54 protein-coding genes, 2 tRNA genes and 1 riboswitch (1 of these 57 running past the window's edge) are annotated in these 57,671 nt (G+C 50.3%); of the genes, 46 read left to right on the top strand and 10 right to left on the bottom strand.

Annotated features, from left to right (window positions below; genetic code table 11):
* Together IEX98_RS27485 and IEX98_RS27480 are read right to left on the bottom strand one after the other, a co-directional pair.
* Positions 1-743 carry the 5' portion of an MFS transporter gene (locus IEX98_RS27485; RefSeq protein ID WP_188892888.1) on the bottom strand. Its footprint begins 475 nt before the window's first position, so only the first 743 of its 1,218 coding nucleotides appear in the window; its start codon is at positions 741-743; its stop codon lies off the left edge, out of view.
* 180 nt (positions 744-923) lie between these two features.
* Complete coding sequence (locus IEX98_RS27480; RefSeq protein ID WP_188892887.1) at positions 924-1,550, bottom strand: TetR/AcrR family transcriptional regulator; 627 nt, start codon at positions 1,548-1,550, stop codon at positions 924-926.
* 284 nt (positions 1,551-1,834) lie between these two features.
* On the opposite strand from IEX98_RS27480, the gene IEX98_RS27475 reads away from it, so the two are divergent.
* From IEX98_RS27475 to IEX98_RS27445, 7 genes are all read left to right on the top strand, one after another.
* A complete protein-coding gene (locus tag IEX98_RS27475) occupies positions 1,835-3,289 on the top strand; it encodes a 4-hydroxyphenylacetate 3-hydroxylase family protein (RefSeq protein ID WP_188892886.1) in 1,455 nt (484 codons plus the stop codon).
* A gap of 50 nt (positions 3,290-3,339) precedes the next feature.
* Positions 3,340-4,524, top strand: coding sequence for an FMNH2-dependent alkanesulfonate monooxygenase (gene ssuD / locus IEX98_RS27470; protein WP_188892885.1), 1,185 nt, complete (start codon positions 3,340-3,342; stop codon positions 4,522-4,524).
* A gap of 20 nt (positions 4,525-4,544) precedes the next feature.
* Positions 4,545-5,669 carry a dimethylsulfone monooxygenase SfnG gene (sfnG, locus tag IEX98_RS27465; RefSeq protein WP_188892884.1) on the top strand — a complete coding sequence of 375 codons (1,125 nt, stop codon included), beginning with the start codon at positions 4,545-4,547 and terminating at the stop codon, positions 5,667-5,669.
* Positions 5,670-5,807: 138 nt separating this feature from the next.
* Positions 5,808-7,229, top strand: a complete 1,422-nt coding sequence (locus tag IEX98_RS27460) for an APC family permease (protein ID WP_188892883.1) — start codon at positions 5,808-5,810, stop codon at positions 7,227-7,229.
* A gap of 21 nt (positions 7,230-7,250) precedes the next feature.
* Entirely contained in the window at positions 7,251-8,456 is a 1,206-nt protein-coding gene (locus IEX98_RS27455; protein ID WP_188892882.1) for an acyl-CoA dehydrogenase family protein, read from the top strand.
* A 19-nt stretch (positions 8,457-8,475) separates the two neighbouring features.
* Positions 8,476-9,660, top strand: coding sequence for an acyl-CoA dehydrogenase family protein (locus tag IEX98_RS27450; protein ID WP_188892881.1), 1,185 nt, complete (start codon positions 8,476-8,478; stop codon positions 9,658-9,660).
* A 180-nt stretch (positions 9,661-9,840) separates the two neighbouring features.
* A complete protein-coding gene (locus IEX98_RS27445; protein WP_308421835.1) occupies positions 9,841-11,025 on the top strand; it encodes a MalY/PatB family protein in 1,185 nt (394 codons plus the stop codon).
* A gap of 20 nt (positions 11,026-11,045) precedes the next feature.
* Here IEX98_RS27445 and IEX98_RS27440 read toward each other — a convergent pair whose 3' ends face one another.
* Complete coding sequence (locus IEX98_RS27440; RefSeq protein ID WP_188892880.1) at positions 11,046-11,648, bottom strand: YdcF family protein; 603 nt, start codon at positions 11,646-11,648, stop codon at positions 11,046-11,048.
* 147 nt (positions 11,649-11,795) lie between these two features.
* Between IEX98_RS27440 and IEX98_RS27435 the strand changes: the two genes are divergently transcribed.
* The gene (locus IEX98_RS27435) at positions 11,796-12,980 is read left to right on the top strand and encodes an acyl-CoA dehydrogenase family protein (RefSeq protein WP_188892879.1); all 1,185 of its coding nucleotides are present in this window, start codon (positions 11,796-11,798) and stop codon (positions 12,978-12,980) included.
* Between the two features lie 125 nt (positions 12,981-13,105).
* On the opposite strand, the gene IEX98_RS27430 is transcribed toward IEX98_RS27435, so the two are convergent.
* The 3 genes from IEX98_RS27430 to IEX98_RS27420 all read right to left on the bottom strand — a co-directional run bounded on the left by IEX98_RS27430 (position 13,106) and on the right by IEX98_RS27420 (position 13,564).
* Positions 13,106-13,182, bottom strand: a tRNA-Pro gene (locus IEX98_RS27430).
* A gap of 8 nt (positions 13,183-13,190) precedes the next feature.
* A tRNA-Thr gene (locus tag IEX98_RS27425) sits at positions 13,191-13,266 on the bottom strand.
* Between the two features lie 85 nt (positions 13,267-13,351).
* A complete protein-coding gene (locus IEX98_RS27420) occupies positions 13,352-13,564 on the bottom strand; it encodes a YrzA family protein (protein ID WP_188892878.1) in 213 nt (70 codons plus the stop codon).
* A 170-nt stretch (positions 13,565-13,734) separates the two neighbouring features.
* A riboswitch (cyclic di-GMP riboswitch) is annotated at positions 13,735-13,819 on the top strand.
* 93 nt (positions 13,820-13,912) lie between these two features.
* Between IEX98_RS27420 and IEX98_RS27415 the strand changes: the two genes are divergently transcribed.
* The 14 genes from IEX98_RS27415 (at position 13,913) to thiI (ending at position 30,225) form a co-directional block, all read left to right on the top strand.
* On the top strand, positions 13,913-15,661 hold the full coding sequence (locus tag IEX98_RS27415) for a methyl-accepting chemotaxis protein (protein WP_188892877.1): 1,749 nt from the start codon (positions 13,913-13,915) through the stop codon (positions 15,659-15,661).
* Between the two features lie 1,609 nt (positions 15,662-17,270).
* A complete protein-coding gene (locus tag IEX98_RS27410) occupies positions 17,271-17,654 on the top strand; it encodes a GntR family transcriptional regulator (protein WP_188892876.1) in 384 nt (127 codons plus the stop codon).
* 3 nt (positions 17,655-17,657) lie between these two features.
* The gene (locus IEX98_RS27405; protein WP_188892875.1) at positions 17,658-18,362 is read left to right on the top strand and encodes an ABC transporter ATP-binding protein; all 705 of its coding nucleotides are present in this window, start codon (positions 17,658-17,660) and stop codon (positions 18,360-18,362) included.
* The gene (locus tag IEX98_RS27400) at positions 18,359-19,114 is read left to right on the top strand and encodes a hypothetical protein (protein WP_188892874.1); all 756 of its coding nucleotides are present in this window, start codon (positions 18,359-18,361) and stop codon (positions 19,112-19,114) included. Before IEX98_RS27405 ends, IEX98_RS27400 begins: the two co-directional genes overlap by 4 nt.
* A gap of 235 nt (positions 19,115-19,349) precedes the next feature.
* Complete coding sequence (locus tag IEX98_RS27395; protein WP_188892902.1) at positions 19,350-20,267, top strand: prenyltransferase; 918 nt, start codon at positions 19,350-19,352, stop codon at positions 20,265-20,267.
* 26 nt (positions 20,268-20,293) lie between these two features.
* Positions 20,294-21,022, top strand: a complete 729-nt coding sequence (locus tag IEX98_RS27390; protein WP_188892873.1) for a DUF6081 family protein — start codon at positions 20,294-20,296, stop codon at positions 21,020-21,022.
* 158 nt (positions 21,023-21,180) lie between these two features.
* Positions 21,181-22,602, top strand: a complete 1,422-nt coding sequence (locus IEX98_RS27385; protein WP_188892872.1) for a sensor histidine kinase — start codon at positions 21,181-21,183, stop codon at positions 22,600-22,602.
* The gene (locus IEX98_RS27380; RefSeq protein ID WP_229692425.1) at positions 22,595-23,299 is read left to right on the top strand and encodes a response regulator transcription factor; all 705 of its coding nucleotides are present in this window, start codon (positions 22,595-22,597) and stop codon (positions 23,297-23,299) included. The genes IEX98_RS27385 and IEX98_RS27380 overlap by 8 nt, the downstream gene beginning before the upstream one ends.
* Positions 23,300-23,891: 592 nt before the next feature.
* On the top strand, positions 23,892-24,560 hold the full coding sequence (locus tag IEX98_RS27375) for a YwaF family protein (protein ID WP_188892871.1): 669 nt from the start codon (positions 23,892-23,894) through the stop codon (positions 24,558-24,560).
* Entirely contained in the window at positions 24,557-26,215 is a 1,659-nt protein-coding gene (locus IEX98_RS27370) for a DUF2339 domain-containing protein (protein ID WP_188892870.1), read from the top strand. Before IEX98_RS27375 ends, IEX98_RS27370 begins: the two co-directional genes overlap by 4 nt.
* A gap of 95 nt (positions 26,216-26,310) precedes the next feature.
* A complete protein-coding gene (locus IEX98_RS27365) occupies positions 26,311-26,910 on the top strand; it encodes a nitroreductase family protein (protein ID WP_188892900.1) in 600 nt (199 codons plus the stop codon).
* Between the two features lie 156 nt (positions 26,911-27,066).
* A complete protein-coding gene (locus tag IEX98_RS27360; RefSeq protein WP_188892869.1) occupies positions 27,067-27,729 on the top strand; it encodes a lytic transglycosylase domain-containing protein in 663 nt (220 codons plus the stop codon).
* Between the two features lie 110 nt (positions 27,730-27,839).
* Positions 27,840-29,018 (top strand): cysteine desulfurase family protein, encoded by a 1,179-nt coding sequence (locus IEX98_RS27355; protein ID WP_188892868.1) that lies wholly within the window; start codon positions 27,840-27,842, stop codon positions 29,016-29,018.
* Positions 29,005-30,225: a tRNA uracil 4-sulfurtransferase ThiI gene (gene thiI, locus IEX98_RS27350; RefSeq protein ID WP_188892867.1), complete on the top strand. Its 1,221-nt coding sequence runs from the start codon at positions 29,005-29,007 to the stop codon at positions 30,223-30,225. The genes IEX98_RS27355 and thiI overlap by 14 nt, the downstream gene beginning before the upstream one ends.
* A gap of 65 nt (positions 30,226-30,290) precedes the next feature.
* On the opposite strand, the gene IEX98_RS27345 is transcribed toward thiI, so the two are convergent.
* Positions 30,291-30,986: a TerC family protein gene (locus tag IEX98_RS27345; RefSeq protein WP_188892866.1), complete on the bottom strand. Its 696-nt coding sequence runs from the start codon at positions 30,984-30,986 to the stop codon at positions 30,291-30,293.
* Positions 30,987-31,139: 153 nt separating this feature from the next.
* Between IEX98_RS27345 and IEX98_RS27340 the strand changes: the two genes are divergently transcribed.
* From IEX98_RS27340 to IEX98_RS27310, 7 genes are all read left to right on the top strand, one after another.
* Positions 31,140-31,796 carry a TerC family protein gene (locus tag IEX98_RS27340; RefSeq protein ID WP_188892865.1) on the top strand — a complete coding sequence of 219 codons (657 nt, stop codon included), beginning with the start codon at positions 31,140-31,142 and terminating at the stop codon, positions 31,794-31,796.
* 171 nt (positions 31,797-31,967) lie between these two features.
* Positions 31,968-32,450 carry a hypothetical protein gene (locus IEX98_RS27335; RefSeq protein WP_042159762.1) on the top strand — a complete coding sequence of 161 codons (483 nt, stop codon included), beginning with the start codon at positions 31,968-31,970 and terminating at the stop codon, positions 32,448-32,450.
* A gap of 51 nt (positions 32,451-32,501) precedes the next feature.
* Positions 32,502-34,340 (top strand): translational GTPase TypA, encoded by a 1,839-nt coding sequence (typA, locus tag IEX98_RS27330; RefSeq protein WP_188892864.1) that lies wholly within the window; start codon positions 32,502-32,504, stop codon positions 34,338-34,340.
* Between the two features lie 77 nt (positions 34,341-34,417).
* A complete protein-coding gene (locus tag IEX98_RS27325; RefSeq protein WP_188892863.1) occupies positions 34,418-34,729 on the top strand; it encodes a YlaH-like family protein in 312 nt (103 codons plus the stop codon).
* The gene (locus IEX98_RS27320; RefSeq protein ID WP_042159768.1) at positions 34,726-34,998 is read left to right on the top strand and encodes a hypothetical protein; all 273 of its coding nucleotides are present in this window, start codon (positions 34,726-34,728) and stop codon (positions 34,996-34,998) included. The genes IEX98_RS27325 and IEX98_RS27320 overlap by 4 nt, the downstream gene beginning before the upstream one ends.
* Positions 34,999-35,014: 16 nt before the next feature.
* A complete protein-coding gene (locus IEX98_RS27315; protein ID WP_188892862.1) occupies positions 35,015-36,103 on the top strand; it encodes an LCP family protein in 1,089 nt (362 codons plus the stop codon).
* A gap of 76 nt (positions 36,104-36,179) precedes the next feature.
* Entirely contained in the window at positions 36,180-36,341 is a 162-nt protein-coding gene (locus IEX98_RS27310; RefSeq protein WP_188892861.1) for a hypothetical protein, read from the top strand.
* Between the two features lie 29 nt (positions 36,342-36,370).
* On the opposite strand, the gene IEX98_RS27305 is transcribed toward IEX98_RS27310, so the two are convergent.
* Positions 36,371-36,910 (bottom strand): YhcN/YlaJ family sporulation lipoprotein, encoded by a 540-nt coding sequence (locus tag IEX98_RS27305; protein WP_188892860.1) that lies wholly within the window; start codon positions 36,908-36,910, stop codon positions 36,371-36,373.
* Between the two features lie 112 nt (positions 36,911-37,022).
* Here IEX98_RS27305 and IEX98_RS27300 point away from each other — a divergent pair, with 112 nt between their 5' ends.
* Positions 37,023-38,354, top strand: a complete 1,332-nt coding sequence (locus IEX98_RS27300; RefSeq protein ID WP_188892859.1) for a PhoH family protein — start codon at positions 37,023-37,025, stop codon at positions 38,352-38,354.
* Between the two features lie 984 nt (positions 38,355-39,338).
* Entirely contained in the window at positions 39,339-40,646 is a 1,308-nt protein-coding gene (locus IEX98_RS27295) for an ABC transporter substrate-binding protein (RefSeq protein ID WP_188892858.1), read from the top strand.
* Here the strand turns inward: IEX98_RS27295 and IEX98_RS27290 are convergent.
* On the bottom strand, positions 40,641-41,747 hold the full coding sequence (locus IEX98_RS27290) for a coiled-coil domain-containing protein (protein WP_188892857.1): 1,107 nt from the start codon (positions 41,745-41,747) through the stop codon (positions 40,641-40,643). The genes IEX98_RS27295 and IEX98_RS27290 overlap by 6 nt on opposite strands.
* Positions 41,748-41,883: 136 nt before the next feature.
* On the opposite strand from IEX98_RS27290, the gene IEX98_RS27285 reads away from it, so the two are divergent.
* On the top strand, positions 41,884-43,041 hold the full coding sequence (locus IEX98_RS27285) for a class I SAM-dependent methyltransferase (RefSeq protein WP_188892856.1): 1,158 nt from the start codon (positions 41,884-41,886) through the stop codon (positions 43,039-43,041).
* Between the two features lie 83 nt (positions 43,042-43,124).
* On the opposite strand, the gene IEX98_RS27280 is transcribed toward IEX98_RS27285, so the two are convergent.
* On the bottom strand, positions 43,125-43,361 hold the full coding sequence (locus tag IEX98_RS27280; RefSeq protein WP_188892855.1) for a DUF2626 domain-containing protein: 237 nt from the start codon (positions 43,359-43,361) through the stop codon (positions 43,125-43,127).
* A gap of 266 nt (positions 43,362-43,627) precedes the next feature.
* On the opposite strand from IEX98_RS27280, the gene IEX98_RS27275 reads away from it, so the two are divergent.
* The 14 genes from IEX98_RS27275 to IEX98_RS27210 all read left to right on the top strand — a co-directional run bounded on the left by IEX98_RS27275 (position 43,628) and on the right by IEX98_RS27210 (position 57,517).
* Entirely contained in the window at positions 43,628-44,278 is a 651-nt protein-coding gene (locus IEX98_RS27275) for an RsfA family transcriptional regulator (protein ID WP_188892854.1), read from the top strand.
* Between the two features lie 127 nt (positions 44,279-44,405).
* Positions 44,406-45,380: a ketopantoate reductase family protein gene (locus tag IEX98_RS27270; RefSeq protein ID WP_188892853.1), complete on the top strand. Its 975-nt coding sequence runs from the start codon at positions 44,406-44,408 to the stop codon at positions 45,378-45,380.
* 19 nt (positions 45,381-45,399) lie between these two features.
* Complete coding sequence (locus tag IEX98_RS27265) at positions 45,400-45,795, top strand: DUF3397 domain-containing protein (RefSeq protein WP_188892852.1); 396 nt, start codon at positions 45,400-45,402, stop codon at positions 45,793-45,795.
* A gap of 143 nt (positions 45,796-45,938) precedes the next feature.
* Complete coding sequence (bshC, locus tag IEX98_RS27260) at positions 45,939-47,609, top strand: bacillithiol biosynthesis cysteine-adding enzyme BshC (RefSeq protein WP_229692423.1); 1,671 nt, start codon at positions 45,939-45,941, stop codon at positions 47,607-47,609.
* Positions 47,610-47,634: 25 nt separating this feature from the next.
* Positions 47,635-48,897 (top strand): adenosylhomocysteinase, encoded by a 1,263-nt coding sequence (locus IEX98_RS27255; protein ID WP_188892851.1) that lies wholly within the window; start codon positions 47,635-47,637, stop codon positions 48,895-48,897.
* A gap of 168 nt (positions 48,898-49,065) precedes the next feature.
* Positions 49,066-50,259, top strand: a complete 1,194-nt coding sequence (locus IEX98_RS27250; protein ID WP_188892850.1) for an ornithine--oxo-acid transaminase — start codon at positions 49,066-49,068, stop codon at positions 50,257-50,259.
* Positions 50,256-51,179 (top strand): arginase, encoded by a 924-nt coding sequence (locus IEX98_RS27245; RefSeq protein WP_188892849.1) that lies wholly within the window; start codon positions 50,256-50,258, stop codon positions 51,177-51,179. The genes IEX98_RS27250 and IEX98_RS27245 overlap by 4 nt, the downstream gene beginning before the upstream one ends.
* Positions 51,180-51,270: 91 nt before the next feature.
* Entirely contained in the window at positions 51,271-52,395 is a 1,125-nt protein-coding gene (locus tag IEX98_RS27240) for a DUF4349 domain-containing protein (protein ID WP_188892848.1), read from the top strand.
* Between the two features lie 153 nt (positions 52,396-52,548).
* Positions 52,549-52,986, top strand: a complete 438-nt coding sequence (gene mraZ / locus IEX98_RS27235) for a division/cell wall cluster transcriptional repressor MraZ (RefSeq protein WP_188892847.1) — start codon at positions 52,549-52,551, stop codon at positions 52,984-52,986.
* A gap of 30 nt (positions 52,987-53,016) precedes the next feature.
* Positions 53,017-53,967 (top strand): 16S rRNA (cytosine(1402)-N(4))-methyltransferase RsmH, encoded by a 951-nt coding sequence (gene rsmH, locus IEX98_RS27230; RefSeq protein ID WP_188892846.1) that lies wholly within the window; start codon positions 53,017-53,019, stop codon positions 53,965-53,967.
* A gap of 17 nt (positions 53,968-53,984) precedes the next feature.
* Complete coding sequence (locus tag IEX98_RS27225; RefSeq protein WP_188892845.1) at positions 53,985-54,386, top strand: FtsL-like putative cell division protein; 402 nt, start codon at positions 53,985-53,987, stop codon at positions 54,384-54,386.
* Positions 54,387-54,440: 54 nt separating this feature from the next.
* The gene (locus IEX98_RS27220; RefSeq protein ID WP_229692422.1) at positions 54,441-56,669 is read left to right on the top strand and encodes a penicillin-binding transpeptidase domain-containing protein; all 2,229 of its coding nucleotides are present in this window, start codon (positions 54,441-54,443) and stop codon (positions 56,667-56,669) included.
* A 153-nt stretch (positions 56,670-56,822) separates the two neighbouring features.
* Positions 56,823-57,131: a transposase gene (locus IEX98_RS27215; protein ID WP_188892843.1), complete on the top strand. Its 309-nt coding sequence runs from the start codon at positions 56,823-56,825 to the stop codon at positions 57,129-57,131.
* A gap of 176 nt (positions 57,132-57,307) precedes the next feature.
* A complete protein-coding gene (locus IEX98_RS27210; protein WP_188892842.1) occupies positions 57,308-57,517 on the top strand; it encodes an IS3 family transposase in 210 nt (69 codons plus the stop codon).
* The last annotated feature ends 154 nt before the right edge of the window (positions 57,518-57,671 follow it).

The following is a 57,671-nucleotide window of genomic DNA, read 5'->3' as shown; positions in this document are numbered from 1 at the left end:
CTTATTGATTGCAGGACAGGCGAAATGTAAGTGAACATGGCGAACAGGCTAGCGCAGCCGAACAATCCGAAGAGCAATGTCAGCAGCACTTGCGGTTTTAGTACGCTGCTGATTTCCTGCGCGAGGCTCGAAGCTTTGTCTCCACGGATGACGGGTATAAACCGCATAATGCCAAGAAGCGAGAAAATACCCAGTATCGTAATGACGCCGAAGGAAGCCCGCCATCCGAAATGCTGACCGATAAACGTTCCGATCGGTACCCCGATAATATTGGCGATTGTCAGGCCTGCCAGCACGATAGATACGGCGCTGCCCCGCCGCTCGGGACTAACGAGGTAAGTGGCGATCAGCGATCCGACGCCAAGGAATGTCCCATGGGCTAGTGCAGTCAGAACGCGGGCGCCAACGAGCAGCGGATACGTCGGTGCAATCATGGAAAGTGCATTGCCAAGAATAAAAATTAGCATCAGCAAGATTAATAATCTTTTTTTAGGCAAAGAGTGGGTAAGCATGGTAAGTACCGGTGCACCAATCGCAACGCCCAGCGCATATGCGGTAATAATTTGTCCAGCCTGCGATATCGTTACATTCAAATCCGCAGCTACGTTTGGGAGCAATCCCATCACGAGAAACTCGGTCATCCCGATCGCGAAAGCACCGATGGTCAAGCAGATGAGCGATAGTGGAAACGCCCCTTTTTTCTTTAATGGCGCAGCTTGTGCATGCTGCAAAGTAGTGTTCATTTTACGGCTGACTCCTATCCCCTGAAAGTATGGCTTAGTCTCTCTTTTCTCTATTTGCAGTTCTTCAAGAAAGGTAAGCTTATCATAATCGTTCTGCAGGAGCAGCACAATCACACATCTTGGCTTTGTTTTCGCCTGTTTAGGAAAATGTTATATATGTTGCTTAGGTTGAAAAATACGCTAGGAGACGACAAAGCCCATTGCCCGATAACCGCCCAAAATAGATAAGCGCGTCAGCTGCAGCGCCATATGCCGCGATGAATAAATCATGCGCTGCTCCATCCATTTTTTCGCGGAGTGGAAGGTGGAGAAGCTGATATGGTCAAGCAGCAAGTCAACGGGGACAGCTTGTTTCTGGCTCATGCCAAGCGAGCTGATGCGGGCGTAAAACGCGTCGCGAATGACAGCGAACATCGCATTCGGATAGTCATTGGCTGCTGAAGCGGGTCCAAGACGCGTGAACAATACGATATAGAAGGGCTCATTCTCCTCTAAGTGGTCAAACAATGTGGAGAAAAAAGGGTCTGGCTCATTATAATCGGGCAGATAGGCTGCGGCATTTCCTGCAATTAACAACCTTGAAAGCTCATCGAGCTTAGCTTTTGTCATTTGATCCAGCAGGTCGAATTTGTCGCTGTAGTAGGCATAGAAAGTAGAGCGGTTCACATTCGCCCGCTCGGTAATATCTTTAATCGCGATGTCCTCAATCCGCTTTTCCTGAAGCAGCTCCAGCAGCGCTCCGCTGATGAACTGCTTCGTCCGGCTAACGCGGCGATCCTCATTCAGCTGGTTTTGTTCGGCTGACATACAATAATCCCTCCTATACAACAAATGAACTCCTAATGTTGGAAAACCAACACGCCATTCTCTTCCATAACTATCTCATTCAATGGGTGACCGCCAAACAGTTTGCTGCCCAATGTAGGATTAAGTGATCAGGATCCATACAAAATGGATTCAAGTGTCGGATTTGCAACGTTTTAGGCCCAATTAATGGTTGAAGCCGAATAATTAATAGCTATCATAATAAATAAAACCAATTAAATCAATTGGGATAGTGTAAAAAGTTTATTCGAAAAGGGGAGAACGGATTGAGGGGAGATACTTTCGTTCGCAGCTTGGACGATGGCCGGAAAATATGGCTGGAAGGGACGCAAATTACAAATTTGCCGGAGCATCCCGCCTTTAAGGGAACGCTGGATACAATAAGGCAGCTGTTCAATATGCTGGACGATCCATCAGTTCAACAGATCGTAGGCTATCAAGTCGGACAATCGGATCGTTACTCACATAGCTCATTCCTTGTTCCGTACACGGGGGAGCAATTGGCCCAGCGAAGCCGGTCATTTGCCCGCTGGTCTCAGGAAACGCACGGTATGATGAGCAGGTTGTCCGACTATGCTCGTTCTATCGTAACCGGGTGGTATGCAGCAAGAGAAGAGCTAGGGACGCTAGACCCGCATTTTGCAGATAAAATTACACGCTATTACGAGGAAGCCAGGGATCAGGACCGTTTCTTGACGACGGCTATTATTGACCCGCAGATCGACCGGTCGAAAAATTTGGACGATGCGCGCATTGCCGACCGTTTCCTTCATGTCGTACGGGAGAATAGCGAGGGCATCGTCGTTAGCGGTGCGAAAATGATCGCTACGGGAGCGCCCTACACGCATGATTTTATTATTTCGTCGTTTTTGAAGTTCGACGCCTCCAACCGCAACCATGCTCATGTGCTAATCGTGCCCGCCAATTCGCCAGGACTGCATATCGTGTGCCGGGAGACGTTCGCAAGCGCGAATGAACGAAATCATCCGCTCAGCTCCAAATATGATGAGATGGATGCCGTGCTTTTCTTCGATGAAGTGCTGGTTCCGTGGGAACGGGTTCTCCTGTACGGAGATGCGCAGAAGGTATTGACGCTGCGCGGCAACCGAACCGCTAATGCCCTCGCCTTTCATCAGAATATCGTTCGCTATGTAGCGAAGCTGGAGTTTGTAACGGGCGTAGCGTTTGCGGTAGCGGAATCGATCGGTGCCCAAGGCTTTCTTCATGTACAGGAGAAGCTTGGCGAGCTGTTGACCCAGGTCGAAGTGATTAAAGCGCTGGTGATCGCTTCCGAAACGCAAGCAAAGCCCGATGCATCCGGCGTGCTCGTCCCCGAGCTGTCGTATATCGATACGGCACGTAATATTGGGACGAAATTTTATCCGCGCGCGCTAGAGATTTTGCAGCAGGTGGGCGGCGGCGGTTTCGTTCAAGCGCCATCCGGTGTTGAGGACTTTTACGGACCGCTTTCTGAGCTGATGCACAAATATTTCGAAGGCGCCTCTGTCAGCGCGGAGAAAAAAGTGCAGCTGTTCAAGCTCGCCTGGGATTTGATCGGCAGTCCGCTTGGCGCCAGACATGAGCTTTACGAGCGCTTCTATGCGGGTGATCCGGTCAGGGGCTATGCCAATCAATATGCCGCCTTCGAGAAGGAGCGGCTGACTGATCCGATTTGGGATCTCCTCAAGCGGACGAGCAAGGAAGGGAAGACGCTGGTCTAACTTACGGGCGGCGAGCACTTCAAATTCTGAATTAGAAGGGAAGAACGAACATGGAATTGTTTTGGTTTATACCGACTCACGGGGACGGCCGTTATCTCGGAACGGCTACAGGCGCAAGAGCCGTTACTTATAACTACTGCAAGCAAATTGCGCAGGCGGCAGACGAGCTTGGCTATAGCGGCGTGCTGTTGCCGACAGGAAAATCATGCGAGGATGCTTGGATTGTCGCTTCCACGCTGGTGCCCGTTACAGAGAGATTAAAGTTTCTCGTTGCTGTTCGACCCGGTCTGACGCTGCCGACCGTTGCTGCGCGAATGTCCGCCACGCTGGACCGTTTCTCGGGCGGCAGATTGCTCATTAACGTGGTGGCGGGGGGCGATCCAATTGAGCTGGCTGGCGATGGACTGTTTCTTGATCATGACGCCAGATATGAGCTGACCGATGAATTTCTTCATATATGGCGTAAGGAGCTTGCAGGAGAGACCGTTGATTTCGAAGGTGAGCATCTGCGGATCGAAGGCGGCAAAGTGCTTTATCCGACTGTGCAAAAGCCGTATCCGCCGCTGTACTTCGGAGGATCGTCGGAGGCGGCAATGGAGGTCGCGGCTGATCATGTCGATGTGTATCTGACTTGGGGAGAACCGCCGGAACAGGTTCGCGGCAAGGTCGAGAAGATGAGGGCACTGGCCGCTGCGAAAGGGCGGAAGCTCAAGTTCGGCATCCGGCTGCATGTTATCGTCCGTCCGACGGAGGAAGAGGCGTGGCAAGCGGCAGAGGAATTAATTGCTCATTTGGATGAGGCAACGATCGCTTCAGCGCAGCAAGTTTTTGCACGGATGGATTCCGAAGGGCAGAAGCGAATGAGCGAGCTGCATAAAGGGGATCGCTCGAAGCTGGAGATTAGCCCGAACCTCTGGGCGGGCATCGGACTTGTACGCGGCGGAGCGGGAACGGCGCTTGTTGGCAGTCCGGAAAATGTGGCGGCGAGAATTAAAGAGTATGCCGAAATCGGCATGGAGACGTTTATTTTATCCGGATATCCGCATTTGGAGGAAGCGTATCGGACAGCCGAGCTGCTATTCCCGCTGCTGCCGCTGAACAAGCGTGAAGGACAAGATGAAAGAGCGTTTATTAGCCCATTTGGGGAGCTGATCGCCAACAACGAAATTCCTTCCTCGAAAGGGAGCGAAGCGTCGGAGGCTGGGGTTGCAGAAGCTTCTCCGGCGAGATCATAAAGAAGGAGGTTCATATGGAAATGGGTGCAATCGAATTTGGCTATTGGGCTCCACTGGAGGATGGCGGGCAGGTTGCGACAAAGCTGGTGCAGCGAACCGATTCGTCGTTTGAAGCCAATGTCCGGTACGCGGATACTGCAGAGAAGACGGGCTTCAGCCAGATGCTGCTGCCGACGCGCTTCGTCGCCAGCAGCGACGCTGAAAATCAATGGGAGTCGCTCACCTTCGCCGCGGCTTTAGCGGTCAAGACTAAGTCGCTTGGCTTAATCGCCGCGGTCGCTTCCGGCTTATGGCCTCCGGCTATCGTGGCGAAAATGCTGACGACAATCGACCATTTGAGCGGCGGCCGAGCTGCCATCAATGTTGTCAGCGGCTGGCTGAAGGAGGAGTATATCGCTCTCGGTCAGCCGTGGCTCGATCATGACGAGCGCTATCGCCGCTCGGAGGAGTTTATTGAAGTGCTGCGCGAGCTGTGGACGTCGGATCAGGCCACCTTTGCCGGCGACTTCTACCGGCTTCGCGACGCGGACTATAAACCGCGCCCGCTTCAGACGCCAGGTCCAACTGTTTATCAAGGCGGCAACTCCAAAGCTGCAAAGCGTATGGCGGGCCGGGTGTCGGATTTCTACTTGATGAACGGCAACCATCTGGAAGGCTTGAAGAAGCAGATCGATGAAGTGAGCAGTTACGCCGCTGAATACGGCCGGACGGTCAAATTCGGAGTGAATGCTTTCGTTATTGTCCGGGATACGGAGGAGGAAGCGAAGCAAGTGCTGCGGGACATTATCGATAATGCCGATACGGCGGTCGTGGAAGCGTTCCGCGAGCAGGTGAAGCAGGCGGGTCAGGCGTCATCGGAACGCGAAGGGATGTGGGCCAATTCCAGCTTCGAGGATTTAATCCAGTTCAACGACGGCTTCAAGACCGGGTTGATCGGAACGGCTGAACAAGTGGCGGAACGTATTGCCGGCCTGAAAGAGATCGGCATCGATCTGGTGCTTACCGCCTTTCTTCACTATGACAACGAACTGGAGGCTTTCGGCAAGCAGGTCATTCCGCTCGTGCGGAAGCAGGAGGCAGCAGCCGATGCCAACACTAATGCGGATGGAACCGTTCGCGAAGAAGCAACGGCTGCGGGAAGTTAGCGGTTGTCGCATTTAATTGTAAGATGAAGGGATCCGATCGGACGACCGAAGGCTCTCCACTTTCCCAAAGGCAGGGAGATGCGGAGCAGTCTTTTTTTGATGCCTATATCGCTTTAAAACGAAATTTAGGAGGATTTTATGATGGGTAATCAAGCGACCGAAGCAATGTCCACGGGTCAATTAACGCCTGCAAAAAAGTTAAGTCTGTTTGACGCAATTGGTTCAACGCTGGCACAGATGGCGCCGGCAGCCGCTATCTATTACGGCTTGCCGGTTATCTTTATCGCGACCGGCATCGGCTCGCCGCTCACGATTCTTTTATCCGCAATTGCCATTATTATCGTAGGGCTGAGTCTCACCCGGTTTTCCGCCAAGCATCCGTCGAGCGGCTCGCTTATCAAATATATCGGGATGGCGTTCGGCGGCTTGACCGGAACGGCGGCCTCCATCGTCTTTATAGTCGGAACGGTGTTTCTTGCGGGCTCGGCTTTTATTGAGCTGGGAGGCTGGACGTCAGACTCATTGGCGCTCTACGGCATTCATGTCCATTGGGCGATCCCGACTGTTGTACTTGGCCTCCTCATATGGGGACTCACGATTATCGGAATTGACCGCTCGACGAAAATCGCAACGATTGCGCTCGTCATTGAGGTGCTCGTGCTGGTCGGCGTGTCGGTCTACGTGCTTCTTGATCCGCCGGCGGGCTTGTCGCTGAAGCCATTTGCTCCGTCCTCTATTACTGGCGGTCTGGCCGGCATCGGACTAGGGTTCCCGCTAGCCATCTATTTGTTCATCGGCTTTGAGAACTCCGCCGCGCTGGCGGAAGAGACGCAAAATCCGAAGCGCAACACGAAACGCGCTGTGCTCATCAGCATCGCGGTCATGACGGTGTTCTATTTGTTCGTCAGCTACGCTGTCGTCACTGGCTTCAGCAATGATAATGAGTCGCTGATCAAGAGCTCGAACCCTTTTATAGAGGTTGCTGACCGTTACTTGGGCCGGTTTGCATTTCTGGCTGTGATTGCCGGCTTTACGAGCATCGTCGGCATGACGATCGCTTGCTTGAACGGCTTCTCTCGCGTCGCCTTCAATTCGGCTCGTGAAGGGCTTATCCCGGCGAAGCTTAGTTTTGTTTCCAAATGGCGGACGCCAGCCGGCACGTTATCGCTGATAAGCGGACTTGGCATCGCTTTTGCACTGCTGTTTGGTTTTGCGGGCGGCGCATGGGTGACTGGCTTTGGCTATTTAGGCACGATCGGTACGATTCCGCTGCTCATTATTTACGCACTGCTTAACATCGCCGTTATCATCTACCCGAATAAGGATTTGACGATTATCCAGCGGTATGTGCTGCCTGTGCTGGGCGTAATCAGCATCGCGCTTCCGCTATGGGCGATGGTTCAGCCCGGCCAGCCGAAGCCGGTCAGTTATTTTCCATGGATTATAGCGGCGGTTGTTGTGATTAGTCTGATCTATGCTTGGGTTCAAATGAAGCGTGATCCGTCGATCGCGCAGCGAATCATTTCCGGTACAGGATCCGGAGAAGAAACGGCGGCTTAATTATGAAGGAGGTTTTACGGGATGACAGCAGTAAATACGACAACAGTTTCGGAAGCTTCATATGAAGCGTTGATCGCCGAAGTTCGGCGGACAGTGGATGAAGTGATTAGACCTAATGCAGAGCGGATTGATAGGGAAGGCGTATTTCCGGCAGAAAATCTGCAAGCGCTGGCGGACGCAGGGTGGAACAGCATGATTATTCCGACCGAATATGACGGTCTGGGTCTCGATTATAGAGCGTTCGCGCTCGCAGCGGAAGAGATCGGCAAGGGCTGCCCTTCTACTTCTCTAATCTATGTAATGCATGTAGGGGCGGCGCAAACAATCGTCTACTACGGCTCGGAGGATCAGAAGAGGCGCTGGCTGAAGCCAGTCCGAACGGGTGCGATTGGCACGCATTCCATGAGCGAGAAAGCGACGGGAGGCCATACCTGGTTCAATCTGAGCGAGGCGAAACGTGATGGTAATGATTATGTGCTGGATTTGGAAAAGTCGTTCACGACTAGTGGAGGGCATGCCGACTTCTACGTGCTCCAGACCCGGACGCCAGGTGCAGAGAAGCCGACTGATCTGAGCTATTTCATTGTCGACGGGCAGGACCCCGGCATTACAGCTGGACCTTGGGAGGCGCTCGGTGTTCGGGGCAATCAAAGCGGGCCGCTAAAGCTGGATGGCGTAAAGGTGCCGCGTGCGGATTTGCTTGCCGGGGAGAACAGGGCGATTGAAATCGCATTTAATGGCGTCGATCCGCTTTATTTGCTAGGCATCGGCTCCGCTTGGATCGGGGTGGCGGAGGAGGCGTTGTCCATCGTCGTCAACCGGGTGAAAAATACGGTGCATCGCGATTTCAACCGCAGTCTTGCCGATTATCAGGTGATTCGCCAGCAGCTGGCGCAAGCGAAAATTGCGTTAAGCAGCTTGAAGCCTTGGCAGCTATCTTTGGCCGACAAGTACAACCGGTATGAAGCGGAGGGCAGGCTGCTGGGCGAGCTTTGGTACGAAGCGACTGAGTTCAAAATCCATGCAACGGAAGTTGCCAATCAGGTCGTCTCCATTGCCATGGACGTAACCGGAGGGTACGGATACAAGAAAGGGACGATCGAACGGCTGTACCGGGATGTGCGGGCTGGACTTGTACTGGCGCCTTCTAATCATTTGGCGAGGGAGCTGGTCGGCAAGGATCTGGTTGGCCAACCGCCTGAGTTATTCACGCCGGGCGGCGATTAAAGGGAGGAGGAATCGGCATATGGCAGCAACGGCGGTGCAACAGCAGCAATATAAGAGCTTAGCTGCGGAATTGGCGAAGCGGTTTGGCGAGGATGCCGCTCAGCGTGACAAGGAGGGCGGCACGCCCAAGGAGCAGCGCGACTGGATTCGCGACAGCGGCCTTCTAAAGCTGCTCATTCCTCTAGAGTATGGCGGGGACGGCGGACAATGGTCGGACGTGTTATGGGTTGTGCGTGAATTCGCCCGAACCGATGCAGCCTTGGCACATGTGTACGGCTATCATTTCCTTTGCCTCGTAGCCCCCCATTTGGCTGGCAGCGAGTTGCAAAAGGCGTACTTCTATGAAACGACAGCCAAGCACAATTACTTCTGGGGCAATTCCTCCAATCCGCTTGAGAAATCGATTATCGGCACACGTCTGGAGGACGGCGCTATCCTTGTGAACGGCAGCAAATCATTCAGCTCCGGGTCGCCGGACTCAGATCTGCTCGCCATTTCATGGAATGATAGCTCATCAGGGGACTACTACGAAGGTATTATCCCCACCTCCCGTCCTGGAGTGACGGTTCATGACGATTGGGACAATATGGGCCAGCGGCAAACAGGCAGCGGCAAAGTCTCCTTTGAGTCGGTGCGGGTGGAGCCGGATGAAATACTGGAAACCCCTTATGCAGGGCAAACCGTATTTTCTACGCTCATTCCGCAGCTGTCCCAGAGCATATTGGCCAGCATCTTTATCGGCAGCGCAGCGGGCGCACTGGATGAGGCGAAGAGCTATACGAAGACAAAATCGAGGCCGTGGTACACATCGGGCCTTGACGACGCGTCTGCGGAACCGTCCACAATAAGCCGTTACGGTGAATTATGGATGGCCTATCAATCGGCACTCAGTCTGGTAGAGAAATCGGATCGCGAGCTCGATATCATATGGGCCCGAGACGTTGCTTTGACCGAAGCCGAGCGGGGGGAGTGTGCGGTTATTGTGGCAGCAGCCAACGTTCAGGCCAGCCGGATGGCGCTTGAAGTGACGAGCCGGATTTTTGAAGTGATGGGTGCAAGGGCAACAGCTTCCCGATATGGCTATGACCGTTTCTGGCGCAATGTCCGTACGCATTCCTTGCATAATCCGGCGGAGTTCAAGCTGCGAACCGTCGGAAACTGGTTTTTAAACGACCAAGCTCCCGTTCCTGGTTTTTATTCTTAATCCTAAATATAAAAAGCGATCCCTCCGTCTATAGAGCAGACGAAAGGATCGCTTTTTATATTTAGGACTCGTTTCGGGTAAGCATCTCTTTCTGGAAAAGCCAATCTGTCGGTTCCAATCAAAATGTCGATTTGGTATGATGGATAGAAACGCAGACTTGAAAAGAGGCATAAGACAACGATGACGATGACTAATCCATTTGATCAATTGTTTAATAGAAAGAATACGAGATCTTATAAATGGGATGATATGAAAAAGCTGTTTGGCAGCTCGGAGCTATTGGCGTTATGGGTGGCTGATATGGATTTCGGATGCCCGCCAGCTGTGCGCAAAGCGGTAACCGAACGCGCCGAGATGGGGATTTACGGCTATACGTTCTTTTCAGACGAATACTATGGGGCAATCACAAGCTGGTATAGCCGGCGCCATGGCTGGAGTATTGATCCGAAGTGGATCGGCAATTCGCCTACGGTCGTCACTTCGATCAGTATTGCTGTAGAGCTATTGAGCTCGCCGGGCGATTCCGTCGTTATTCAAACGCCAGTATATCCTCCTTTTTACGAGGTTATTGAGGACAACGGCCGCATTGTGGCGAAAAATCCGCTCGTCATCCGGAATGAACGCTTTGAGATGGATCTTCCGCACTTGGAGACGTTGTTCCAGAACGGTGCAAAGCTGATGATTCTATGCAGCCCGCATAATCCAGGCGGCCGAGTATGGACGGAAGAAGAGCTTCGAGCGCTTGGCGCATTGTGCCTGCAATACGGAGTGACGGTCATTGCCGACGAGATTCATTGCGACTTGACGTTCCCTGGGCATAAGCATACTCCGTTCGCCTCGCTCTCAGCTGAACTTAGCGATCGGACGATAACGTGCACGGCTGCTACGAAAACGTTCAATTTGCCGGGTATTCAAACTTCTTACTTTATTACAGCTAACAAAGAGCTGAAGCAGCGCTTCGATAAACGGCTGCAGGTGCTTGGTCTTAATTATCCGCATCATTTTGCAGAGGCAGCTATCGTCGCGGCTTATACGGAAGGAGAAGAGTGGCTGGACGGCTTATTGGACTACGTGAAGGGCAATCTCGATTTCGCCGTCGATTACTTGTCGGAGCATTTGCCGGAAGTGAAGCCGCTCAGGCCGGAAGGAACTTACTTGCTGTGGGTGGATTGTCGCGGGTTAGGGATTGAGTCAGGCAAGCTGAAGAAATGGATGGTTGAGGAGGCAAAAGTAGCGTTCAGCCTAGGATCGGCATTTGGCACAGAGGGAGCAGGCTGGCTGCGTATGAACCTGGCTGCCCCGAGAGCCATTGTCGAGCAAGCGCTGAAGCAGTTTTGCGAGGCAGGCCGGCTGGCTCTGAAATAATTTCAGAGGCCAGTCCGCTGTCAGCTGCGAAACGGCGACGTAACCTTATAGCCTATATAATAGAACAGCTCCCGAAACAGAAAGGGAAGCTTCGTTTGCAGGCTTTTGTAGGCAGAGCTTGGGGTGGGTGCGGCATAGGCGTCCATCCCGAGCTTTTTTGCAATGGTAAGCGCCCGTTTCATATGAAGGGGATCGCTGACGATCGCAAAGGTATGAAGCTGATGTTCTTTCGCCAGTTCTCCTGCAAAGCGTAAATTTTCCTCAGTAATCGTCGATTCCGTCTCAACGAGAATGGCCCCCGGATTCACACCTTGTTCCAAGGCATAGTCACGGGATACAATCGCTTCTGTCCATTGGCCGCCGTGTCCCATTCCGCCGGTGAAAATAATTTTCTGCACATAACCCTGCTCGTAAAGCCAAATGCCATAGTCGATTCTTCCCCGCAGCACGGGGGAAGGTTTGCCGTCCCAGACAGCTGCCCCCAGCACGATAACCGCGTCTGCGGCCATAGGCTCGCGGGGTTTGCTGAATGACCAAATGTCATAGGCTGCATAGCCTATTGTTAGAACGGCAATGAGGAAAGCAATAGTAATGATTTTATATAAGGCTGGTTTCTTTTTCATAATGGACTAGACGCTGCATGCGCCGGAAAGTTTCATTAAAGGATGCAAATCATTGTAGAGCCGCTTTTATTATACTAAATATATCGATATACTATGAATAATAGTGTAGTTATACATTCGAATCAGAATGAGGGAGTTGAAGAGCTGATGTCCGAGTTTTCCAAGCAAGATCCATTTATACGAAATGAACGGGAGGCGGTCATCGCTGCAAGGTCGGATAGATTGGCGGAATTGTTCGCTGGCCGGGCTCCCCGGCATGATCTTGATGGCAGTTTTCCGGTTGAAAATTTTAAAGATTTGCGGGAAAGCGGTTATTTGGCGTTGACTGTTCCACAGGCTAATGGAGGGGAAGAGGCTTCGCTGTATGAATTGGTGCTGGCGCAGGAGCATTTGGCGCGCGGAGACGGCTCAACGGCGCTTGCTGTCGGCTGGCATGTTGCGCTAGTCATGCAGCTTCGAATATCGCAGGCTTGGCCGGACTCGCTCTACGCGGCATTAAGTCAAGAGATTGTAGAGCGCGGCGCTATTTTCAACAGCTATGCCAGCGAACGGGCGACCGGGAGTCCCAGCCGCGGAGGCAAACCGGAGACGACGGCTGTGCGTACCGAAGGCGGCTGGCTGATCAATGGCCGGAAGACGTTCAGTACGCTTAGTCCAGTCGCTACGCATTGCATGGTCTCGGCCTCGGTGGAGTCGGAGGACCGTGTTGGTGAGTTTTTTGTCCGTATCGGGGAAGGCGTTGAAGTTGATGAAACCTGGAACACGATGGGCATGAGAGCGACGGGCAGTCATGATCTGGTATTCAAGGATGTGTTTGTTCCAGATGGTGAATCGATTGCGGGTGCGGCCCTGCGTCCCAAGACGCCGGCGGATTCCGATCATGGGGGAGCGATGCTTCATATACCGGCCTGTTATATCGGAATCGCGCATGCCGCGCGCGATTTCGCGCTGCGCTTCGCAAAAGATTACCGGCCTAACAGTCTGAATGGTCCGATTGCAGATTTGCCGAATATTCAGCGGCAGCTTGGCGAGCTGGAAGCTGAGCTTATTACAGCTCGGACGCTCTTGTACAGCTTGGCGGACCGCTGGGACCGCGATCCTGCAGGAAGAGCCGAGTTGCGTGCCGATCTGGGTCTTGCCAAATACGTGGCAACGAATGGGGCGCTTCGCATAGTCGATCTGGCCATGCGGGTTGTAGGAGGCGCCGGCCTGTCCCGCAATCTTCCGTTGGAGCGGTATTACCGGGATGTGAGAGCCGGGCTGCACAATCCGCCTATGGATGATGTGGCTTTGTCGAACCTCGCCAAGCGGGCGCTTTCTTCAACAGAATAATTGGATGATGCGAAAATTACGCGAGAAACCCGCAGCCCGGATCAGCCGGTCTGCGGGTTTTATATTTAATAGGAAGAAATAAAAAAGAAGCTTGATAGAATCAAGCTTCTGGAATGTCTAATTAATGGTCGGGATGACACGATTTGAACATGCGACCCCCTGGTCCCAAACCAGGTGCTCTACCAAGCTGAGCTACATCCCGTCCTGTGATGGTGCCGGCGATAGGAGTCGAACCCACGACCTACTGATTACAAGTCAGTTGCTCTACCAACTGAGCTACACCGGCATAAAATCTCTCAGGCACAAAATGTATTATGCCATAAACTAAAAAGATAATGCAACTGTTTTTTAAGAAATTTATAAATTTTTTTTTATTGCTTCTTTACTTTGAAATGAACTACTGCACTATAGTGCATTTTACCCGTGTTCGGATTGAACGCGGAATGATGCTGCACAGCATGCACATCCAGCATAAGCCCTTTATTATTCTCGATCTGCCGGTCGATATGCTTTTCCAGCGTACGTAGGTCGTAAGCCTCGAAAAACTCTACTTTGTTTTCTATCAAATCCAAACGGAAGTCCATGACCATTCTCCTTATGCCCTCAGGCTCTGCATATTTCTTATTTGTGTCCATTATAAACAACCGGTAAAGATGCGTCCAATCGGTAAAAATATGAATATATTTTGTTAGACAAACTGGCAAAAATGTCCTAAACTAGAAGGGTGTCGAAAGTGGTCGAAAAATAGAAAATGAACTGAAAAGGGCAAACTTGTTGAAAAACAAGGACGCAAAGTTATGGGCCTAAGGTTACAAAACTATGGCTGCCAGACCACCAGATCAAGGGAAATGCGCTGAAATCAGGCTATCCGACCATCTGTGGTCGGATAGCTTTGCACTTTTTCGGGGATAGGAAAAGGAGATAAAGGACAGATGGCTCTATGGAAAAAGTGGCCGAATCAGGCGGCCATGTTCGTGAAAAAGCAGAAAATCACGTCTAAGCTTCTGCTAATTACGTCGCTGATTACTATTTTCAACGTGGCGGCAGGGGTATTGATTTACACGCAAAATTTATCTGTATCGAAAGCGATTGACAGCTCCAACGAATTTGGTGATACCGAACGGGAGTACAAAGCATTGTCAGATACAATGCTGCGTACGATGCTTCTAATGATCAATTCGATTGAGAACGGGGAAGATGAATCGGAAGTAATCGAAAAATCGATGAAGCCGATTCCTGATATGCTTGCGAGCTTGACGAAAAGCTTCGAAAAGATGGATAAAAAATATCCAGCGCAAGAAGGCGATCTGGAGTACAGCAATCAAGTGAAGGTTTTCCAAATGGCTTACAATAGCTTGAGCGGATTTGCTATGGACAACGCGGAGCTGCGGAGCGATATGAAGTCGCTGCGTATCCGGGAATTAATCAGCGTCTACACGATTACTTTGAGCTATGCGAATGAAGCTGTCGAGGCGCGAATGAATGTTGACCAAGCATCCAATGAGAAGCAGCTCGCAAGAAGCGTAGATGCTGCGAATACGTTTATTATCATTAACGTTCTGCTGTTGGCCATACTGCCATTTTTGATGTCCTATTCGCTTAGCCAAAGCATCAAAAAAGGGTTAAAAGGCATTATGGGCCGGATTGATGCCTATAAAAACAGCGATTTTACATACGATCTGAAAGTGGACCGGTATGATGAGTTCGGGGATATCGACCGGATGTTGTCCGAAATGGGCCATCGTTTGCGCGATACGATCAAATCTACGCTTGAAGTAAGCGGAACGGTGCTCAGCATGTCCAATTCGATGGGTGAGATGGTTGACCGTAACCGTACAGCCTCCGAGCAGGTTCGCGATCAAATTAAGGTAGGAACGGTTACCTTGTTGTCGCAATATGACGATGCATCTTCCATTTCTGCTGTTACCGAACAAATCTCGGCTAGCTCTGAGGAAATTGCCGCATCCAGTGATTATATCAATAGCGATATGCGTCAAATGCGTCAGGCTTCCCAAGAAGGCGCGCAGGATATGGAAGGCGTCGTTGAGATGGTTAACCAGACGGTCGAGCAATTCGAGCTCGTTAATGATTCCTTTAACCGCATTGTGCAGCGCTTCGGCAATGTGACGAAGTTTCTGGGCGGCATTCAAGATCTCAATACGCAAACGAATCTGCTATCGCTGAATGCCTCGATCGAATCGGCTCGCGCAGGCGAGCACGGAAGAGGGTTTGCTGTCGTGGCGGAGGAGATTCGCAAGCTGTCCGGCCAGACCGATATGTTCTCGAAAAACATTACGAAAGAGCTTCAGTTCATTCAGAGCGATGTTGCATCCAGCAGCGATCGCCTGGGTTCCTTCTCGCAAGTTATTGCAACGACGAAAGATGCGTCGATTGCCGCAAGCGACATGTTCAAGGGGCTGGAGCAGCAAAGCAGCGCGTTGTCTGAGCAGGTGGGCGAAATCTCTACCGCCATTGCGGAAATTACGTCTGGCATGACCCACATCGTAACAGCGGTCGACAAGCTGCTGCAAACGTCCTCTGACGTTAACGGCAAAATGGACGTGATGAGTGGTCTCTCCGAGCAGCAAAACTCGGTATCCGACCAACTGGGCGCCCTTGCTGGCGAGCTCAAGCAATCATCAGGTATACTGAAAGAGAAAGCAGCCGTATTTAAAGTGTAAAAAGAAACCGAAGCCTGTGGTTCATCCCGATTATAGGGATGTGCCACAGGCTTTTTTGTTTTGTTGAATGAGTTAGTGAGAACGTTGTGTTCGTATGATGGTTTAGTCGTTGTTCATTATTCGTGTAAGAAATAACGTTAGCTGCCTCGTACGAAAGGTGGGGGTTAGTTTATGTAGACGTGGGCTAGTGCAGGGCGTTGGGTAATTATGCGTATGCAGCTAGAGTGCCGAGTAACGAATAGGTTTGGAGGTAGACTAGCTTAACTGTCTTCAGATGCTAAGTAACCGCATCTGGCAAAGTAGGGACTGACTAAGGCCAGTTCGATCAAACACCCGTAAGAAGTCGAAGGTTAGTTATTAGTAAAGTGTGCTTACGGTGGGGGTTGTGCAATTCTGCGTATTCGGCTCAAGGATCAAGTAACTAATTCATTGAAATTTAGCGAAAACAAGTTCGCTGTAGGAGGAGCGCCGTCGCTAGACAGTCGAATAGCGAAGTTGGCTTCGTAAAATAGTTAAGTATGTTCGCTATAGCGACAGTTAATCGTAGCGGACAGCCGAACAGCGAAGCTGGCTTCGCAAAATAGCGAAACAGGATCGCTATAGCGAGTAGTACGTTGCAGGGAAACCAACAGCGAAGCAGGTTCGCAATATAGCGAAGCTAAATTCGCTGAACGGTCATGCAGGAGCACGGCTCGGGCCAACAGCGAAGCGAATTTCGCAATTGGCGAACCTAGGTTCACGAGTAGCGAAGTTTGCTTCGCTAAAGTGAAGCTGAGGGTGTGCGAGGAGCCGAACAGCGAAGCTGGCTTCGCAAAAAAGCGAAACAGGTTCGCTATAGCGAGTAGTACCCTTGCTAGAAGACCGCCAGCGAAGCGGGTTCGCAATATAGCGAAGCTAAATTCGCTGAATGGTCATGCAGGAGCACAGCTCGGGCCAACAGCGAAGCGAATTTCGCAATTGGCGAACCTAGGTTCACGAGTAGCGAAGTTTGTTTCGCTAAAGTGAAGCTGAGGGTGTGTGAGAAGCTGCACAGCGAAGCTGGCTTCGCAAAATAGCGAAGTAGGTTCGCTGGGGCGATAAGATATCGTCGCGGACAGCCGAACAGCGAAGCAGGTTCGCAATATAGCGAAGCTAAATTCGCTGAACGGTCATGCAGGAGCACGGCTCAGGCCAACAGCGAAGCGAATTTCGCAATTGGCGAACCTAGGTTCACGAGTAGCGAAGTTTGCTTCGCTAAAGCGAAACTGAGGGTGTGTGAGAAGCTGCACAGCGAAGCAGGTTCGCTGTAGTGTAGAGCAGCTTCGCAAAGAGCAGAACAGCGAAGCAAGCTTCGCAAAAAAGCGAAGCAGGTTCGCTATAACGCTAGAGCCCGGGTGTTGCCAGCGGCCACATCAGCGTCCCGTGCACACACCCCCTCCGCCAATCGCTAAAACCCCTGCAGCACAACTCCCGCCCGCCGCAAAAGCCGCACAACATACCATTCCGCGGCGGCAGAAATATTTTCCACAAATACCTCTTTACACAACTGAAAACATAGTGTACTATTTACCTATAACACCAACACAATAGTACAGCAGCAGCGTAAACTGCTATAAGGAGGATCGCCATTGTGACAATGGAGTTCGATAACAACCAACCGATTTATTTGCAAATCATGAATCATATGAAACGGCAAATTATTGTAGGCAAGCTCAAACCGGGAGACAAAATCGATTCGGTACGAGAGCTTGCAGCGGAACTGCAAATTAATCCGAACACGATTCAACGGACGTTTCAAGAATTGGAGCGGGAAGGCATTGTCGAAACAAGACGCGGCTTAGGCCGATATGTGACAAGTGAGGAGTCGACCATTATGAGCATTAAGAAGGAAATGGCGGGTGAATTGCTGGATCGCTTCGTAATAGGGATGAGAGAGCTTGGTTTTGAAAGTAAGGATATTATTACAATTGTGTCCGAAGCGGTGTCCGAGAAGGATAAGAAAGGTAGTGAGTGATAGATGAGCAGCATTTTGAAATTAACGTCAGTGTCGAAGCGTTACACATCTTCGCGGAATGCCCTGCATAACGTTTCGTTTGATCTCCAGGCCGGCAAAGTTGTAGGTTTGCTGGGCAGTAATGGCAGCGGTAAAAGTACGATTATGAAGATGGCCGCCGGTTTGCTCCAGCCAACGTCGGGTACGGTCTCCGTTACGGGAATTCCGGTAGGAACGGCTTCAAAGGCGGTTACGTCCTTCATGCCGGATCGTCCGATGACAGAAAGCTGGATGCGGGTAAAGGACGCAGTACTTTTTTATCAAGACTTCTTTTCGGATTTCGATAAAGTGAAGGCGACGGAGATGCTGCGCTTCATGAATGTGAATGAAGATGAAAGAGTCGGTGCATTATCCAAGGGGATGAGTGAACGGCTGCATTTGTCACTCGCGCTCTCCCGCAACGCCAAGCTTTATTTACTGGATGAGCCAATTGGAGGCGTTGACCTCGTTGCGCGCGATAAAATATTAGACGCGATCCTGCAATATTACAGCGAGGAAAGCTGTTTGGTTGTATCTACGCATCTGGTGAGCGATATTGAACGGATTTTCGACGAGGTCGTATTTATTCGCAATGGTTCGGTCGTGCTTCATGAGGAAGTCGAAACAATCCGGATGAAGTATGGCAAGAGCGTAGAAGAGAAATTCAAGGAGGTATATGCGGAATCATGAACAATCTGCTTAAAATAATGAAGTATGACTGGAAGCGCAACAATGTGGCGTTCACGACATTTACAGCCGTCTTCGCAATCGTGCAGCTGTTCCTTTTATTTAGCCATAGCCTGCTGAATTGGAACGCAAATATCGTATATATATTTAGTTCTGTAGGCTTCATAGTACCTGTCTCGATGATTGTCGTGTTCATGTGTAAAACGTATGCAGCAAACCTTTCCTCCTACAGCAGACGTCTCATTCCGGTATCGGGCGGGTGGACAATCGCCTCTCCACTTGTGTTAGGATCAATAGCGCTTATCCTTTTGCCCTTCGTTTTTTATGGATATAGCGAGCTTTATAATGCAGTGACAGGTTCAAACTTCCATGTACTGAATCCTATCGTAGATTCGTTGTCTAATGTCGCAGCCGCTTTGATCATCTACTTTTGGACTTTGCTTTTCTTGACGATCGCAATCCAGTTCAGTATTACGCTTGCCAAATCTGTTTCGATAAAGAAGTTGGGTCCATGGGTCGGTATTGCGGCGTTCTTCATCATACAGATGGTTGTATCGTGGATCGATAATTTGCTGTTCGATAATGATGGCAGTTTCAATTTTGTAGCTGAGACGGACTCGGCAGCGAATGTCATCAGCTATCAAGTCCAATTGTGGAATGCACAGTTATGGGGCTCAGCAATCCTGCAAGCAGTCGTTGCTGCTATCATGTTTTATACGATGGTCAAACTGTTGAACAAACGGGTTCAGCTTTAGCACTGGCTCTAGTCCAATCCCGCCTGCGGGTATATACGAGCCTTATATGCAGAGTAGTACCGAGGAACGATTTCGTGATTGCGGGAATCGTTCTTTTTGTCATTTTTTGAACCATTCGCCCTATTCTTGCTGTTGACGCTCGGCTGGGGGAGTGGTTCAATTAATAGTGGACACGATGATGATTAACCGCTGCCTTTCATAAAATGAGACAGCAGAGGGGATAGCAAAAATGGAAATGAGCATTGCGAAGCAATTTATGAAAGCCGCCCGCATTCGAGTGCTGCCGGTCATGCTGATTCCTGTTGCGCTTGGCGCTTTGGGAGCTTTTGTATGGGATGGCAAGCTGAACTTGTGGCTGCTTCTATTAACACTGATTGGCTCGGGAGCGGTGCATTTGTTCTCGAATATGATTAATGACTTATGGGATTACTACAACGGTACGGACGATGCTGCGCATAAAACAGAAGGCGCGATATCGACGAACTCCGGTTTTCTGACGAAGGGAACCTGGCAATTGCGAACGTTCGCGGCCGTTACGTGGGGACTGTTCGCACTGGCAGCTGTGTGCGGCATTATCTTATCGTTTATAAGCGGTTGGACGGTTTTAGTATTTGGGGTGCTCGGCGCATTACTGGCATATTTCTATGTAGCGCCGCCGATTAAATTCGGTTATAGGGGAAAGGGATACAGCGAGGTTGCGATTTTGCTGTCGTTCGGTATTCTACCCGTTGCCGGGGCTTATTATGTGCAGGTATCCGAGCTGGACTATCGCGCGCTAATGCTGTCCCTGCCAATAGGATTGCTGACCACACTTATTTTATTCAACCACCACTTTCTGCATTGGCAGGCGGACAAGCAAGCGGGGAAAAAAACGCTGGTCGTCGTATGGGGCGAGCGTCGTGCCCTCGTATTCTCGCGCTGGCTGCTGGCACTTGCTTATCTCTCCTTAATCGCTTGCATATTGGCGGGAGCGCTGCCATTCTATGCGATTATCGCTTTGCCGACGGCATGGCCGCTTTACCTGGTGTATGGGAGACTGAAGGAGAAGAATGAATCTGTGGCCTATTTGCCGCTGATGGGGGCTTCTCTACAGGCGACAATACGCTGCGGCCTCATACTCATTATCGTTTTGATTGTGCAAGGATTGATATAATACGAACAGGAGAAGAGGAATCAGCAATGGCAAAACAATGGACGTTAGGCGACTTTGATACGATACTAGATGAAGGAAAAGTATGGACGATCGGCGGCTTCCCGCTTCCGGACGGCTCATTCTGGCAATATCGCGAGCCCGATGCGGTCGTTATCGTAAGAAACGGCATTTTATATGTAAGAGCTCCGCTTAGCCGCAAGCATGATCAAGTGCAAATTCTCGATAATGCGAAGCATATGTACTACTCAGCTAAACCGGTTGAAGTGCCGGAGAATGGCGAAATCAGCTTTGAACTGCAAATTCGTGCCCGTTCGCAAAATACGGCGCCTGGAGATCTATATGACGGCTATGTCTCGCTGAATTTACTCGATTTTACGACCGGCGGAGCGCTGGATTTTTTCGCTGGCAATGATAAATACGCAAGTGTCTACGCCGTACTGCCTTTCCCGGGCGTTCCCGTGCCGGAGTCGGACAAGACCCGCTTCTTTTGCATTTTTAAGGAGGCGGAAGATTTCAACGCCAGAGAGTTTAATACGTACAAAATAACTTATAATCGGGCGCAAGACGAGATCGTATTTTTCGTCAACGGCCGGGAAATCCGCAGAGAGAAAGGCGTGCCCGTTAAATTCAATCAGTTCACCGTCGCGCTGGGCATTATGACGGAGAAGGATTTGACGCCGGAGGGCAGCGTATCGATTCATGGGCAGACTGTAATTGGAGAGTATTCGCCGATTACGATCACCATAACCGAATAATTACCCAGGAAATCATCGACGGAAAATGGACTCGCGAAGGCAACAACACCGCGGGTCCGTTTTTTTTTTCGCCAAGTTGATATCACATAGGGTTGACGACCCAATCCGATCAACGCTATGGTTAAAGATACCTAGATGAACAAAAAGGAGCTGCACCGATGCTTTTCGTGTTGATCGCGCTATGGGGCGTTGCATTAATATTGCTTTTATCCGATTCGAGATCGGCGATCAACCGGCGGCTCAGCGGAGTTGCTTTTACAGGCGGAGCAGGCGCTTTGGCCGCAGTTATTGATGGTACGATTATTCCGCATGTGGAGGCGGTTTCCTCTTCCAGCGAGACGGCTGTACAAATGCTGTATATGATGCAAGCGGCCTCCTCGCTGACTTCCTACTACGGCTTGCCGTATACGTTTCTGTTGTTCTCGCTTGCTTATCGTCCGATTAAGCCGTTGACGAGACTTGGCCTTACACTTCCTCTGCTGCTGTTTGTGCCGATTGCCTTATGTCTGCTGTTCACCCCGGGCTATAACGAGCTATATCCGATTACCTATAAAATTGTCGTCTGGTGGGCGGTCCCATACATGCTGTTCGGGACGGTCAATGTACTGTTAAAGCGCAATGGACTGGCCTCGCAAACGCGCAAGCATGCCATAGTATGTCTCGCAGTGCTTCCAACCGTGCTGCTCAGTATGACGATGAGCTACGTGCTGCCGAGCTTCGGCCTGCTGCGGATGTGGGTGTACAACACTTGGTTCGTCAGTATCGGCGTAGCTGTATTCCTGATCGGAATGTTTACTTACGGCTTTATGGGCGTTCGAATTCTGATCGAGCGGCGCAGGCTGGATACGACGCTACGGGCAGTTACATCAGGTACGGCTATCCTCAATCATGCGATCAAAAATGACGTCGGTAAGATGAGGCTATTCGGCGAAAAAATGAAAGCCTATGCCATTGAGACAGGTCAAACGGAGCTGCTGGCCGACGTTGAGACCGTTCTGCATACGTCTCGTCACATTCAAGAAATGATCGGCCGGGTTCACCGGCGGACGGAAGATTTGCAGCTGCGGACGGCTGCCGTTGATCTTAACGTATTTATCGAAAAGACAATCCAATCCTTTAAGCCGATGCTTGGCAGCGTCAGGTTGCGGCTTGAACTGCCGGAGGCGGACTGGAGAGTGATGATCGATCCTGCGCAGGTTGGAGAATCGATGTCTAATTTGATCTCCAACGCGCTGGAAGCAATGAAGGGTGAGGGTCAGCTTACCGTTCAGCTTAAGGAAACGAAACGGGAGCTATGGATTCGGATAGCGGATACCGGTCCGGGTATGGGGAAAACGCAGGCGGTAAAGGCGCTGGAGCCGTTTTTTACGACAAAAAGCGGTGACGGTGCCAACTTTGGCCTAGGGCTGCCCTATGCCTATAACGTTATGCGCAAGCATGGCGGCACCTTGCAAATCGCCAGCCGGCGGGGCGAGGGGACTTCTGTCAATCTCGTCTTTAGAAAAAACGCGGTGCGTGCGATGAGAAAAGATCCGCAGGCCGAGATATCGGTTAATGAAGGGAGGGAAGCCAATGGATAACGGGCATGACATGGAGTTGATCCGAATATGGATCGTGGAGGACGACAAGGATTGGCTGCGAGGATTGTCCGCGTATTTGGGCGGGCAGCAGGGATTTTCGCTTGTTTTTACAGCAAGCACGCCGGATGAGGTGGAGCAGGTATTGGAAGAGGATCCAGCCCCGCCGGATGTCGTTCTAATGGACATTATGCTGCAAGGGCAGCCGGAGGGCATTCGATTGGCGGAAGCCGTTGCTCTCTCGACTGGAGCGCGTGTTATTATGCTGACTTCGATGGAGGAAAAGGAGCTCATTTTACGTTCTTTTCAAGCGGGAGCGATCGATTATCAGATCAAGTCCGATTTCGAAACGCTGCCGGATGCGATCCGGAGCGCAGCGAAACGGCAGTCGCCGATAAGCGCCGCCGCCGCTGAGCAAATGCGGGAAGAATTCCGCCGGTTAAAAAAGCTGGAGCGCGAGTTTGAGGCGAAAAAAATGAGCGACCGCATTACGCCAGCGGAGCTGCAGCTGCTGGAGCTGATCGACGAGGGCTATACGCAGACACAGATCGCCGATAAACTTGTCGTCTCGGTCCGCACCGTTAAAAACCACATTAACAATGTGCTGAAGAAGCTGCAGTTCAGCGGCTCTAAGGAAGCGGCCCGGGAAGCGAAGGCAATGGGTTTGTTTAAGCGCAATAGTGATGAGGATGACAGCTAAAGTAGCGCTTGGTGCATTAAGACCGGGATCGCTGCGCGTTTTGGTTCATGCTGCTATTCTTGATTCCATTTCTTCAATCGCTCCCACGATGAAAAATGAATAGAATCTGCAAAAAATCATCCTGAACTCAAAACGCTCCGCTCACCCTTGGTGTGCGAAATATTATGGCGGACTAGGGCTACCTAGCGTCTTTTGAATAAATTAAAATGTAAAAATACAGTTTGTTAGCCGCATTACCGGCGATTTATCGCATCAAAATGCAAAAGTGCAGGTTGATCGACCTAAATAGCGCCAATAAGCCTGATTTCAAGGTTTTCAAATGTATTTTTGCATGTTGAGGGCTGTTTTTGGCCTCATAGGGCAAAACAAAATGTACTTTTGCATTTTGTTCCTTCGTGCAATGCGAGTACGGGGAGTTTGGCACAATTCTGCGCGTTTTCAAATGCGAGGAGGATGGCCGAAAGATCGAGAACTCAACGCACGGATCAGAATGGTCTGCTGCTAGGTACCAACTAAAGTTGGTACTATTTTTTTTGCCCTTTTTCCATAAAAATGAAGCTATCAAAGTAATTCGAAAAGCGAGGAATCGACTATGGTATGGCTAGCAACCCTCGCTGTCCCAGCAGCAATCGTTCTGTTGCGGCAGCCGCTACGAGAGCCTGGAATCAACAAAGCCGTCCGATACGCGCTCGCCGCGTTGCTTGCAGCCTGTGAGCTGTCTTTTCAAAGCTGGTATGTGCTGACGGGCAATTGGGGCGTACACGCGCTCCCTCTGCAGTTATGCAGCATGATGGTGCTACTAGCGGCAGTACTGCTCGTTAAACGAAACGCCAAATTAGGAGATGTCGTATTTTTTCTCGGCATATTGGGCGCTTTGCAAGCGTTGCTGACTCCGAACCTGGATTACAGCTTCCCGCACTTCCGCTACTTTCATTTTTATATTGCACATATTGGCATCATTGCGGCATGTCTGTTCTGGGCAGCCGTAGAGCGTTACCGGCCAAGTTTCAAATCGGCAGCAAGAGCTTATGTGTGGCTTCATTTGCTGGCAATTCCGGCTGCTATCGTCAATACAGCAACGGGCACTACAAACTTTATGTTTTTGGCGCGCAAGCCCGATACGGTTTCATTACTGGATTTACTTGGCCCCTGGCCGTGGTATTTACTGCAGCTGGAGCTCGTCGTAATCGCGTTAATTCTAATATTGCTCGGTCTAATGAAAACAATTGAATGGTCAACAAATTGGAGGAATGAAAAATGAATTATGGAACGTTGATTAAAAAGCACGGAACGTCACTGCTAGGCGCACTGTTCGTCCTGATCGCATGCATTACGCTGTTTAAGTACACGATCGATAGAGGCTGGATAACCGATCCGATGAAAATCGGGCTGGGACTGCTGTTCGGCACCGGTCTAGCCATCGCCGGCTTCCGGCTGCAGCGCCGGCCGATCGTCAGCCAAATCGTCATGGGCCTTGGCGCTTCGCTGTTGTATATGACGGTATCGTTTTCCGGCATATTCTACGGGTTATGGGATTCAATGACGGTTCTGCTCGGCATTTCGGTCATTACAATTGCTGCAGCCGTATATGCATACCGCTTCGATTCCCGGCTGCTCATGAACATCGCTCTGCTTGGAGGCTTGCTGTCGCCGCTTACGATGAAGCCGGAAACCGACCAAGTATTCGCTTTATTTCTCTATCTTCTTGTCATCAATTGCGCGTTTCTTTACCTCAGTATCGTTAAGGGCTGGACGGAGCTTCGGACGGCGGCATTTGCCGGCAGCTGGCTGCTGTACACGGTTTACTTCTTTCACTTCAATCCTTCACTGGACGGATTTTGGAGCATGCCGATCCGTTATGCGCTTGCCGCTTTCCTGTTCTATCAAATCGCGTTTCTCGTGTCCTCATGGAAAAACAAACTCAGCTTTGACGGCCTTAATCTGTACTTAAGCGTCGCAAACGGCGTGCTGTTCGGATTTTGGGCGCTGCTGATTTGGAGAAATGATGTTCATTTCGCTTATCCGCTCATCTTTATCGGTCTGGTCTTCATGCTGTCAGGCTTCGTCGTTAACCGTCTTTTACAAAAAGTGGATGCCGCTGTTTCCGTCTATTGGACGGTAGGGTTACTGCTCTTCCTGCTTGCTTTGAATCAGGCGGGCAATGGCATGGAGATTAAGCCGCTGGTTAACGTTTTTGTATGGAGCATCATTAGTATCGTGCTTCTTGTGCTCGGACGTATTAACAAATGGCTCGCAGCCAATATCATTTCTGTGTCGATCTGGATAATTGTAGGCTTCTATTGGTATATCGTTACCTGGAGCACGCCGCGCGGCGAATGGTTCGGCGTCTACATTCCTTTCTTGAACTGGGGCGCTGTTGCTTGGATGGTGCTTGCGGCGATCGGCTTCTACTATGCAACCAGCATGAATATGGCAGGCTTGAAAGCAGGTTCAAACCGGCTGCTGTCCAACATCTATGCCACATTGTCTCATCTCATTATCGGAGGTCTGTTAACACGTCAGATCGAAAATATTTTTACCGAATATTTCAACGGATCATCCGGCATTTATATGAAGCTTACTCTGACGGTGACATGGGGCGTTTATGCGCTGCTGTTGTTCCTCTGGGGAGCGTATCGGAGAGAATCCTGGTTCCGGTGGTTCGGTTCGGCCGTTCTTCTTCTCGTAGCTGTTAAAGCGATCTTCATGGATTTGAGCGGCAAAGAAAGTCTTTACAAAGTTGTCGTACTGCTGCTTCTTGGTGTCATTTCGTTTGCGATCTCCTGGATTAACGGCAAATGGGGGGAAGAGGAGGCGCAGAAACAGAAGCAGAATCAAGCTCAATTTCAAGTGAACCAAAATCAATCTCAAGATCAGAGTCAGAACGGCAGCCCAGATTCAACTCAGCTTCCTTAATCCGTCATTCATAGCGCTCAAGCTTCTGGAGATTCTAAGTGCGTAACGCGTCTGTTCGCGTATTATTCAGGGGAGGCAACATAATGACGAATGCAATATCGAATGCTTATTTGGAAGCTGTCAAATCAAGACGCACTTATTATGGAATCAGCAAAGAACAGGTGCTGCCGGATGAAAAAATTGTTGCACTCATTAGCGATGCGGTAAAATATACCCCTTCAGCCTTCAACTCGCAAAGCGCCAATGTGCTTGTTTTGCTAGGGGAGAGCCACAACAAGCTGTGGGATATTACAACCGAAACGCTGCGCGCCATCGTGCCCGCTGACCAGTTCAGCTCGACGGCAGATAGACTGGGCTCGTTTAAGAACGGCTGCGGTACCGTGTTGTTTTTTGAAGATCAGGCTGTCGTTGAAGGGCTGCAGAAGCAATTTGCCTCTTATGCCGACAACTTTCCGAAATGGTCGATGCAATCTTCCGGCATGCTGCAGCACGTCGTATGGACGCTGCTGGAGAGTGAAGGATTCGGAGCTTCGCTCCAGCACTACAACCCGCTGATTGATGCGGAAGTGAAAAAAGAGTGGAACGTCCCGGATTCTTGGCTGCTTCTCGCCCAAATGCCTTTCGGCAAACCTACCGCACAGCCTGGTGACAAGGAGTTTAAACCAATCGAGGAACGGGTTAAAGTGTATAAATAATCGATCTAATCTATTATGAGACCGTCCCGCCGGGTTCCAACCCGCTGCATGGACGGTTTCTTTTTTTATGCGGACTAGCCGGATGTTGTAAAAACATGTACAATAAAAACCGATACATCCTATAGAACCTGAATTACAAGCAGCCAGGAGGACGAGATGAGTATCGATCCGCGTACGATGTCACAAATCATTCAAGTGCAAATTAGGCCAAGTCTGGATCCGCAGTCGGCAGGCAATTCGCTTAACGCAAAAGACGAAAGCGGAGCACCTTCCTTATTCGAGACGGTCTTATCCCAATATCAATCTTCATCCATTGACCCTGAGCTTGCATCAGAGCTTGCAGCCAATCCGCTCGCTTTATTAGCAGGATTGCCGCCAGTGCTTCGATCAGCAAGTGCCGAGCCCGCTTCGGGCACGGGCCAATATGAAGGCTTAATTGCTGCAGCTGCCGCAAAATATGGCGTTGATCCTGCATTGATCCGGGGCGTCATTCGCACCGAGTCAGGTTTTAAAGCCGATGCGGTTTCATCTGCAGGAGCGAAAGGGCTTATGCAGCTCATGGATGCGACGGCACGTTCGCTGGGCGTAACCGATTCGCTCGACCCTGGTCAAAATATCGAAGGCGGCACCAAATACTTATCCTATCTGCTGCGCAAATATAACGGCAACGAACAAGTAGCGCTTGCCGCATATAACGCTGGGCCGGGACGGGTTGACCGTCTGGGCATTTCCACAGATGCGGAGCTGGCTGCAAACCTCTACAAGCTGCCGGAAGAAACGCAGCGTTATGTAACGAAGGTGCAGCAAGCGACTTATTAATGAGATTCATTCAGCTGGACGGATAATGGATCACGATAGAGAGCCGCAACGGCTTTCCATCGTTGATCTTTTTATTTTTAGAAGTATAAAAGAAAGAAGTGTGGAACGTCATGTTATATTTTGACCATTGCGCTTCAACGCCTCCTTATCCGGAAGTCATCGATACTTTGGCAGAAGTGATGAAAGCTCATTATGCCAATCCGTCTTCCATTCACCGGGCTGGAGCGGAGGCCGATAAGCTTATTGGGCGCTCGAGGGGCTTGCTCGGCGAGCTGTTTGGCGTTAAGCCGGAGGAGTGGCTGTTTACTTCCGGGGGAACGGAGAGCAACAATACAGCGATTAAAGGAGTCGCCAAGCAATATCGGACAAGAGGCACTCATCTTATTACGACACAAATCGAACATGCTTCGGTATATGATACGTTTAGACAATTGGAGCGGGAAGGCTTTAAGGTTACCTATTTGCCTGTTAGCCGGACTGGGCATGTGGACGTGGAACAGCTTCGGCAAGCGATGACCGACGAGACGATCCTCGTAAGTGTCATGCACGTCAATAACGAGACGGGTGCGGTGCAGCCGGTTGAGGCAATCGGGCGAATGCTCAAAGCGAGCTATCCGCGAACGATCTTTCATGTCGATGCGGTACAGAGTATCGGCAAGCTCCCTATCTCATTGAAGGATTGGGGCATTGATCTGCTTAGCGGTTCTGCTCATAAAGTGAGAGGACCTAAAGGTGTAGGTATCCTTTATGTTCGCGAAGGCATTCAACTGTATCCGCTGCTAACCGGAGGATCTCAGGAAAGAAGCTTCCGTGCCGGTACGCAAAATGTACCCGGCATCGTCGCTTCTGCCAAGGCGCTGCGTCTGTCGATGCAATCGGCATCACAGAGGAAAGAACGGATGGAGAAGCTGCGAGGCAAGCTCGTGGAGATCGTGAATGCTATTCCTGAGCTTCGTATGAACGGCAGCGAAAATCGGGAAGAGATGGCACCGCATATCGTACATTTTTCCTATCCTGGCATGAAGCCCGAAGTTATTGTTCATTTATTAGAGGAGCAGCAAATCATCGCCTCCACCAAGTCGGCTTGCTCTTCCAAGGACAGCAAACCGAGCCGGGTGCTGCTGGCGATGGGGGCCGCCTTGCCGCAGGCAAGCGGAGGTATCCGGATCAGCTTTGGGGATGAGCATACGGAGCGCGACGTGGAGACACTTGGCGAAGCGCTCAAGCAGATGGTAGACAAGCTTAAACCGCTTGAAAGGGGCATGACGACATCACATGAATTACGATAAAATATTGATTCGCTATGGCGATCTAATTATGAAGGGGCGCAATCGCTCCCAGTTCGAAAAAAGGCTGCTTCAGCAACTGAAGCGTGCGCTGCGGCCATTTGAGGCGTTAACATATTTCAAAACTTACGGACGATTGACGATCAGCTTGAATGGCGAAAGCTATGAGCCGATTGCCGCCCGTATTAAAGACATTTTCGGGATTGCGTCTTTTAGTCCCGTTATCAGCGTGGAAAACGACTTGGAAAAAATCCGCGAAGCTTCGCTCCTTCTTATGAAATCATTGGAGACGCCGCCCAAGACGTTCAAAGTTGCGGCGAAACGGGGCTGGAAAGCTTACCCGCATTCTTCGCAGGAGATGAATCATCTAGTAGGCTCTTATGTGCTGCCGGCTATGCCGGAATTGAAAGTAGATGTCCGCAATCCCGAGGTGGAGCTTCGGGTGGATGTTCAAGAGGAAGCGACCTACATTTTCGTGAAAGTCGAAATGGCAGCGGGTGGTTTTCCGTTTGGCTCAAACGGAAAGGCGCTGCTCTTGCTCTCTGGCGGTATCGACAGCCCGGTAGCGGGCTGGATGGCGATGCGCAAAGGGCTGGAGCTTGAAGCCGTACACTTCCACAGCTATCCGTTCACGAGCGAGAAGGCGAAAGAAAAAGTTATTGATCTGGCTCGCCGTCTTAGCTACTATGCCGGTGTGCCGTTCAAGCTGCATCTGGTGCCGTTTACCGACATCCAGACCAGACTTGCCGCGGCCAAGCAGGATAATTTGATCATTACCTTAATGAGAAGAGCGATGCTGCGTATTACCGAGCAGCTTGCGGTCAAGAATGGAGCCAATGGCATCGTTACAGGCGAAAGCCTTGGTCAAGTTGCAAGCCAGACGCTGGGCAGCATGAATGTCATTGGACGGGCTACCGATCTGCCCTTGATCAAGCCGCTTGTTATGATGGATAAACAGGAAATCATTAACGAAGCGGTCAAAATCGGCACGTTTGAGACATCGATTTTACCTTACGAGGATTGCTGTACTTTGTTTTTGCCTAAATCGCCAAGCACAAATCCGAATTTGAAAGTTGTAGAATACACCGAGGCTTCGATCAAAGAGCTGGATCAATTGATTGCTGAAGCAGTGGAAGGAACGGAGCTCATGACGCTAACGCCGGATGCTCCGGCTCAAGCGGAAGATGCAGGAGAAGACCGCTGGTTCTAGATTTCATTTACAATAAAATAATGCCGGAGATGAACCATCTCCGGCACTGTGGAGCAGAGATCCCCTTAGTGGGATTCTCTGCTTTGTTGATGTTGAATGCTTTTGCGGCGGTTCATGAGCAGCCCGGCCGCAATGATAACGGCAACGACCACAACGATGAAGCCCCAGTAATAGAAGGCATTTTCTTTAAAGAAAGCACTAAATACTTTCTCGCCTGTGATCATTTTGGCTGCGGTATAAGCGAGAACGCCTCCGCCGACATAAATAATCCATGTGTACTTGTTAATGAGTTTAATGAACAATGTGCTGCCCCATACGATGACAGGTACGCTGATCAACAGACCCAATATAACGAGCACCATGCTGCCGTGCGATGCGCCGGCAACCGCGATGACATTGTCGATACCCATAGCCGCGTCAGCGATAATAATCGTCTGAATTGATTGCCAGAGTGTATTGCCCGCTTTAATGTCGCCATGGTTGTCGTTTTGAACGAGAAGCTTATAGGCAATCCATAGCAGCAGCAAACCGCCGACCAGATGCAGCCAAGGCAAATCGAGCAGCTGCACGACGATAACGGTAGCTATGATCCGAATGCCGATCGCCCCGGCCGTGCCCCAGAGTACCGCTTTTTTCTGCAGATGCGACGGCAGATTTCTTGCCGCCATGCCAATAACAATCGCGTTATCGCCCGCTAGTATGAGATCGATAAAGACGATGTTGAGCAGAGCCAACCAAAACTCCATTGATGATATATCCATATTTTGCTTGTCCCTCCTCTCTATCTCATGCATGTACTGCTGGAAGTCAAATGTATAGTACGGATGACTTTGCATATGGATTCAAAATTTTTTTGCGGGACATATTCCCGGCAGCTTGGACATACAGGTTGTAAGGGAGGAGTTGATCGACTGTTGGATAATCTCATTACGTTTATTGAAATTGTACTCATCAATTTGCTTCTTAGCGGCGACAACGCTGTCGTCATCGCAATGGCCAGCCAGCATTTGCCCCCTCATCAGCGGAAAAAGGCGGTATGGTGGGGAGCATTGGCTGCTGTAGGGCTACGCTGCATACTTACGCTGGCTGCCATCTCTCTTCTGCAGACGCCTTATTTGCAGGCAATTGGAGCGGTGCTGCTGCTCTATATTGCGGTCAAGCTGCTCGTTGACGCTGGCAGCGGCGGCGAAATCCATACGATGAAGAAGCCGAAATCGCTAAGCCAGGCGATTCAAACCATTGTCGCCGCCGATTTTATCATGAGTCTGGATAATGTATTAGCTATTGCGGCGGTGGCAGACGGAAAGCCTGTACTTATTTTGCTCGGCATTGCGTTAAGCATACCTATGATCATTTGGGGCAGCCATATATTAGGGAAACTGCTGCAGCGGGTTCCATCACTGATCTATATCGGATCAGCTTTGCTTGGCTATGCGGCAGGAGGTATGCTGGTAAATGATCCCGGTATGGAAGACATTCTTTTTCACGGGAGTACGACGGCGGCACAAGCGATACCGCTGTTTTGCATCCCATTAGTGATCGTAATCGGCCTGCTGATGAGAAGGCGATAAAAGAAAAAATTCACATGCCGTTCACAAATGCGCCAAGTGAACGGTATTTTTTTTATGCGGTTCCTTCTGTTCCCGCTGGCATTTTCATCGCACTTCCATTAAACTAGAAAAGATAAAAACTGTCGTCTTTCGTCATCGTTTGCGATAGACGTTGTAAGGAGCGGAAAGCGAATGCCTAATAACAAATATTCCGCTGGAATTCTAGTTTTGCTGGCTGGGGTCGTTATTTTACTGGGCAAACTTGGTGTATTCAGCTTTTTGGGGGCAATTTTTTGGCCGCTGCTCGTTCTCATTCCCGGCATTTTGCTGCATGTTTTTTATTTCGGCAGATTGTTTCCGGCGGCTGTACTCGTACCGGGAGGTATCTTGATCGTCTATGCTGTGCTGTTCATCGTTTGCAATATTTTCGGATGGAATTCCCTTAAATATTTGTGGCCGCTGTTCATCTTTGGTATTGCCGTCGGCCTCTACGAATATTATCTGCTCAGCTCTACGAAAGAACGGGTTATTCTTACGGCGTCTATTGCGCTTGCCGCTTCCTCCGCCGTATTTTTAGCACTGGTACTGCTATGGAGCTGGGGCATTTATGCGATTGCCATCGTACTGATCGGTGCGGGAAGTTGGATGTTGTTCGGCAGACGAAATCGTTGGTAACAAGTAGAAAGAAAGCAAGAACAAATTAGACAAATGGAGTGGTTACAAGTTATGCACGCAAGAGACAACATACGTAATATCGCGATTATCGCGCACGTTGACCATGGTAAAACGACGCTCGTCGACAAACTGTTGCAACAATCGGGTACCTATCGGGACCATGAAACGGTGCAAGAGCGCGCAATGGATTCCAATGACCTGGAACGGGAACGCGGCATCACGATTTTGGCTAAGAACACAGCCATTACGTACAATGATTATTTGATTAACATCGTAGATACGCCAGGACACGCCGATTTCGGCGGTGAAGTGGAACGGATTATGAAGATGGTTGACGGTGTATTGCTCGTCGTTGACGCCTTCGAGGGCTGCATGCCACAAACGAAATTCGTATTGCGCAAAGCACTTGAGAGCAACTTAACGCCGATTGTTGTCGTCAATAAAATCGACCGTCCGAACGCACGCCCTTCTGAAGTCATCGACGAAGTGCTTGATCTGTTCATTGAGCTAGGTGCCAACGACAACCAACTGGAGTTCCCGGTTGTTTACGCATCCGCGCTGATGGGCACATCCAGTCTTGATCCGGAGCAGCAGGATTCCAACATGAAGGCTTTGTACGAGACGATTACAAGCCACATTCCTGCTCCAACTGAAGAAGTAAATGCACCATTCCAATTCTTGGTTACGCTGCTTGATTATAACGAGTATATGGGCCGGATCGCCGTAGGTCGTGTTAACCGCGGCGTTGTGAAGCAAGGCCAAACCGTAGCCGTTATCGACCGTGAAGGTAAAACAAAGCAAGCTCGGATCGAGAAGCTGTTTGGTTTCCAAGGCTTGAAAAAGGTTGAAATCGAAGAAGCTGGCGCTGGCGATATCGTTGCAATTGCTGGTATTCGCGAGATCAATATCGGCGAGACGATTGCTGATCTTGCAAATCCAGAAGCGCTGCCAGTTCTGAAAATCGATGAGCCGACACTGCAAATGACATTCCTCGTCAACAACAGTCCATTCGCCGGCCGCGAAGGCAAGTGGGTTACATCCCGCAAGCTGCGCGAACGTCTCTTTAAAGAGCTGGAAACGGACGTTGCGCTTCGCGTAGATGAAACGGACAGCCCGGATGCTTTTGTCGTATCGGGCCGCGGAGAGCTTCACCTCAGTATTCTGATCGAGAATATGCGTCGTGAAGGCTTTGAGCTGCAAGTATCTAAGCCTGAAGTTATCATCAAGGAAATCGACGGCGTGAAAAGCGAGCCGTACGAGCGTTTGATGATTGACGTTCCAGAAGACAGCATGGGTGCTGTTATGGAGAGCCTTGGCACACGCAAAGCCGAAATGGTCAACATGATCAACAACGGCAACGGCCAAGTTCGTCTGGAATTCGTTATGCCGGCACGCGGCTTGATCGGGTACCGCACATCGTTCTTGACGATGACTCGCGGCTATGGCATCATGAACAGCGCATTTGACAGCTATGGTCCACTTGTTGGTACTAACGTTGGCGGACGTCACCAAGGCGTGCTTGTATCGAGCGAGAATGGCAACTCTACTTTCTACGGCATGATGGGTGTAGAGGACCGTGGTATTCAGTTCGTAGAGCCAGGCACAGAAATTTACGAAGGTATGATCGTTGGCGAGCATACGCGCGAGAACGACATCATCGTAAACATCTGTAAAGAGAAACAACTGAACAACATTCGTTCCGCAGGTAAAGATGATACCGTTAAGCTGAAAACGCCGCGTCTGTTCTCCCTGGAGCAAGCGCTGGAGTATTTGAATGATGACGAGTACTGCGAAATTACGCCGAAGTCGATTCGTCTCCGTAAAAAGATTTTGAACAAAAGTGAACGCGAACGTGCCGAGAAGCACCGCAAAATGTCGGCTGGCGTTTAACACTTACCTATATTTCAAAACGAAACGTATCGCCGTTTAATGAACGGCGAACGTTTGCGCTTGGGGAGGTTTGAGGGATGCAGCAATGGCTGAGCGAGCATCCGGTCATCTCGTATTTCCTGATCCTTGGATTTACGATTTACATCTTCAATAAGGTTTTTCGCGCGAACAACGCAAAGCTGCCGATACTAAAAGAAATTTTAGTCTATGTGGTCATGGTTATCGGTGCATTTGTACTGATGATTCTACAAATCGACAAGCTGCCGATCATTCAATGCATGGGCATTGCCGTCTTCATGATGCTCATGCTGCGCGGCCGCCAACTTTACGATCAGATTAAAAAACGCCAATCCGGCGGTGATGTAAAGGAAGCAGATCCGAGCAAATGAGGTTCGAGGACGCTTTGTTCAATTGGCTTCAAATTCAGATTGTCGCGGACGGGCGGCCAGATGATAACGCAGCTAAGGAAACACGTGATTTCTTCGTGCAAATTTTGACGGAGGATCACGGTGTTACCGAGCTGTTTCTCTTGAAGACGGATGAGACGATGGTACATGTCAAATATGTGCGGGAAGGCCGCTCCAAGCTGCAGCTCTATCCAAGAGAGTCAGCGGAGCAGCTTCTATCCGATATTCGCTCCAATCCGAAATACAATTGATTTGAAGGTGAACAAGATGTCGCAAGGTTCAACTCAGCTTCCTCCTAGAGGAGGAGCTCGTAAGCCCGTTTCATCCAACACGCCTGCCAAGGCGTCCAAGCGGAAGCCCAAGAAAAAGCGTTCCGTGACTAAAACGGTGCTGCTTGTTATTTTAGCAATCGTCATTTTGGTTGGCGGTTTCCTTGTTTATTTGGGTATTCGAGCCGATCAGGCGATCAAGCAGATTGGTACAGATGATCCGGATGCTACGCCAATCCCTGTCTCGGAATCGGTCAAGAACAAATCGGTCAGCATGGCTTTGCTTGGCATCGATACGAGAGCAAATGCTGGCGGCATGAATACCGACGTCATGATGGTTGCTGCTTTTAATCCAAGTACGAAATCCGCTGTTGTCGTTTCGATTCCCCGGGATTCTTTGTTGAAGCTGGATGGCTATGCAGACCGCAAAGCCAACGGGCACTACAACGCTTTTTACAGACAAGCTCTGGATAAAGAAACGAAAAGCGGAAAGAAGACGAAGGATGCCAAAGTATTGGCGGAAGCCGATGCAAAACGGGCAATCAGCGAAATGCTGGGCAAGTTTTTCGGTATTGAGACCAAATATACAGCCATCATTAATTTTAAAGGCTTTACCGACGTTGTGGATGCCCTCGGCGGCATTGAAGTCGACGTGGACATGGATATGAAATGGTCGGATTCCCATGACGGAACGAACATTAATTTGAAAAAAGGCTATCAGCTTCTTAACGGTGGACAAGCGCTTGATTTTGTCCGTTACCGGCAATCCAAAGATGGCAAAAATATGTCCAGCGACTTCGATCGCAACAAACGGGAAAGCCAGGTTGTAGCCAAAGTTGTGGACAAAATGAAGTCGCTCGATGGCCTAACCAAATTAGGCACCGTTATTGATGCGGTGGGCGACAATTTGAAAATCAACATGCCGCAATCTGAAATTAAAAATATGATGGGTGCTTACTTCGGTATTAGCAGCGAGAACGTTCAGTTCATTGCACTTGAAGGAAATTGGCGCAGTCCTTACGTCTATTTGGACCAAGCAAAGCTTGATGCCGCCCGTTCTGCCCTTCAAGCAAAAATGGCTGAATAACCCCGTAGACTGGCGATTTAAAAATGGATATAATATAGCTACGGAGATTGATTCCTTTCAGAAGGAGGTCATGCGGATGACCGATCCTGTAGCTGCATTATACGAACCATTTGACGATGCTGCCCTGATTACGACTGTTAGACATGCTTTGCCTAAATCCGCGATTTACAATTTCAATAAAAAAGAGGCAGCAAGTGTCCTAACTGGACAAGTGTTTGCTGCCATGAAGAAAGCCTAGTGATCTATTCACTAGGCTTTTTGTGTCTTTTAATGATGTTTGTTTAGCGCAGGAGTCAGCTCATTGTCCGGCTTCACCGGGATGACTTCACGCGGCACCTGCGGGACGATGCGGCCAATGATGTCGGCCATTTCTTCCGCGAAGCCTCTGATCGGTTTGCCTTTGCGGATATCGGCTCCCATCTCGTTCAGACGCTGGGCGATGTCGATATCGGCAGAGACGATGGCATCAATGCCGTAAGGATCTTTGTGGAATGCTTCGGCAACCGAGTACTTGATCGTACCGACTCTGGAACGATCAAGCTTGCTGTTGACGTCGATGCCAACGACAGCCGTATTGCCGAATACAACGCAATGTGCATTTTCGACGCCTTCGATTCCTTTAGCCAGCTGCTCAAGATGGAGCGCTACTTGCTCAGGGTTTTTGATCTCCTTCTTCTGGGGAGCCGTTTGCTGAGCTTTTACCCGTTGATTATTCTGTGGAGAGGGTGATGTTTCGTTTCGTGCGACGGTGCTGCAACCGCCCGTTATTGCGATAATCGCGACAATCGTAATTAGCCTTTTTAACATTTTGCCACCTCGTCTTTCCTGTTGCAGATCGTTGTCCAATCGTAGTGTACCCGCAGCCATGTATGGCTATGTATGCCTATTCTAATGAATGACCGACGCCGGGAGGGTTCTCATGAAAAAAATATTCGTGCTCGATACCAACGTACTACTTCATGATCCGCAAGCAATCTATGCCTTTGATGATAATGAAATTATCATTCCCGCGGTGGTGCTAGAGGAGATCGACTCGAAGAAGAGACTGGCTGATGAATTAGGACGAAATGCGCGTTCCATATCGCGATTGCTTGATAAAATGCGGGAGGCTGGTCATTTGCATGAAGGGATTCAGCTTCCTGGAGGCGGCTTGCTGAAGGTGGAGCTCAATCATCGCAGTTTCGTAAGGGTGCAAGAGATGTTTGGGGAGATGTCCAATGACAACCGAATCCTGGCGGTAGCGCTCAATTACCATCTGGAGCAGCTGGAGCGTCAGGAGGCCAGCAGTGTAGTGCTGGTCAGCAAAGATGTGCTTGTTCGGATCAAAGCCGACGTGCTTGGGCTGATGGCACAGGATTACCTGTCCGACCGGACGATAACGACTTCCGATTTCTATGCGGGCTATGCCACATTGTTCGTACACCCGTCGGTGATCGACGAGTTTTACAGCTACCGGTTTTTGACTGTTAAGAACCTGCAATTGGGCTCTAGGCTCAATCCCAATGAATTTATTATTTTGCGTGATGAAATGGGTACTTCCAAATCAGCTTTATTGAAGGTAAGTCATGATGGCGTCAAGCTGGAGCCGTTGTTTCTCAGCAACGATCCGGTATGGGGCATCACCGCGCGCAATGCGCAGCAGCGGATGGCGCTGGAGCTGCTTCTTAACGACGATGTGCCGCTCGTTACACTTACCGGTAAGGCCGGCACAGGCAAGACGCTGCTTGCGCTTGCGGCGGGTCTGCTGAAGGTGGAGGATGAGCATAAATACAAAAAACTGCTGATTGCAAGGCCTGTCGTTCCGATGGGCAAAGATATCGGCTATCTTCCCGGCGAAAAAGAAGAAAAGCTGCGGCCATGGATGCAGCCGATTTACGATAATTTAGAATATTTATTCGATACGAAAAAATCGGGCGACATCGATAAAATATTGATGGGCCTTGGCAGTATACAGGTAGAAGCTTTGACTTATATAAGAGGACGCTCGATCCCGGGGCAATTTATCATTATTGACGAAGCTCAGAACCTGACGAAGCATGAAGTGAAGACAATCGTATCGCGGGTAGGCGAGGGCAGCAAAATCGTTCTAATGGGCGATCCCGAGCAAATCGACCATCCGTATCTGGACTCTATCAGCAACGGCCTCACTCACATCGTCGAGCATTTCAAAGCGGGGGGGCTGAGCGGCCATATGACCCTCGAAAAAGGCGAACGCTCCAAACTCGCCCAGCTCGCGGCCGATCTGCTCTAAGCTTTCTCCGGGCAAGCCGATTCTGGCTTGCTCTTTTTTTGTTTGCGTGCGGCAGAAGTGGTGTAATTGTAGGTAAGGCAGCGTGATGAGTATCCTCTAGTCTATGGATACGTGCTGCCGTATGTAAGTAGCCGAAATGAACCTAGTTATCCGTTACTTAACTACCTTTGGAATAACGATTAGCTCCGAATGCATCGAGTCATTTGCATATCTACTTGAATATCCCGTGTTCATATGACATAGAACCTATCGGACCACTGCCAACTTCTCAATGTATGCTGGCTCATTTCTTACCAGCTAACCTCCGGACTAATGCTTATCGCTGTGGGGAGCAGTTTCAGGATACCCTGTGTTGTGCACAGGTCTGAGCTCTCTTCACGTTGTATATAAGTAACTGATGAATGTTTGTTAGCTTGTTGGTTATCGTCCCTATTATGCGCAGGAGCAGCTCGTTGGCAAGCAAAATGTAAAAGTACATTTTGTTTGGCTGAAAAAGGCCATATTACCGGTTCAAAATGCAAAAATACATTTTGATGAGCCCATTTTACTTGGAAATCGCGGTTTTGGGGCATTCGACATGCACATTTACATTTTGACTCGCTTTTCAGCCCCGATATGACGAAACAAAATGCACTTTTACATTTTGTTTCGTATTTGTTTACTACAGAGTTGTACTTGCGAATGTTTTTGAACTTAGTATGACTTTCGTGTAAAAGCGAGTGCAGCGATTCGAGACTACCCTGACTTTTTGCAGGTCCTTTCCAACTGCCACCGCGTACGCGGCGGGGCAGATTGGGATCAAGAACGGCAGGGTAGTCCGAATCGCGCAGTGAGCGGCTGCGCATTCAAGAACTTCAAAAAGTCTGAATCGCACAGCAAGCGGCTGCGCAGCAAATGGGGTATTGCATAACAGTTTTGGACAACATTTGGGAAAATTGTTATTATAGATCTAATAGTCTGGTTGAACCGGAAAGGAAGAAGTCTGTGTCTACAAGGAAATATTTGCTTGTTATCGCAGGAGCGGCATTATTATCCGTTTTTTTATTCGTTCCGGACGTCAATCGCGGCGTTCCCTCTACAGTAAACGATGCCAACGGCGAATCCGAATGGACACCGGAGGTTCGCGAGTTTGCGGAGGAGGAGCCGGAATCCATTGTTGTAACCGTTTCCATGAACCCGGAAGAGTATGAGCGACTGCGCGTGGAAAACAATCGTTTTATGATGAAATATCCGAATATACACGTTGAGTTAAATAATATCGAGCAAGAATCCGTTGCTCATGACGTTTGGATGGAGCAGCTTCAATTGGGAGAAGCGCCCGATGTTATGTTGATGAATAGCGGATGGGTGCAGGAGCTGGCCGTCAAAGGTTATCTGCTGCCGACAGACAGTCTGGGAACGGGGACGGGCGATCCTGCACCGGACCAGCCTGTCCGGCTGCGGGCTCCGCTGCTATGGAACAGCTATTTATGGGGGGTACCGCTTGACGCGAATCCATCTATCATCGTATGGAATAAGGCGATGCTGGCTTCAGCGTCTCTTCAAAATCCGCCAAAGGACTGGGATGGCTTTAAGGAGCTTGCCGAACGAGCGAAAGCCGCCGATCCAGAGGCAAGGATGGTAGCGCTGTACCCGGGGGGCCTGAGTCAACTGCTCTATTGGCTGGATGCGTGGGTGCCGGTCAACTTGGCGGATGCCGCTTATTTGCGCGGAAGCAACGAAGCGAGAAACGATAGACTAAGATGGCTGGGTATGGCGGAGAATCCGGGAGGCCTGTTCCGATTGTCCAACAAGCTCACCCTTGGCTCGGAGCTTGAGGCGCTCCATCTGTTATCGGCAGTGGTAAGCTGGTCGGAGTATAAGGCGCTTCCGCAAGCGCAGCAAAACAAGCTCGTTATTGATCATAACGAGCCTAAGCATGTATGGATGGACAGCAGGAGCTTTGTCGTATCCTCAGGAACGGGTGCGGCAGAGAGTGCTTTTGCTTGGGTTGCGGAAATGACAAGTGCCAATGTACAGCAGCAAAATTATGAGCGTTTCGGCCGTCTGCCGGCGATTAATTCCTTGTATGAGAGAAACAGCTTCACTTCATCCGTTTCAGAGACACCTCCTTATTGGTGGATGTCGCTTCTGAACGAAGATCCGGCCGGCAAGCCTCCCGATCCGGAATGGCCGAATCGAAGAGCCGGCTGGGAGGCGTTGTGGCGGCAGTATGCCATTGGCGCGATCGATATGGAAGCTTTTATCGGTGCCGTGCAGCAGGTTCAAGGGTCATCCGGCAAAAGCCTATAAGGCGACCTTTAATTTGACGACAAGCTCGCCGTCTATAATGTCTACAGCAGTCGCTTTCAAGAAAGAGATGATGAGTCCGGGATAAAAGCCAAGATCGAATTTGTCTTCCAGTGAGCGGCGGGTCGTATCCGGCAAAGCGAAGCCGTTGAACAGCAGCTCATCGACATGAAAGATAATGCCGTTTTGCGGCTCATCTTCAACGGTATAATGACCGGTAACGCTTATTTCCATGCCGTCCTTCGTTCCTTGTGCCGTTATTTTACCTTCGCTGAATGTGAAAGAGAAATGTTCAAAGCGTTCATCCTGCTCGCGCAAGAAGGTGTTCAGGGCGTCCTGCGGCACTCTTAGCGTGTAGTTGAACCCTTTGATCTCCAAGTAGTTTTTATTATCCTGCACCCAGCCCGGAAGCTTCTGCATCGCTTTGGATAGCGCCCGGAAATAGTTTTCAACTTCTTCGACGCCTGCCGTCTCCCAATAGTCGGTCAGCTCGCTCATCAGAAGCCTCAAACGATCGGCGTCTGTGCGTCCTGCGAGCTCGCCGTCAATCTGATTCTCGAGTGCGAGCACCCGGTTTCTCTGGGTTTGCAGCCGGGACTCCATCGTATTCAATTCAGACTTTTTCGCTTCCATTGCGGCATATTCATCCTTCAACCGGCGAACGCCATCCAGATAGCTGTCGATAGCAAGTTTATCCTGGCTAAAAATAATTTCGATATAATCGAGCGAAGTTAACCAGCTTTGCAGAGACCGAAATGAAAGCAGCGCACGTATGAGTAAATCACGTTCTCCCATATAGTAAGCACGCAGCACTTTGCCTGCTGCTTCTCGTTTATCCGCGATAAGCAGCTCTTGCTCATCAAGAAGCTTGTTTTTGAGCTTCATTTCTTGCTCTAGAGCAGCCTTTTGATCCTGAATTCGAGTAATTTCTTTGTCGATTTCAACGATTGACAAGCTTTTTTCCATCAGCTCCATCAGCTGCTCGTCGCTAGTCGACGGGGAGAAAGGCTCCGGAGCGGCCATTACGGGAAATTGCAGAATCATTAGCGAGCCTATCATGAAGAAGATCAGGGCGATTTTGCCGCGAAATGCGTAATAAGCCACTTCCCGCCTCCTCTCTGACGATTGTCATGGCTTGGCCTGTACAGCAATCATTGTATGCGGCAGTTCCATCTATTATATCTTAAGCCGCTGGAAAGTTTAAGCATATCAATCGCTAATCGCGAGGAGGCTAACCGGGATGATGAATGGGCTGGCGCGCCGAATAGCGCAAAGGATTGCGGAACAGCCGGAAACGGGATGGAGCTATGACTTGCAAGGCGATAGACAACCGGTACGCTGCATTGTTTTTGCGCAATATATGGAATTCTGTCTTTACGATGAGAAAGAGGGATATTACCGGTCGGGTGAAGTTCGTGTAGGCCGCGAGGGCGATTTTTATACCAGCTCCTATATTAGCTCTGTAATGGCAGAGTGTCTGGCCGCTTCCATTGCCCGTTATTCCGCTTGCAAGGCTGCAGAGGTATGGGAATGGGGGGCTGGCACCGGAAGGTTATCCAGACAGCTTCTGGACGTCTGGGCAGGGCAGCCTGCACAGAAACGACCAACGCGATACGGAATTGTCGAGGATCATCCTGGCCACCGCGGATCAGCGGCTGCTCTTTGCAGGGAACTTGCAATGGAATTGCTGCATCGTCCTTTGCAAGTTATTGATTCCGAACAGGCGATGCGACAAAGGAAGCTTAGCGCCAAAAAAGGCGACGCTATCCTCATCTTTGCAAACGAATTACTGGATGCCTTTCCAGTACACCGCGTCCAGCAGCATCGCGGCGAACTGGTGGAATTAGGGGTATCTGTCTCGCCCGAAGGCGAATTTCACTATGTCTATATGCCGCTCTCGGACAGCAGGTTGGGTTCTTGGCTGGAGCGGGACGGTGTTCAGCTGGCCGAGGGGCAGCAGACGGAATTAAATCTGGCCGCTGCAGAATGGCTGAGGGCGCTTTATGAGCGCATTGATCAGGGGAGAGTCATCATCATCGACTACGGCCATGAAGCGGCCGAATATACGGCGCTGTACCGAATGAGAGGGACGCTGCTGTGCTACTCCGGACATCAAGCGTCCGACAGTCCGTTCCAACGGATTGGGGAGCAGGATCTAACGGCGCATGTCCCTTTTACACCGCTTCGGAGAGAGGCGGCAGAGCAGGGCTGGAAGGAAGTTTATTATGGCACGCAAAAACAGTTTTTAATCGACAACGGGGTGTTCGATTTGCTGCAAAACGACATCTCAAACGATCCTTTCAGTGAGACGGCGAAGCGGAATAGAGCGGTACGCCAGCTTTTGCTGAGTGACGGGATGAGCGAGACGTTTAAAGTGCTTATTTTGGAAAAGGAATGAGCATAGACAGAAAAAAGGCGCGGCACCAACTGGTGCTGCGCCTTTAATTTCATTTGTTAAAAGTAAGCGGTAAGCAGGTTTGCTTAGAAAGGCATACCCATTTTGAAAACGGTCCAGTAGGTAAATCCGATGAACGAAACCAACATATACCCCCAGAACATGACTATGTACGTTCTCTCCGTAAAATTCAGATATCCCAAAAATACGAAAGCAACCGCTTGGGCGAAGAAAAGAAGCGCGAATTCGGTCATGTGGCCGGCAAAAGCCATGAGGCCGATCACAAGAGTCCAAAAACCGAGTACCCGATACATGCGTGCCATGAAAATATCCCCCCTTACATGAGCCTCGAATTTCTATTGTACATTATAACGTTTGGAGTTATCAGTGTAAACAAGCAATCGCCATCATTTGTTAATTATTTATATGTGTTTTGCTGTTTTCACCATCAGTTTGCACAATAAACGGAATCAATATGTATGAGTGAAAACAATTTTGGTTATACAAATTAGTATCCAATAGATTCTATGAACTCTACCAAGGGCATAGAGATAAAGTAAGCGCCTTTACGTTAGGAGGTTTTGGTCGCATGACAGCAGTTAGACAGGATGCGTGGAGTCCGGACGATGATCTTATTCTCGCCGAAGTTACACTACGCCATATTCGCGAAGGCAGTACCCAGTTAGCAGCGTTTGAAGAGGTCGGCGAACGAATCGGACGTACTTCCGCAGCATGCGGATTCCGATGGAATAGCTGTGTCCGCAAACGTTATGAGGAAGCGATACAAATTGCAAAGCAGCAGCGCCAGAAACGGAACTATTTGAAAAAACAAGCAATTGTCGTTACCCCGCATGTCTCATCGATAGCCGTGTTTGAATCGGAGGAGAAAAGTTTCCGTTCCGATTCGGTGACGACGGAGGAAGGATTGTCCGTTGATTCGGTCATTCGATTCTTGCGTCAATTTAAATCGACCTATCAGGACGTCAGCCGTCAAATCAAAGCATTCGAGAAGGAACTGAAAGAGAAAGACGACGAGCTGTATCGTCTTCGTGAAGAGAATGAGAGATTGTCTAAGGAAGTAAACAGTGCGCAAACGGATTATCGGACCGTTAATGACGACTATAAAACGTTGATCCAAATTATGGACCGCGCTCGCCGGCTTACCGTGTTAACGCATGAGGAAGAGGCAAAACCGAGATTCAAGATGGATGCGAACGGCAATTTAGAGCGCATCGAATAGGATGGCATGAGATTGTAAAGCAAGCGGATCGTACAGGGAGCAATTCCTCGTGCGATCCGTTTTCTTTTTGCCCGGACAGTCCGGATTAGGTATGCTATACAAAAAAAGGTAGGGGAGACGAGGGCGATTGCGAATTGATATGGTTGGAGGGGGAGCGATCGGACTGCTCTTCGCGGCGAGGCTCGCGACGGCCGGCGCTGCGGTCACCGTATGGACAAGAACGGAGAGCCAGGCGGCCGCATTAACGGCGGGCGGCATTGACTATCGGGATGGGGAAGAAGGCGCCCCAACTGTCCATGTTGGCGTTGCCAGCCAGTGTCTGGCGGATTTGACCGAGCCTCTGGCAAGCGGTCAGTCCGAGGAGGAGCATTGGGTGGTATTGGCGGTCAAGCAGAGCCATCTGAATGAAGAGCTGCTCAGCAGGCTTAGGCGGCTGGTGAAGCCGGGCACCCGTATTCTAGGTTTGCAAAATGGCGTCGGCCATCTGGAGAAGCTAGCCGAGGCGCTTCCGGGCGCATCTCTCTATGCCGGTGTGACGACCGAAGGAGCCAAGCGTTCTGGGGAAACAGGCGTCATTCATACCGGACATGGACAGCTTTTTTGGGGACCCCTGCGCGTAAATGGAAGCGAATCGGACAAAAAGGGCGAAAAATCCCAAAATTTATGGATAAAAACGCTGGAATCGGCAGGATTCAGCGCAACGCTGTCGAATGACATGAATAGTCGCATTTATGAGAAATTGCTAATCAATGCGGTCATTAACCCGCTGACTGCTTTATATGACGTGACGAATGGTGAACTGCCGATGCATCCGCTACGTAAGAAATTGATGCATGCGCTCTATTCGGAAACGATGGAAGTTTTAGCTTCAGACGGTTTGGCGATGGATAGTGACGGCTGGCAGAGGGTTCTCGGCGTTTGCCAGGCAACAGCCGGCAACGTGTCGTCCATGCTAGCGGATGTACGAGCCGGAAGGGTAACCGAAATCGAATGGATTAATGGCGGCGTCAGCCGCATCGCAGCAAGAATCGGATTGCGTTCTCCTTTGAATGACGCCATCTGCACGTTGGTCAGCCAACTGCAAGTTAACGAAAATTCATAAACAATCGAGGTGAACGGATATGGCATGGCTTTATGGCAGCATTACCTATTTATATGCATACTTGGCGGTCATACCGGTTATTCCGTTCTTCCTGGTCTTCTTGGGTCACAGCGCATTAACGGGCGACAACAAGAAGGCGTTCCGCCTGGCGATGGACATTACGACAGCTTTGCTGATCGGATGCGTAGCGGTGTTGTTCGACAACTTGTTCAACAGCCAGTTTGGCTTATACGGCATCATTTTGTTTATGCTGATCGGCGGTGGACTGCTGGGCAACGCCCAGTTCAGGAAGCGGGGCAGCGTGGATGTAAAGCGGGTGTTCCGCACGGTGTGGCGGCTTGGTTTTTTTGGTATGAGCGTGCTCTATCTGCTCTTGATGCTGATCTCTATCGGGCATAAAATATTGTTTGCCTAGCCGCTTAGACCTTTGCAATCTCTAAATAGAAATATAGCGGAATGTACAGCCTTTCGAGAAGGGAGGCTGTATTTCTTTTTGACGTTTCCCATATCCTTTGTGTACAATCAATTTGTTAGTGGAAAGAAAAGAAGCGTTACATTATGAATGATTCGGGAGGTACTGGCCGCGCTATGTCGACAGAAGTATACCATTTATCAAGCGCCCAGCCGTTAACAGAGGCGTATATACAGCAATCGGATGAGAGAATCGAATCGCTATTCGGCTATCATCCCGAGAAAGAGCAAGATTGGTCCAGACGCTCCAAGCGTCTTGAGAATACGGCAGCAAGCCGGGTTGAATCGGTAGCGCTGGCAGAAGCGCTTCGCGATTACAATACTAAATTTCAAACGGCACCGGAGGCGCAAGCTTCAATTAACGCCATTGCCGAAGGAGCTCCGGTCATCGTCGGCGGTCAGCAAGCAGGCCTGTGGTCGGGACCGCTAATGGTCGTACATAAAGCGGTATCGATCATCGGTGCGGCAAAATGGGCGACTAAGCAGCTTGGCAAAACGGTTGTTCCGGTATTTTGGATTGCCGGGGAAGATCATGACTGGGACGAAGCCAATCATACGTATGTCTTAACCGCAGAGCAGGAGCTCCGCAAGCTGTCTGTTCAACGTCCGGAAGGGGCTAGAACGTCTGTAAGCCGAACTGTCATTAATGAGGATACTTGGAAGGAACTGCTTGCCGAGCTGGAGCAATCGCTGCCGCATTCGGAATTCAAGCCGGTTATGCTGGAGCAGTTGTCGCAAGCGGCAGAGCGCTCGCAGTCGCTGTCCGATTTGTTCGCGGGCATCCTGACGACGCTATTCGGCAAAGAAGGTCTAGTCGTGCTTGATGCCGACGATTCCGCCATCCGCAAGCTTGAGGCGCCGATGTTCCGCAAGCTGATCGAGCAGAACGACGAGTTGGAGCGGGCTTATGTCGCTGCAGCCGATAAAGTGAAGGGCTTCGGCTACGAGCTGCAGGCAGATGTTGTACCGGGCAGCGCCAATTTATTCGTTTTCCAAGCAGCGAACGGCAATGAACGGACGCTGCTGCATAAACTGGAAGGAAAGTTTCAAGACCGCAAAGGCCAAGTCTCCTTGTCAAAAGAGGAGCTGTTGCAATTAGCGGATCAAGAGCCATCGCAGCTTAGCAACAACGTGCTGACGAGGCCGCTTATGCAGGATTATTTGCTGCCGGTGCTGGGAACAGTTCTTGGACCGGGCGAGATTGCCTACTGGGCATTGACGGGCGGTGCATTCCGTCATCTGGATATGGAAATGCCAATCGTCATTCCGAGAATGTCGTTTACGCTGGTTGAAGGCACTGTAGCCAAACATATGGCTAAATACGAGCTGACATTCGAAGATGTCGCTACACGTTTTGACGAGAAGAAACAGCATTGGCTGACCGAGCAGGATCAACTGTCTATTGACGAGCGGTTCGCCGCAGTCAAACAGTCGTTCAACGATATGTATGGTCCGCTGCTGGAGCTTGCTTCATCGGTGCAGCCTGGTCTGGCTAAGCTTGGGGAGACGAATCGTCAGAAGATCGTCGAGCAGATCGAATATTTGGAATCGAAAACCAAGGATGCGCATAACAAGCAATATGAAGCGTCCATCCGCCAGCTTGACCGCATCGCTTTGTCCTTGTGGCCTTCAGGCAAGCCTCAGGAACGGGTGTCGAATATGACGTCTTACTGGAACCGCTATGGCCTAACATGGCTGGAGAAGCTGCTGGAAGTGCCTTATGAGCGCACGGGCGGACATCAAATCGTATATTTATAAGGGAATAAATGAGGGAGGCCGTGACATGACCGCGTTGGAAAACAGCATTATTCGCGATATCGCGCTCGCGCCGGAAGGTCATCTGAAAATTGACTGGGCAAGCGCGCATATGCCGGTATTGAACCGGATTCGCAAGCAGTTTGAGAAAGAGCAGCCTTTTAAAGGTCTGAAAGTAACGATTTCGCTTCACTTGGAGGCGAAAACCGCTTACCTGGCTAAAGTTGTTCAAGCCGGGGGAGCAGAAGTAACGATTACAGGCAGCAATCCGCTGTCGACGCAGGACGATGTATGTGCAGCGCTTGTAGAGGATGGCATTACGGTATTTGCGAAATATAATCCGGAGCCTCAAGAGTTCAAAGAGCTGAACATTAAGGCGCTGGAGTCGAAGCCCGATCTCATTATTGACGATGGCGGCGACTTGGCGACGATTTTGCATAACGACCGTCCGGATCTGCGGGTTAACCTGAGAGGCGGAGCGGAAGAAACGACTACGGGTATAATTCGTCTGAAGGCGATGCAAAAAGACGGTACGCTGCAATTTCCGATGGTCGCCGTTAATGATGCTTACTGCAAATATTTATTCGACAACCGTTATGGTACGGGGCAATCGGTATTTGACGGCATCAACCGCACAACGAACCTCGTCGTTGCTGGCAAAACTGTCGTTGTCGTCGGCTACGGCTGGTGCGGCAAAGGCGTTGCGATGCGTGCTAAAGGGCTGGGAGCCAACGTTGTCGTGACTGAGGTTGACGCGATTAAAGCGGTAGAAGCCTATATGGACGGCTTTACGGTTCTGCCGATGATTGAAGCAGCTAAAGTCGGCGAGTTTTTCGTTACGGTAACAGGCAACCGTGATTGCATCCGCGGTGAGCATTACGAGGTGATGAGAGACGGCGCGATCTTATCCAATGCCGGTCACTTTGACGTCGAGTTCAATAAACCGGAGCTTGCAGCTCTTTCTTCGGATATTCGCAAGGTTCGTCACAATATCGAAGAATACAAGCTGAAGGACGGCCGCAGCATTTATGTGCTGGCTGAGGGCAGACTCGTTAACCTTGCAGCTGGCGATGGCCATCCGGCGGAAATTATGGATACGACATTTGCACTGCAGGCGCTTGGCCTGAAGTATGTCAACGAGAGCTATGCTTCGATCGGCAAGCAAGTGGTCAACGTTCCTTACGAGCTTGATAATCAGGTTGCAAGCTTCAAGCTGGATTCGCTGGGCATTACGATCGACAAGCTGACTGACGAGCAAGTTGCTTATTTGGACAGCTGGAAAGAAAATTAATTGGAATAGAACTGAGAACCGCAGGCAAGGGAAACCTTGCTTTGCGGTTTTTTTGTATGCAGGCCGTTCAAGCATGGATTGAAATAAGCGCACATCGGTCAGGGAAAACAGAAGACGGGAATGGGACTCGCAATGGCAGCCGTACAATGAATGAAGGAGGGATTTCTAATGAGGAGCTCCGTTGAAACGATACATTTGATGGATAAGTTCGGTGCCCGTAATTACAGTCCGCTTCCCGTCGTTATCGCCCGCGCCGAAGGCGTATGGGTGGAAGATCCCGAAGGCCGCCGTTATCTGGATATGCTGAGCGCTTATTCCGCGCTGAATCACGGGCATCGTCACCCCGCCATTATTAAGGCACTGAAGGAGCAGGCGGATAAAGTAACGCTCACCTCGAGAGCATTTCACAGTGAGGAATTGGGACAGCTAAGTAAAAAGTTGGCCGCTTATACGGGCAAAGCCAAAGTTTTAGCAATGAATACCGGCGCGGAGGCGGTCGAGACCGCATTGAAGGCTGCACGCCGCTGGGCTTACCGGGTGAAGGGGATTCCAGCCGATGCAGCAGAGATTATCGTATGCGAAGGCAATTTTCACGGCAGAACGATTACGATCACTTCTTTTTCATCCGATGCCCCATACCGGGACGGATTTGGTCCTTTTACACCAGGGTTCAAGCTGATACCCTATGGCGATATCGCAGCGCTGGAACAGGCGATTACCGACCGTACGGCTGCTTTTTTGGTGGAGCCGATTCAGGGCGAGGCTGGCGTTATCGTGCCTCCGGACGGCTATTTAAGGGCTGCTCGCGCCTTGTGCAAGAGCAAACAGGTTCTATTCATCGCCGATGAGATTCAGACCGGCTTCGGCCGTACAGGCAAGCGATTTGCCTGCGACTGGGAAGATGTTGATCCTGATGCTTATATCGTCGGCAAAGCGCTTGGCGGCGGGGTCGTCCCGATATCGGCCGTTGCAGCAGATGCTGAACTGCTTGACGTCTTCGATCCCGGTTCCCACGGCTCGACGTTTGGCGGCAACCCGCTCGCTTGTGCGGTAGCGGTTGCCGCGCTTACCGTTCTGGAGGAGGAAGGGCTTGCAACCCGGTCCGAGCAGTTGGGGGCTTATTTCCGGCAAAGGCTTGAAGCCCTCCGGCATGAGGATATTATAGAAGTGCGCGGCCGAGGACTGCTGCTTGGCATGCAGCTTACGGTGCAAGCGAGAGCTTATTGCGAGGCGTTGTTTCGAATTGGCGTCCTATGCAAGGAAACGCATGATACGACCATCCGGTTTGCTCCTCCGCTTACGATCTCCCAAGAGGAGCTGGACTGGGGGCTGGAGCGGATCGAGGAAGTGTTTCAATCATGAGGGATATTACACTGCTATCTGTTCCTTTTGGGCTTGGCGCGGGTCGTGCAGGCAGCGAGCTGGGCCCAGCAAAGCTAGTAGGCGAGCTGGATTTGGCGGGTTCCCTGAGGAGGCATGGCTTGCGAATCGGCGACGAGAAGGAAATTGCCGTTGCGTCCTTACTGAAAGCGATGCCCCCGGATGCGGCGGGATATGCTGGAAAGGCAAGCGGCATGAAGCATGCCGCGGAAGTGCTGAGCGTTTCCCGGGCGCTTGCTGCTGAAGGCGCCGCTGCTGCCGCTGCGGGTCATTTTCCGCTGTTTATTGGGGGTGACCACAGCATGGCAATCGGATCGGTAGCAGGTCTAACGGCGAGGTATGAACAGATGGGCATCATCTGGTTCGACGCGCATGCGGATCTGAACACGGAGACGACGAGCTTCACTGGAAATATGCACGGCATTTCGCTGGCTGCCGCAATTGGGTTGACGACGCTTTCGCTGAAGGATGTTTACAGGGCCGCTAAGCCGATTGCGTTGGAGCGGGCAGTGCTCCTTGGGGCTCGAGATTTGGACCCGGCTGAAGAGCGTTTTATTCAGCAGTCGGGTTTGACATATTTCAGCAAGACGGATATCGGCAGGCTCGGAATAGAAGAGACAACAAGGCGAGCTTTGCAAATTGCCTGCAAGGATGCAGACGGCCTTCATCTCAGCTTTGACATCGATAGCGTGGATCCCGGTGAAGCGCCAGGTACAGGAACGCCGGTTCCTGGCGGGATTAGCATCTTGGAAGTCCGGCTTGCCTTGCGTATTATAGGTTCATCAGCGTTGCTGTCGTCCGCCGATTTCGTAGAGTTGAACCCGCTGCTGGATCAAGGCGAACGCACCTCCAAGCTGATGCACTCGCTAATTGCCGAGCTGCTGCTGGCTCATTCAAGTTAATCGATTGCTGTCGGCAGGCAATCCCTAGTCGAAGTTGCAACTTTTGGAAGAGATGTCCGTCTAAAGGTTATTAACTAAAGGGGGATTGCAGATGCGTATATTAAATAAGCTGCATCTAGTTATGCTGGCAATCATTATAGTTGTACTGGTCATAAGCGGTTGTTCTTCATCAAGTAATGACAGCAAGACCTCCACTCCTAACCGGGTGGCAAGAGATGAATTGGCTGTTGTTCATCAAGAAACTTCTGCAAGAGAAGGAAAGACCGACGGTGGCCCTGTGAAGTACTCCCAGTCGGAAGCGGCCGAATCATCAGCAATGGGGGAAACTAGCGGCTCCATCGGCGATATAGGGGTTGGCGATTCGGAAGGACAGGGCGCTTTTAACCAAAAGCTCATTTACAAAGCTAATTTGACGATGGAAGTTAGCGCGTACGATGATGCCGTAACGGAGCTGCGAACGGCGATTCACCAGAGCGGCGGCTACATTCTTCAATTTCAAGACGGTCAATATGAGAATGAAAAAGGTTCAACCTATACGATAAAAGTTCCCTCGGCCGCTTTTATGTCTTTTGTCGACCGGCTGGACGGCATCAAGCATACCCGGTTTGAAAGACAGCTGGGTGCAACGGATGTAACGGAGGAATACGTCGATCTGGAGTCTCGGCTAAAAGCAAAGCAGGTTGTGGAAGAGCGGCTGCTTGGTTTTATTGATAAGGCACAAAAGGCGGATGATCTCGTTAAGTTTTCACAGCAGCTGGCAACTGTTCAAGAGGAAATAGAGCGAATAAAAGGGCGAGTCCGTTATTTGGATCGCAATGTGGCCTTCTCGACGATTGAGCTTCGAATGTATCAGCCTTCAACTGCTGCCTTGGCAATAGAGGACCGGACGCTAGGCGCGAAAATGTCTTCCGCATTAACCGGCAGCTACAATGGACTGATGACGTTTCTGCAAGGCTTGCTGATCTTTTTGTCCGGCGCGCTACCGGTGCTTGTGTTTCTCGCAATTATTGGAGGGGTGGTCTTCGGGATCTACCGCAGAGCGAATAAGCGGAGAAGCAGCTTTTATAATGGGAATGGGGAAAAACAAGACGAAGGCAGGAACGGGAGCAAGAACAGTCCCCAGGCTGCGGCAGTGGAATCTGATCCCGAACCCGGTTCAAGTGCACAAGAGGCGCCTCTTGAGGGGCGATCTGTGGATAAAAAAGACAAATCGTAATCCGGTGATCGGCTTCGGCTGTTGATAAGTGAAATTTTTTCTAAAATCCTGCTCATAGAGCAGGATTTTTATTTTAGGTGGCGAACTATTGTATCTGAGTGGGGAAAAGTGGGGCAAAGTGGAGGATTTGGGGGAGAGGGTGGAGACGGCCGTATGTTTATGGGTGAATATCAACATAGCATTGACGAAAAGGGCCGTATCATTATCCCTTCAAAATTCCGGGAAGCGCTTGGCGCCTCCTTTATTGCAACCCGCGGACTCGACAACTGCCTGTTTGTATATCCGCTTAGTGAATGGAGCGTCCTGGAGCAGAAGCTCAAAACGCTGCCGCTCATGAAATCGGATGCCCGCGCATTTACCCGTTTCTTCTTCTCGGGGGCAACGGAATGCGAGCTGGACAAACAGGGAAGGGTAAACTTACCGGCGCATCTGCGAGAATACGCAAAGCTGGACAAGGACTGCATGGTTCTCGGCGTATCCGGCCGTGTAGAAATTTGGAGCAAGCACACTTGGGACGGCTACTACGAGCAGTCCGAGCAGACGTTCAATGAAATTGCCGAGAAATTGGTCGATTTCGATTTCAACTTCTAGTAAGGACAACAAGAATGGGAGGAAAATCGCGTGTTTCAGCATATTACAGTTCTTTTGGAAGAAGCGGTTGCAGGCTTGAACATCAAGCCAAACGGCATTTACGTCGATTGCACGCTTGGGGGCGCGGGGCATAGCGAATTAATAGCTTCCCGGCTGGGCGACGGAGGCCGTTTGATCGCATTCGACCAAGATGACGCGGCGCTGAATAACGCTAAGGTTAAGCTTTCTCCCTATATGGATAAAGTAACGCTGGTTAAAAGCAATTTTCGTTATTTGGAAGAAAAGCTGCTTGAATGCGGTGTGCCGACGAAAGACGGCGTTCCGCAGGTAGACGGCATATTGTTTGACCTTGGCGTATCCAGCCCACAACTAGATGAAGCCGATCGCGGCTTCAGTTACAATCATGATGCTCCGCTAGATATGCGTATGGATCAGGGGGGCGCTTTAACCGCTTATGACATCGTCAACGGCTGGGAAGAGCGTGAAATCTCCCGCATTCTTAGCCATTATGGCGAGGAGAAGTTTGCCAGATCGATTGCCCGTAAAATTATCCAGGCGCGTGAAAAAGCCCCGGTAGAGAAGACGGGAGAGCTTGCCGAGCTAATCAAGACTGGTATACCGGCAGCAGCCAGACGAACAGGCGGCCATCCCGCCAAACGTTCGTTCCAAGCGCTGCGCATTGCGGTCAACGATGAGCTGGGGGCCGAAGAAACCGCGTTGGAACAAACCGTCAGATGTCTCGCCCCAGAAGGCCGGGCATCAGTCATTACGTTCCATTCGCTAGAGGACCGGATTTGCAAGCAATTATTTGCGAAATATGTTGAAAAATGCACTTGTCCGCCGGATTTTCCGATGTGTGTATGCGGCGGCACAGGAACGCTGCGGTTAGTGAACCGCAAGCCGATTGTTCCAAGCGAGCAGGAGCTGGAGTTAAATCCGCGCGCTCGTTCGGCCAAGCTGCGTGTCGCAGAAAAATTGTGATTTAGGGGGTTCTCGCATTGTCTTACATTAACGGTAACTTGGCTATGCAGCCAAAGCGCAAACCGGAAGAGCGGCAAACCGTCCGCGAAACAAAGCGCGTCGTCGTCAAGCGCAAGACGCTTCCGACTCAGGAAAAGCTGCTGTATATGTTTTCGGTCGTCGTGCTCGTTATCGTGCTTGGACTCATCTTGGTCCGTCAATCTCAAATCTACGGGATGCGTGTAGAAATCAAGCAAATGACTAACGAATATGAATCGATGAACATTGAAATGAAAGAGCTGACCAAGCAAGTAGAAATGCTCTCCGACAAAGAGAGGATTCGCAAGCTGGCAGAGGAGCGGGGCATGACCATTACGGAACAGCCCGGCATTACGGTGAATCCGGGTGTGGATGATACCGAGTCTGCTTTGCGGAACTAGGTGAACGCCATGATAAAACGAATTCGATTACGGACGTTGCTGTTTGGAGGGATAATGACCCTCCTTTTTGTTATTCTTTTAAGCCGAGTCTATTGGGTACAGGTCGTTAAAGGCGATTTCTGGTATGACATGGCCAAAACAAGATGGTCAACAGAAGAAAAGCTATACGCCAAGAGGGGGACAATTACGGATCGGGACGGTACGGTGCTTGCAATGGATACTCTCGCCTATAACGTATCGGTAAATCCAAAACTCATTAACAGTTTGGACCTTGCCGATGAGGTGGCGAAAGGGCTGCATACGCTACTAGGGAAGCCGGAGGCAGAACTGTACAAGCTCGTTACCGCCCAGAAAGAAGGAACCGATGAATATTTTGTTTATCGGTCAGTTGGCAGAGAGGGCTTGAAGATCGATAAGGAGCTTGCAGATAAAGTAAAGGCGTTCAGCGATGAGCTGGCCAAAAAGCATGAGATCAAAAATAAAGATGTGGGCATTCATCTTGCAAATGATACCAAACGATATTATCCGAAAAATATGTCCGCTTCGCAGCTTCTAGGCTATATCGATCTGCAAGGCGAGGCTAAGACTGGCATTGAAGCTTTTTTCGATGAAAAGCTGAGGGGCGAGGACGGCAACATTATTTACGAGAAAGACGGCAAGCGGGTCGAGCTTGCGAACGGAGAAATTTCTTACCAGCCCGCGAAAGACGGACAGGACATTACACTGACGATCGATGCCGAAATTCAACGTTACCTTGAAGACGCGCTTAAAGGAATCGTAGATCAATATCATCCGAAGACGGTAACGGCTGTTGCGGCTGATCCGAAAACGATGGAAATTTTGGCTATGGCACAAATGCCGACGTACAATCCGAATATCTATTGGAAAAGTGATTACGAGAATGCATATAACCACTCCATCAAATCGCTTTATGAGCCGGGCTCCACGTTCAAAATCGTGACGCTTGCTGCGGCTGTAGAGGAAGGGCTTTTTAATCCAAACGCATCCTATAAGTCAGGCTCTATCAACATACCTCGCAGTAAGCCGGTTAACGATATTAATAAAGTGGGTTGGGGAACCATCAGCTACTTGGATGGCCTGAAGCATTCCAGTAACGTTGCATTCGTTAAGCTTGGACTTGAACAGCTTGGCGGCGAGAAGCTGGTCGACTATATCAACCGTTTTGGTTTTGGTCAGAAGACCGGCATAGCGCTTGGCGGGGAAGCATCAGGGAAGATCAATATTAACCTGAACCGGCCAAGTGATATTGCCCGGGCATCTTTCGGTCAAGGGGAAGTGCAAGTAACAGCGATTCAGCAAGTTGCTGCTGTCGCTGCTGTCGCGAATGGCGGCAAGCTGCTGCAGCCGCAAATTATTAAACAGATTTATGATCCGTCTACCAAGACGACGCAAAAGTTCGAACCAAAGGTTATCCGGCAAGTCATTTCTCCAGAATCGTCAAAGAAAGTCGGCGAATATTTGGAGCAGGTCGTATCCGATAAGGTGATCGGTACGGGGAAAAACGCCTATATCGAAGGATATCGGGTAGCGGGTAAAACGGGTACGGCACAAAAAGTAGTAAACGGCGTCTATTCCAAAACAAAATTCGTCGTTTCTTTTATCGGCTATGCGCCGGTTGAAGATCCAAAGATCGTGCTGTATATCGTTGTCGACGAGCCGAACAACTCGCTCGTAGGCGGCGGTACGGTCGCGGCTCCTGCTTTCAAAGAGGTCGTCTCCAAAACGCTTCGTCACTACGGAATAGCGCCTAGCGTTAAGCTAGAGGATGAGCCAAAGAAAAAAGACGCGCTTACGGCTCCGGATATGAGATCCCAGACCGTGGTGCAAGCCAAGGCGCTGCTTAAAGCTAAAAATCTCGATTATGAAATTGTAGGCAACGGCACAACCGTCCTTCAGCAAATTCCGGCGAATGGGACTGTTATTAACTCGACGCAGCGAATCTATTTAATTACGGAGCAGCGGGACAAGCTTAAAATTCCGGATATGTCCGGGCTGTCGCTCCGGGATGCGCTCGAAGTATCTTCCGTACTGAATATCCGGCTGATCGTCGAGGGCCAGGGATATGTGGTCTCACAGCAGGAGGAGCTGATAAAAGGCGAACGGCACTTGCGCCTCAAGCTGCAGCCGCCTGAGGGCGCCGAAGCTATCGTCTCGGGCGATAGCTCCACCGACAACCCTGACGACGCAGCAGGAGACACTAGCAATACCGGCTCCTCGGATGGCGAGGGCTCCGATTCTGCCTCTAACGAGCCCGCTGATTAGCGGGCTTAAGTTTGTAGAGAAACCCCTGTTTTTTTACAAAACACAGGGGTTCTCTTTGTTTTATGGGGAATGGCTGGAGCTGATGCAACTCCTGATTTTATGGAGTACTTCTCTACTACAATATACAATCGTATAAAGGGAGGGTGTTTTCGCATGGAAGAAGAACTTAAGCTTAAAGTAGTAAGCGAAGCGTCGTCTGGTGTAAAGGTGGACGTCCTGGCCAAAAAGTACGACATCCAAGCAGGAACTATTCGTCAATGGGTTCGTGAATACCAGGATGAAATGAGCAAACATGAACTACCTAAGCCAGATGAAAAACTGCAAGAAATACTTCGTCTCCAAAAAGTCGAAGAAAAATATAACAAAATCAACGCCCTTATTAAAGAAAAGGAGCTCGAGACTGAAATTCTTCGTGAACTGCTAAAAAAAGTAAACCCTGCTTATCGGCCAGACTCGAAATAGCAGGCGAGTTTATCGGTAAGCAGGGAGCCAACGCCGCATTTGTCTTGAGAGTGCTCGGCATTGCAGAATCCACCTATTATGATCGAAAAAAACGAGAAGCATCCAAAGCGGATCCCAGCGAGGAATCTAAATCCCCATCTACCGTTCGCAGAGGACGACCCGGTACGGAGTATTCCTTGACGAAAGACGGACGTAAGATCAGCAATGAGCAAATCAAAGCCTGGCTGCTTGAGCTCGTTGAAAGCGAGGGACGAGAGTATGGCTATAAACGTCTTGCCCGGTGTCTCCAGGACAGACATCAGCTCGTGTTGGGGAAAAAGAAGGCTTATCGGCTTTGTAAGGAGCTTCAGATCCTGCATGTGCAGTGGGCAGTGAAAACAAAGTAGCCTCGTTGCTTCCTCAAATGCAAAAATACATTTTGATTACCATAAAAAGTGTGTTTTTCAGCTTCAAAATGTAAAAGTGCAACTAGAATAAACAGTGGACACTCGTTAAGTGTAGAAAGAAAATAACATTAACGAGGAGAGGTGTTTGGCATGG

Source organism: Paenibacillus radicis (ex Gao et al. 2016) (genome assembly GCF_014641555.1).
Lineage (GTDB): Bacteria > Bacillota > Bacilli > Paenibacillales > Paenibacillaceae > Pristimantibacillus > Pristimantibacillus radicis.
Note: the sequence above shows the minus strand (reverse complement) of the source record. Positions and strands in the feature narration are given on the sequence as shown.

Bases quoted from the DNA above. Each gene is read 5' to 3' on its own strand.
- IEX98_RS27370 (WP_188892870.1), top strand. From the start codon at position 24,557: ATGAATTATGGAACGTTGATTAAAAAGCACGGAACGTCACTGCTAGGC.
- IEX98_RS27380 (WP_229692425.1), top strand. From the start codon at position 22,595: ATGGATAACGGGCATGACATGGAGTTGATCCGAATATGGATCGTGGAG.
- IEX98_RS27345 (WP_188892866.1), bottom strand. From the start codon at position 30,986: ATGGATATATCATCAATGGAGTTTTGGTTGGCTCTGCTCAACATCGTC.
- IEX98_RS27250 (WP_188892850.1), top strand. From the start codon at position 49,066: ATGAGGAGCTCCGTTGAAACGATACATTTGATGGATAAGTTCGGTGCC.
- IEX98_RS27335 (WP_042159762.1), top strand. From the start codon at position 31,968: ATGCCTAATAACAAATATTCCGCTGGAATTCTAGTTTTGCTGGCTGGG.
- IEX98_RS27455 (WP_188892882.1), top strand. From the start codon at position 7,251: ATGACAGCAGTAAATACGACAACAGTTTCGGAAGCTTCATATGAAGCG.
- IEX98_RS27460 (WP_188892883.1), top strand. From the start codon at position 5,808: ATGATGGGTAATCAAGCGACCGAAGCAATGTCCACGGGTCAATTAACG.
- IEX98_RS27395 (WP_188892902.1), top strand. From the start codon at position 19,350: ATGAGCATTGCGAAGCAATTTATGAAAGCCGCCCGCATTCGAGTGCTG.
- IEX98_RS27415 (WP_188892877.1), top strand. From the start codon at position 13,913: ATGGCTCTATGGAAAAAGTGGCCGAATCAGGCGGCCATGTTCGTGAAA.
- IEX98_RS27440 (WP_188892880.1), bottom strand. From the start codon at position 11,648: ATGAAAAAGAAACCAGCCTTATATAAAATCATTACTATTGCTTTCCTC.
- IEX98_RS27445 (WP_308421835.1), top strand. From the start codon at position 9,841: ATGACGATGACTAATCCATTTGATCAATTGTTTAATAGAAAGAATACG.
- IEX98_RS27300 (WP_188892859.1), top strand. From the start codon at position 37,023: ATGAAAAAAATATTCGTGCTCGATACCAACGTACTACTTCATGATCCG.
- IEX98_RS27480 (WP_188892887.1), bottom strand. From the start codon at position 1,550: ATGTCAGCCGAACAAAACCAGCTGAATGAGGATCGCCGCGTTAGCCGG.
- IEX98_RS27245 (WP_188892849.1), top strand. From the start codon at position 50,256: ATGAGGGATATTACACTGCTATCTGTTCCTTTTGGGCTTGGCGCGGGT.
- IEX98_RS27390 (WP_188892873.1), top strand. From the start codon at position 20,294: ATGGCAAAACAATGGACGTTAGGCGACTTTGATACGATACTAGATGAA.
- IEX98_RS27305 (WP_188892860.1), bottom strand. From the start codon at position 36,910: ATGTTAAAAAGGCTAATTACGATTGTCGCGATTATCGCAATAACGGGC.
- IEX98_RS27315 (WP_188892862.1), top strand. From the start codon at position 35,015: ATGTCGCAAGGTTCAACTCAGCTTCCTCCTAGAGGAGGAGCTCGTAAG.
- sfnG (WP_188892884.1), top strand. From the start codon at position 4,545: ATGGGTGCAATCGAATTTGGCTATTGGGCTCCACTGGAGGATGGCGGG.
- IEX98_RS27285 (WP_188892856.1), top strand. From the start codon at position 41,884: ATGATGAATGGGCTGGCGCGCCGAATAGCGCAAAGGATTGCGGAACAG.
- thiI (WP_188892867.1), top strand. From the start codon at position 29,005: ATGAATTACGATAAAATATTGATTCGCTATGGCGATCTAATTATGAAG.
- IEX98_RS27400 (WP_188892874.1), top strand. From the start codon at position 18,359: ATGAACAATCTGCTTAAAATAATGAAGTATGACTGGAAGCGCAACAAT.
- IEX98_RS27215 (WP_188892843.1), top strand. From the start codon at position 56,823: ATGGAAGAAGAACTTAAGCTTAAAGTAGTAAGCGAAGCGTCGTCTGGT.
- IEX98_RS27360 (WP_188892869.1), top strand. From the start codon at position 27,067: ATGAGTATCGATCCGCGTACGATGTCACAAATCATTCAAGTGCAAATT.
- IEX98_RS27255 (WP_188892851.1), top strand. From the start codon at position 47,635: ATGACCGCGTTGGAAAACAGCATTATTCGCGATATCGCGCTCGCGCCG.
- bshC (WP_229692423.1), top strand. From the start codon at position 45,939: ATGAATGATTCGGGAGGTACTGGCCGCGCTATGTCGACAGAAGTATAC.
- IEX98_RS27320 (WP_042159768.1), top strand. From the start codon at position 34,726: ATGAGGTTCGAGGACGCTTTGTTCAATTGGCTTCAAATTCAGATTGTC.
- IEX98_RS27220 (WP_229692422.1), top strand. From the start codon at position 54,441: ATGACCCTCCTTTTTGTTATTCTTTTAAGCCGAGTCTATTGGGTACAG.
- IEX98_RS27240 (WP_188892848.1), top strand. From the start codon at position 51,271: ATGCGTATATTAAATAAGCTGCATCTAGTTATGCTGGCAATCATTATA.
- typA (WP_188892864.1), top strand. From the start codon at position 32,502: ATGCACGCAAGAGACAACATACGTAATATCGCGATTATCGCGCACGTT.
- IEX98_RS27405 (WP_188892875.1), top strand. From the start codon at position 17,658: ATGAGCAGCATTTTGAAATTAACGTCAGTGTCGAAGCGTTACACATCT.
- IEX98_RS27385 (WP_188892872.1), top strand. From the start codon at position 21,181: ATGCTTTTCGTGTTGATCGCGCTATGGGGCGTTGCATTAATATTGCTT.
- IEX98_RS27325 (WP_188892863.1), top strand. From the start codon at position 34,418: ATGCAGCAATGGCTGAGCGAGCATCCGGTCATCTCGTATTTCCTGATC.
- ssuD (WP_188892885.1), top strand. From the start codon at position 3,340: ATGGAATTGTTTTGGTTTATACCGACTCACGGGGACGGCCGTTATCTC.
- IEX98_RS27450 (WP_188892881.1), top strand. From the start codon at position 8,476: ATGGCAGCAACGGCGGTGCAACAGCAGCAATATAAGAGCTTAGCTGCG.
- IEX98_RS27420 (WP_188892878.1), bottom strand. From the start codon at position 13,564: ATGGACTTCCGTTTGGATTTGATAGAAAACAAAGTAGAGTTTTTCGAG.
- IEX98_RS27265 (WP_188892852.1), top strand. From the start codon at position 45,400: ATGGCATGGCTTTATGGCAGCATTACCTATTTATATGCATACTTGGCG.
- IEX98_RS27280 (WP_188892855.1), bottom strand. From the start codon at position 43,361: ATGGCACGCATGTATCGGGTACTCGGTTTTTGGACTCTTGTGATCGGC.
- IEX98_RS27435 (WP_188892879.1), top strand. From the start codon at position 11,796: ATGTCCGAGTTTTCCAAGCAAGATCCATTTATACGAAATGAACGGGAG.
- IEX98_RS27375 (WP_188892871.1), top strand. From the start codon at position 23,892: ATGGTATGGCTAGCAACCCTCGCTGTCCCAGCAGCAATCGTTCTGTTG.
- IEX98_RS27275 (WP_188892854.1), top strand. From the start codon at position 43,628: ATGACAGCAGTTAGACAGGATGCGTGGAGTCCGGACGATGATCTTATT.
- IEX98_RS27310 (WP_188892861.1), top strand. From the start codon at position 36,180: ATGACCGATCCTGTAGCTGCATTATACGAACCATTTGACGATGCTGCC.
- IEX98_RS27355 (WP_188892868.1), top strand. From the start codon at position 27,840: ATGTTATATTTTGACCATTGCGCTTCAACGCCTCCTTATCCGGAAGTC.
- mraZ (WP_188892847.1), top strand. From the start codon at position 52,549: ATGTTTATGGGTGAATATCAACATAGCATTGACGAAAAGGGCCGTATC.